At 59.7% G+C, this 54917-nt stretch carries 61 protein-coding genes and 1 pseudogene (1 of these 62 running past the window's edge); 20 read left to right on the top strand and 42 right to left on the bottom strand.

The features are described from left to right. The 4 genes from F3H87_RS18920 to F3H87_RS18905 all read right to left on the bottom strand — a co-directional run. Positions 1-143, bottom strand: partial view of a copper-transporting P-type ATPase gene (locus tag F3H87_RS18920; protein WP_188129277.1) — the 5' portion only. The gene continues 2203 nt to the left of window position 1, outside the view; only the first 143 of its 2346 coding nucleotides appear in the window; its start codon is at positions 141-143; the stop codon falls past the left edge of the window. 78 nt (positions 144-221) lie between these two features. Continuing rightward, the gene (gene lgt, locus F3H87_RS18915) at positions 222-1142 is read right to left on the bottom strand and encodes a prolipoprotein diacylglyceryl transferase (protein WP_007803438.1); all 921 of its coding nucleotides are present in this window, start codon (positions 1140-1142) and stop codon (positions 222-224) included. 105 nt (positions 1143-1247) lie between these two features. Further along, positions 1248-1634 carry a DUF302 domain-containing protein gene (locus F3H87_RS18910; protein WP_007803435.1) on the bottom strand — a complete coding sequence of 129 codons (387 nt, stop codon included), beginning with the start codon at positions 1632-1634 and terminating at the stop codon, positions 1248-1250. Between the two features lie 140 nt (positions 1635-1774). After that, positions 1775-2383 carry an EF-hand domain-containing protein gene (locus F3H87_RS18905; RefSeq protein WP_012187178.1) on the bottom strand — a complete coding sequence of 203 codons (609 nt, stop codon included), beginning with the start codon at positions 2381-2383 and terminating at the stop codon, positions 1775-1777. A 397-nt stretch (positions 2384-2780) separates the two neighbouring features. On the opposite strand from F3H87_RS18905, the gene F3H87_RS22185 reads away from it, so the two are divergent. Next, the gene (locus F3H87_RS22185) at positions 2781-3338 is read left to right on the top strand and encodes a hypothetical protein (protein ID WP_012187179.1); all 558 of its coding nucleotides are present in this window, start codon (positions 2781-2783) and stop codon (positions 3336-3338) included. Between the two features lie 76 nt (positions 3339-3414). Here the strand turns inward: F3H87_RS22185 and F3H87_RS18895 are convergent, their stop codons facing one another. From F3H87_RS18895 to F3H87_RS18880, 4 genes are all read right to left on the bottom strand, one after another. Continuing rightward, a complete protein-coding gene (locus tag F3H87_RS18895; protein WP_012187180.1) occupies positions 3415-4080 on the bottom strand; it encodes a L,D-transpeptidase in 666 nt (221 codons plus the stop codon). 42 nt (positions 4081-4122) lie between these two features. Further along, positions 4123-4635: a disulfide bond formation protein B gene (locus F3H87_RS18890; RefSeq protein ID WP_012187181.1), complete on the bottom strand. Its 513-nt coding sequence runs from the start codon at positions 4633-4635 to the stop codon at positions 4123-4125. A gap of 113 nt (positions 4636-4748) precedes the next feature. Continuing rightward, complete coding sequence (locus F3H87_RS18885; RefSeq protein ID WP_149789529.1) at positions 4749-6011, bottom strand: multicopper oxidase family protein; 1263 nt, start codon at positions 6009-6011, stop codon at positions 4749-4751. A 125-nt stretch (positions 6012-6136) separates the two neighbouring features. Then, positions 6137-6718, bottom strand: coding sequence for a L,D-transpeptidase (locus F3H87_RS18880; protein WP_012187183.1), 582 nt, complete (start codon positions 6716-6718; stop codon positions 6137-6139). 179 nt (positions 6719-6897) lie between these two features. Between F3H87_RS18880 and F3H87_RS18875 the strand changes: the two genes are divergently transcribed. Together F3H87_RS18875 and F3H87_RS18870 are read left to right on the top strand one after the other, a co-directional pair. Next, positions 6898-7734: a DUF305 domain-containing protein gene (locus tag F3H87_RS18875; protein WP_188129278.1), complete on the top strand. Its 837-nt coding sequence runs from the start codon at positions 6898-6900 to the stop codon at positions 7732-7734. 12 nt (positions 7735-7746) lie between these two features. Further along, a complete protein-coding gene (locus F3H87_RS18870; RefSeq protein WP_012187037.1) occupies positions 7747-8511 on the top strand; it encodes a MauE/DoxX family redox-associated membrane protein in 765 nt (254 codons plus the stop codon). A gap of 21 nt (positions 8512-8532) precedes the next feature. Here the strand turns inward: F3H87_RS18870 and cueR are convergent, their stop codons facing one another. Next, positions 8533-8931: a Cu(I)-responsive transcriptional regulator gene (gene cueR, locus F3H87_RS18865; RefSeq protein ID WP_007803416.1), complete on the bottom strand. Its 399-nt coding sequence runs from the start codon at positions 8929-8931 to the stop codon at positions 8533-8535. A gap of 12 nt (positions 8932-8943) precedes the next feature. After that, positions 8944-11454 carry a heavy metal translocating P-type ATPase gene (locus F3H87_RS18860; protein ID WP_040182674.1) on the bottom strand — a complete coding sequence of 837 codons (2511 nt, stop codon included), beginning with the start codon at positions 11452-11454 and terminating at the stop codon, positions 8944-8946. A gap of 152 nt (positions 11455-11606) precedes the next feature. Between F3H87_RS18860 and F3H87_RS18855 the strand changes: the two genes are divergently transcribed. Next, positions 11607-11807, top strand: a complete 201-nt coding sequence (locus tag F3H87_RS18855; protein WP_007803412.1) for a heavy-metal-associated domain-containing protein — start codon at positions 11607-11609, stop codon at positions 11805-11807. Between the two features lie 42 nt (positions 11808-11849). Here F3H87_RS18855 and F3H87_RS18850 read toward each other — a convergent pair whose 3' ends face one another. From F3H87_RS18850 to F3H87_RS18820, 7 genes are all read right to left on the bottom strand, one after another. After that, positions 11850-12581 carry a DsbA family protein gene (locus tag F3H87_RS18850; protein ID WP_009807488.1) on the bottom strand — a complete coding sequence of 244 codons (732 nt, stop codon included), beginning with the start codon at positions 12579-12581 and terminating at the stop codon, positions 11850-11852. Between the two features lies 1 nt (position 12582). Then, positions 12583-13065 carry a c-type cytochrome gene (locus F3H87_RS18845; protein ID WP_007803408.1) on the bottom strand — a complete coding sequence of 161 codons (483 nt, stop codon included), beginning with the start codon at positions 13063-13065 and terminating at the stop codon, positions 12583-12585. Further along, positions 13062-14456 carry a multicopper oxidase family protein gene (locus tag F3H87_RS18840; RefSeq protein ID WP_007803406.1) on the bottom strand — a complete coding sequence of 465 codons (1395 nt, stop codon included), beginning with the start codon at positions 14454-14456 and terminating at the stop codon, positions 13062-13064. Before F3H87_RS18840 ends, F3H87_RS18845 begins: the two co-directional genes overlap by 4 nt. Before the next feature lie 43 nt (positions 14457-14499). Continuing rightward, positions 14500-15417: a c-type cytochrome gene (locus tag F3H87_RS18835; RefSeq protein WP_007803405.1), complete on the bottom strand. Its 918-nt coding sequence runs from the start codon at positions 15415-15417 to the stop codon at positions 14500-14502. 2 nt (positions 15418-15419) lie between these two features. Further along, positions 15420-16013 carry a c-type cytochrome gene (locus tag F3H87_RS18830; protein ID WP_007803403.1) on the bottom strand — a complete coding sequence of 198 codons (594 nt, stop codon included), beginning with the start codon at positions 16011-16013 and terminating at the stop codon, positions 15420-15422. Between the two features lie 369 nt (positions 16014-16382). Further along, on the bottom strand, positions 16383-16841 hold the full coding sequence (locus tag F3H87_RS18825) for a c-type cytochrome (protein WP_007803401.1): 459 nt from the start codon (positions 16839-16841) through the stop codon (positions 16383-16385). Between the two features lie 28 nt (positions 16842-16869). After that, positions 16870-17430: a L,D-transpeptidase gene (locus tag F3H87_RS18820; RefSeq protein ID WP_009807486.1), complete on the bottom strand. Its 561-nt coding sequence runs from the start codon at positions 17428-17430 to the stop codon at positions 16870-16872. A gap of 155 nt (positions 17431-17585) precedes the next feature. Between F3H87_RS18820 and F3H87_RS18815 the strand changes: the two genes are divergently transcribed. Further along, positions 17586-17888: a DUF2933 domain-containing protein gene (locus tag F3H87_RS18815; protein WP_127657316.1), complete on the top strand. Its 303-nt coding sequence runs from the start codon at positions 17586-17588 to the stop codon at positions 17886-17888. A gap of 283 nt (positions 17889-18171) precedes the next feature. After that, entirely contained in the window at positions 18172-20301 is a 2130-nt protein-coding gene (locus F3H87_RS18810) for a protein-disulfide reductase DsbD family protein (protein WP_149789530.1), read from the top strand. A gap of 28 nt (positions 20302-20329) precedes the next feature. Here the strand turns inward: F3H87_RS18810 and ccmI are convergent, their stop codons facing one another. The 7 genes from ccmI to F3H87_RS18775 all read right to left on the bottom strand — a co-directional run bounded on the left by ccmI (position 20330) and on the right by F3H87_RS18775 (position 27018). Further along, positions 20330-21481: a c-type cytochrome biogenesis protein CcmI gene (ccmI, locus tag F3H87_RS18805; protein ID WP_008327282.1), complete on the bottom strand. Its 1152-nt coding sequence runs from the start codon at positions 21479-21481 to the stop codon at positions 20330-20332. Then, positions 21478-21951: a cytochrome c-type biogenesis protein gene (locus tag F3H87_RS18800; protein WP_127657317.1), complete on the bottom strand. Its 474-nt coding sequence runs from the start codon at positions 21949-21951 to the stop codon at positions 21478-21480. Before F3H87_RS18800 ends, ccmI begins: the two co-directional genes overlap by 4 nt. After that, complete coding sequence (locus F3H87_RS18795; protein ID WP_007803389.1) at positions 21948-22514, bottom strand: DsbE family thiol:disulfide interchange protein; 567 nt, start codon at positions 22512-22514, stop codon at positions 21948-21950. Before F3H87_RS18795 ends, F3H87_RS18800 begins: the two co-directional genes overlap by 4 nt. An 8-nt stretch (positions 22515-22522) precedes the next feature. Continuing rightward, positions 22523-24523, bottom strand: a complete 2001-nt coding sequence (locus F3H87_RS18790; protein ID WP_127657318.1) for a heme lyase CcmF/NrfE family subunit — start codon at positions 24521-24523, stop codon at positions 22523-22525. Between the two features lie 65 nt (positions 24524-24588). Continuing rightward, the gene (locus F3H87_RS22015) at positions 24589-24894 is read right to left on the bottom strand and encodes an SHOCT domain-containing protein (RefSeq protein ID WP_222481198.1); all 306 of its coding nucleotides are present in this window, start codon (positions 24892-24894) and stop codon (positions 24589-24591) included. Next, positions 24830-26296, bottom strand: a complete 1467-nt coding sequence (locus tag F3H87_RS18780; protein WP_009807480.1) for an ATP-binding protein — start codon at positions 26294-26296, stop codon at positions 24830-24832. The genes F3H87_RS22015 and F3H87_RS18780 overlap by 65 nt, the downstream gene beginning before the upstream one ends. After that, positions 26296-27018: a response regulator gene (locus F3H87_RS18775; protein WP_007803380.1), complete on the bottom strand. Its 723-nt coding sequence runs from the start codon at positions 27016-27018 to the stop codon at positions 26296-26298. Before F3H87_RS18775 ends, F3H87_RS18780 begins: the two co-directional genes overlap by 1 nt. A 188-nt stretch (positions 27019-27206) precedes the next feature. Here F3H87_RS18775 and F3H87_RS18770 point away from each other — a divergent pair, with 188 nt between their 5' ends. The 5 genes from F3H87_RS18770 to F3H87_RS18750 all read left to right on the top strand — a co-directional run bounded on the left by F3H87_RS18770 (position 27207) and on the right by F3H87_RS18750 (position 29883). Beyond that, on the top strand, positions 27207-27680 hold the full coding sequence (locus tag F3H87_RS18770) for a rhodanese-like domain-containing protein (protein WP_008327269.1): 474 nt from the start codon (positions 27207-27209) through the stop codon (positions 27678-27680). 88 nt (positions 27681-27768) lie between these two features. Beyond that, on the top strand, positions 27769-28206 hold the full coding sequence (locus F3H87_RS18765; RefSeq protein ID WP_222481193.1) for an ion channel: 438 nt from the start codon (positions 27769-27771) through the stop codon (positions 28204-28206). A 161-nt stretch (positions 28207-28367) separates the two neighbouring features. Then, complete coding sequence (locus F3H87_RS18760) at positions 28368-28817, top strand: DUF6010 family protein (protein ID WP_008327267.1); 450 nt, start codon at positions 28368-28370, stop codon at positions 28815-28817. Positions 28818-28820: 3 nt separating this feature from the next. Then, positions 28821-29483 carry a TVP38/TMEM64 family protein gene (locus F3H87_RS18755; protein WP_008327266.1) on the top strand — a complete coding sequence of 221 codons (663 nt, stop codon included), beginning with the start codon at positions 28821-28823 and terminating at the stop codon, positions 29481-29483. Position 29484: 1 nt separating this feature from the next. Next, positions 29485-29883: a cation diffusion facilitator family transporter gene (locus tag F3H87_RS18750; protein WP_425463158.1), complete on the top strand. Its 399-nt coding sequence runs from the start codon at positions 29485-29487 to the stop codon at positions 29881-29883. Here F3H87_RS18750 and F3H87_RS18745 read toward each other — a convergent pair. The 3 genes and pseudogenes from F3H87_RS18745 to F3H87_RS22210 all read right to left on the bottom strand — a co-directional run. Continuing rightward, entirely contained in the window at positions 29860-30867 is a 1008-nt protein-coding gene (locus tag F3H87_RS18745; protein ID WP_418789403.1) for a transposase, read from the bottom strand. The two genes, F3H87_RS18750 and F3H87_RS18745, sit on opposite strands and share 24 nt — an antisense overlap. Positions 30868-30891: 24 nt before the next feature. Beyond that, positions 30892-31104 (bottom strand): hypothetical protein, encoded by a 213-nt coding sequence (locus F3H87_RS22215; protein ID WP_420837136.1) that lies wholly within the window; start codon positions 31102-31104, stop codon positions 30892-30894. Between the two features lie 198 nt (positions 31105-31302). Continuing rightward, positions 31303-31575 (bottom strand): annotated as a pseudogene (locus tag F3H87_RS22210) (hypothetical protein); the annotation flags it as partial. Here F3H87_RS22210 and F3H87_RS18740 point away from each other — a divergent pair. Then, a complete protein-coding gene (locus F3H87_RS18740; protein ID WP_127657319.1) occupies positions 31514-32860 on the top strand; it encodes an IS5 family transposase in 1347 nt (448 codons plus the stop codon). The pseudogene F3H87_RS22210 and the gene F3H87_RS18740 sit on opposite strands and share 62 nt — an antisense overlap. A 249-nt stretch (positions 32861-33109) precedes the next feature. On the opposite strand, the gene merA is transcribed toward F3H87_RS18740, so the two are convergent. From merA to F3H87_RS18710, 6 genes are all read right to left on the bottom strand, one after another. Further along, entirely contained in the window at positions 33110-34561 is a 1452-nt protein-coding gene (merA, locus tag F3H87_RS18735) for a mercury(II) reductase (RefSeq protein ID WP_009807474.1), read from the bottom strand. A 57-nt stretch (positions 34562-34618) separates the two neighbouring features. Then, on the bottom strand, positions 34619-35968 hold the full coding sequence (locus F3H87_RS18730; RefSeq protein WP_008335974.1) for a dihydrolipoyl dehydrogenase family protein: 1350 nt from the start codon (positions 35966-35968) through the stop codon (positions 34619-34621). 63 nt (positions 35969-36031) lie between these two features. Continuing rightward, positions 36032-36262 carry a mercury resistance system transport protein MerF gene (merF, locus tag F3H87_RS18725; RefSeq protein WP_050759304.1) on the bottom strand — a complete coding sequence of 77 codons (231 nt, stop codon included), beginning with the start codon at positions 36260-36262 and terminating at the stop codon, positions 36032-36034. A gap of 97 nt (positions 36263-36359) precedes the next feature. After that, complete coding sequence (locus F3H87_RS18720) at positions 36360-36662, bottom strand: hypothetical protein (RefSeq protein ID WP_008335977.1); 303 nt, start codon at positions 36660-36662, stop codon at positions 36360-36362. A gap of 16 nt (positions 36663-36678) precedes the next feature. Beyond that, positions 36679-36984 carry a heavy-metal-associated domain-containing protein gene (locus F3H87_RS18715; protein ID WP_009807473.1) on the bottom strand — a complete coding sequence of 102 codons (306 nt, stop codon included), beginning with the start codon at positions 36982-36984 and terminating at the stop codon, positions 36679-36681. Between the two features lie 12 nt (positions 36985-36996). Further along, positions 36997-37404, bottom strand: a complete 408-nt coding sequence (locus F3H87_RS18710) for a mercuric transporter MerT family protein (RefSeq protein WP_176244179.1) — start codon at positions 37402-37404, stop codon at positions 36997-36999. 96 nt (positions 37405-37500) lie between these two features. Between F3H87_RS18710 and F3H87_RS18705 the strand changes: the two genes are divergently transcribed. Continuing rightward, positions 37501-37902 carry a MerR family transcriptional regulator gene (locus tag F3H87_RS18705; protein ID WP_008335980.1) on the top strand — a complete coding sequence of 134 codons (402 nt, stop codon included), beginning with the start codon at positions 37501-37503 and terminating at the stop codon, positions 37900-37902. Positions 37903-38003: 101 nt separating this feature from the next. Here F3H87_RS18705 and F3H87_RS18700 read toward each other — a convergent pair whose 3' ends face one another. The 5 genes from F3H87_RS18700 to F3H87_RS18680 all read right to left on the bottom strand — a co-directional run bounded on the left by F3H87_RS18700 (position 38004) and on the right by F3H87_RS18680 (position 42948). Continuing rightward, positions 38004-38855 carry a TniQ family protein gene (locus F3H87_RS18700; RefSeq protein ID WP_223228134.1) on the bottom strand — a complete coding sequence of 284 codons (852 nt, stop codon included), beginning with the start codon at positions 38853-38855 and terminating at the stop codon, positions 38004-38006. Continuing rightward, a complete protein-coding gene (locus F3H87_RS18695; protein ID WP_043872357.1) occupies positions 38792-39673 on the bottom strand; it encodes a TniB family NTP-binding protein in 882 nt (293 codons plus the stop codon). The genes F3H87_RS18700 and F3H87_RS18695 overlap by 64 nt, the downstream gene beginning before the upstream one ends. Before the next feature lies 1 nt (position 39674). Next, on the bottom strand, positions 39675-41309 hold the full coding sequence (locus F3H87_RS18690) for a Mu transposase C-terminal domain-containing protein (protein ID WP_149789532.1): 1635 nt from the start codon (positions 41307-41309) through the stop codon (positions 39675-39677). Between the two features lie 267 nt (positions 41310-41576). Next, positions 41577-42218, bottom strand: a complete 642-nt coding sequence (locus F3H87_RS18685) for a hypothetical protein (RefSeq protein WP_149789533.1) — start codon at positions 42216-42218, stop codon at positions 41577-41579. Positions 42219-42228: 10 nt separating this feature from the next. Continuing rightward, complete coding sequence (locus F3H87_RS18680; RefSeq protein WP_149789534.1) at positions 42229-42948, bottom strand: nucleotide-binding protein; 720 nt, start codon at positions 42946-42948, stop codon at positions 42229-42231. 633 nt (positions 42949-43581) lie between these two features. Between F3H87_RS18680 and mobC the strand changes: the two genes are divergently transcribed. The 4 genes from mobC to F3H87_RS18660 all read left to right on the top strand — a co-directional run bounded on the left by mobC (position 43582) and on the right by F3H87_RS18660 (position 49218). Further along, positions 43582-44088, top strand: coding sequence for a plasmid mobilization relaxosome protein MobC (gene mobC / locus F3H87_RS18675; RefSeq protein WP_223228133.1), 507 nt, complete (start codon positions 43582-43584; stop codon positions 44086-44088). Further along, the gene (locus tag F3H87_RS18670) at positions 44075-46423 is read left to right on the top strand and encodes a relaxase/mobilization nuclease domain-containing protein (RefSeq protein ID WP_149789536.1); all 2349 of its coding nucleotides are present in this window, start codon (positions 44075-44077) and stop codon (positions 46421-46423) included. The genes mobC and F3H87_RS18670 overlap by 14 nt, the downstream gene beginning before the upstream one ends. Beyond that, a complete protein-coding gene (locus tag F3H87_RS18665; RefSeq protein ID WP_149789537.1) occupies positions 46416-48401 on the top strand; it encodes a type IV secretory system conjugative DNA transfer family protein in 1986 nt (661 codons plus the stop codon). Before F3H87_RS18670 ends, F3H87_RS18665 begins: the two co-directional genes overlap by 8 nt. A 376-nt stretch (positions 48402-48777) precedes the next feature. Further along, complete coding sequence (locus F3H87_RS18660) at positions 48778-49218, top strand: hypothetical protein (RefSeq protein WP_149789538.1); 441 nt, start codon at positions 48778-48780, stop codon at positions 49216-49218. Here F3H87_RS18660 and F3H87_RS18655 read toward each other — a convergent pair. Both F3H87_RS18655 and F3H87_RS18650 read right to left on the bottom strand, forming a co-directional pair. Continuing rightward, positions 49215-49715, bottom strand: a complete 501-nt coding sequence (locus tag F3H87_RS18655) for a disulfide bond formation protein B (protein ID WP_317511622.1) — start codon at positions 49713-49715, stop codon at positions 49215-49217. The genes F3H87_RS18660 and F3H87_RS18655 overlap by 4 nt on opposite strands. A gap of 86 nt (positions 49716-49801) precedes the next feature. Further along, entirely contained in the window at positions 49802-50101 is a 300-nt protein-coding gene (locus F3H87_RS18650; RefSeq protein ID WP_149789539.1) for an SHOCT domain-containing protein, read from the bottom strand. A 164-nt stretch (positions 50102-50265) separates the two neighbouring features. On the opposite strand from F3H87_RS18650, the gene F3H87_RS18645 reads away from it, so the two are divergent. The 3 genes from F3H87_RS18645 to F3H87_RS18635 are packed head-to-tail and all read left to right on the top strand — an operon-like array spanning position 50266 to position 53679. Then, the gene (locus F3H87_RS18645) at positions 50266-51048 is read left to right on the top strand and encodes a DsbA family protein (protein WP_149789540.1); all 783 of its coding nucleotides are present in this window, start codon (positions 50266-50268) and stop codon (positions 51046-51048) included. Positions 51049-51099: 51 nt separating this feature from the next. Then, complete coding sequence (locus F3H87_RS18640; RefSeq protein ID WP_149789541.1) at positions 51100-51552, top strand: rhodanese-like domain-containing protein; 453 nt, start codon at positions 51100-51102, stop codon at positions 51550-51552. Further along, complete coding sequence (locus F3H87_RS18635) at positions 51553-53679, top strand: protein-disulfide reductase DsbD family protein (protein WP_149789542.1); 2127 nt, start codon at positions 51553-51555, stop codon at positions 53677-53679. Positions 53680-53747: 68 nt separating this feature from the next. Here the strand turns inward: F3H87_RS18635 and F3H87_RS18630 are convergent, their stop codons facing one another. Both F3H87_RS18630 and F3H87_RS18625 read right to left on the bottom strand, forming a co-directional pair. Continuing rightward, positions 53748-54203 (bottom strand): copper chaperone PCu(A)C, encoded by a 456-nt coding sequence (locus F3H87_RS18630; RefSeq protein ID WP_149789543.1) that lies wholly within the window; start codon positions 54201-54203, stop codon positions 53748-53750. Then, the coding region (locus tag F3H87_RS18625) for an integrase core domain-containing protein (RefSeq protein WP_223228132.1) at positions 54200-54917 on the bottom strand (718 nt) is incomplete at its 5' end. The genes F3H87_RS18630 and F3H87_RS18625, both read right to left, overlap by 4 nt.

Below are 54917 nucleotides of genomic sequence, written 5' to 3'. Positions count from 1 at the left end.
TGGACCTCGAGCTCCGATTCCGGCACGAGGTGCATCCCGCATTTCGGACAATTGCCGGGCTCGTCCTGCCGCACCTCAGGGTGCATGGGGCAAACGAATACCGAAGAAGCTGCTGTGGTTTCAGAACTGTCGGGAGTGCTCATTTTGCGGTCCTTTCCGAGAATGCTTCTCTTGCCTAGGGCTTCCATCCGCGGGAGGGTCAAGAGAGATCAGTACGGCGATTACATTGCGGCTCTGCGGGGTGGCGCTGTCCGGCCCCGTTCCCGCCGGGCGAACACGATCAACGCCAGCCCGACCAGCGCCATTGGCATGGAGAGCAACTGGCCCATGGTCAAACCCCACTCACCAAAATGAAGCGCATGGCCGATCGGGTTGTCCGCCGTCACAAATTGTTGGTCCGGTTGCCGGAACATCTCGACGAAACTTCGGGCAAGACCATAGCCGGTCAGAAACACGCCAGCCAAGGCACCGGGCATTTTCAGCCAGCCCCGGCCCCAAGCGAGATAAATGAGCAGTATTCCAAGAATGAGCCCCTCCAATACCGCCTCGTACAGCTGGGACGGGTGTCGGGCGCAGAGGCCGCTAACCCCTGGGCAGGCCTGCGCGACTTCGCCGGGAAAGATCACCGCCCAGGGAACGTCCGTTGGACGCCCCCACAACTCATTGTTGGTGAAGTTCGCCAGCCTTCCAAGAAACAAGCCTGGTGGTGTTGCCAAAGCCAGCAAGTCGCCAGTGCTGAGCAATGACGCGTTCTGTCTAAGGCAGAACAGCAAGGCCGCGATGACAACTCCCGCGAACCCCCCGTGGAAAGACATGCCGCCTTGCCAGACCATCAGAATTTCCAAGGGATTGGCGAGATAATATGCGGGCTGGTAGAACAGTACAAAGCCCAGGCGACCACCAGCAATCACGCCGATGATGATCCACGTCAGAAGATCTTCGATCTGCGTTCGGTCAAGCGGCGGTCCAGCTGACGTCCAGAGCGCGGGACGGCTTATGGCACTCGAACAAATGCGCCAGCCAATCAGGATACCGAAGATATAGGCTAGCGCGTACCAGCGGAGTGCGAATGTGACCCCCCCGATGTCGAAGGAGAAGAGGTCGGTTCCAATATCCGGAAATGGCAATCCCGCTGGCAGCACTGGGTGAGTTCCTCATCAGGAATTTACGTGGGGATTAGATGGCATTGATCGAGCACCGCTAAAGGCGCTCGATCTGCGACAGGGCATCCAACGCCCATCCCGCCATCACGCGGTGTCGAGGGCGTCCCGAAGGAGATCGCGGACTTCGCCGGCGACCGCGTCCAGGTCTTGGTTCTGCACCGCCTGCATCGAAGCGACAGGATCGACCGCGCTGACCTCGGTGTCGCCGTCCAGTTGCCGCAGGATAACATTGCAGGGAAGCATCGCACCGATGCGAGGCTCGATCTCGATGGCTTTGTGCGCCATGCCCGGATTACAGGCCCCCAAGATGCGGTAAGGCGGCATGTCCGCATCAAGTTTCTTTTTCATCGTCGCTTTGACGTCAATCTCAGTCAGAACGCCGAAGCCCTTGTCTGCCAAAGCATCCCGAACACGCATCTCTGCGTCATCGATTTTGGTGTCTTTCAGGACGCGATCATAGGTATAGGCCATGGGAATTTTCCTTTCCGTGTCTCTATTTGTTGGCATACCGAGGCTAAACGGTTCAGGTCGCGGTTCGGTTCAATGTCCCGACCGCGAATGGTTTTGGGGTTGTGAGGACGGGTGCCGGAAAAAAACCGGCACCCATTGGCTCAGTTGTCCTGCATCATGGAGCCGTTGCCCATGCCCTGACCGTTGCCAGGCCGCGCAGGCGCATCTGCCATATTCGACCGCATCATCTGCATCCGCTCCATCCTATCGGCAGGAGCGGCCATCTCTTCCGGCGTCACCGCGCCGTCGCCATCGGCATCGAGGTGTTGGAAGCGATCCACCATCATTTCGCGGATCATCGCGCTGTGGAGAGCTTCAAACTCGGTAATCGAGAGGCTTCCATCCCCGTCGCTGTCAAACTCGGAAAGCTTGGCCTGCAGCTGCGTGCGCATTTCTTCCGGCGTCGTTGTGCCGTCTCCATCAGTGTCGAACATTTGCATCATGCCGCCAGCCATGCCTGGGCTCATCATACCACTGCCCATGCCTGCGCCCATCATGCCTGCGCCCATCATGTTTCCGTGCATGCGCTTCATCATGTCCATCATTCCGCCCATGTTCCCCATCATACCGGGACCACCGTTCTGCATCATGCCTGGTCCGCTCTGGGCGCCAAATTGTCCCCCACGCCCGTGGTTGGCGTCCGCGAATGCGGCACCGCCAAGGGCGGTTGCAGCCAGGGTCATTGCAGCGAGTAAAGTGTTGCGTTTCATTTCGATCACCTCGTGTCAGTGTTGCGATACCCAGCATATGGGGGGCACCTGCAGATGCGGAATGCCACGCGAGCCGGTGTTTTGTATCGCGAGGTCACAAAGGCGGGGTCTGTTACAAATTGCGACAAATCAATTCGGGGCGAACGCTCCTCTTCATCTGAAACATGCGATATCCAGAAAAAAAGGTGTCGAGGATCCGTATACCAACCGAAACCGAACCCATGTTTCGGTAGAGGTGAAATCCGGAAGAGTTGATGTCGAGATTGCTAGAGGCCCTGAATATCCCGAAAATTCAATCATTCAACCCATGGCAGGAGGCTGCAGGGTGCTCTTTTTGAACCGCATTTTCTCAGTTCTAACCTTGGTAATTTTGGCGGGGTGCGGTGCAGGAAACGACATGCGCCCGGATGCTTCAGCCGAAGTCATCAGTAGCGCATCCTACCGTCACGATGGACCGGCCGCGCTGACGTTGTACACCATGATCAACAACAGGTCCGGGGCGGGTGCGCATAGCAGCGTCATGATTAATGGGTCGCAGCGTGTTATCTTCGATCCGGCAGGAACGGTCCGGCTGAGCGCTGTACCGGAACGGGGAGATGTGCTTTATGGCATTACTCCACAAGTGGCCGATTTTTATGCGCGGGCTCATGCTCGCGAGACCTACCATGTCGTCATACAAGAGATCGATGTGTCTCCCGAAGTCGCGGAGCAGGCTTTGCGCCTTGCAATTGCCAGCGGCCCAGCCGCTTCCGGTTTTTGTAGTGCCAGTACCTCCGCGGTACTCAGACAATTACCAGGATTTGAATCCATCGGACGCACATTTTTTCCAAAGCGCCTGATGGCGGATTTTGGCAAGTTGCCGGGCGTGCGAACCACAAAGCTGTTCGAGAACGATGAGGACGACAAATCCGTAGCGATCGCACAGTTCGAAAGTTCACTTGCGACACAGCCGTGAGTGTTCGTCCAACAATTCATTGGAAGATGTCCCTGCACGACGCAGTCCTCGGCGTGTGAGCCAAAGATGCAATAGGTTAGCTTCGAGCGGTAACGCTGTCTTCGGCCGAGTAAAGGAACGCCGTCGATCCGACAGCGACATTCGGATAGAGATCATTGATGTGGGCCATCACCATGCGCACGCATCCCGAACTGGCCCGGCCGCCAATGCTGCGAGGGCTCGGCGTTCCGTGAATTCGAAGGTACGTATCCCGATCTCCGACGAATAGATACAAAGCCCTGCTGCCCAAGGCATTGTTGGGGCCGGGCTCCATACCGTCGGCAAACCGCTCGTAAGCCTCCGGATCGCGTTCGATCATTGACTGCGTTGGCGTCCAGTGCGGCCATTCGACCTTTCGGCGGATCGTATAGGTGCCGGGTTCATAGAGATCGCCCTTGGCAATCGCCACCCCGTATCGCATCGCGGTGCCACCTTCCTCGATATGGTACAGATAGCGCGCGATCGCATCGACGTGAATGTCACCCGGGCGCAAACCGTCATTCGCCAAAACGCGTTGCGGCAGCAGCCTGGGATGCAGCCCCCATGGGTTGGTTGTTGCCGGGTCATAGTTGGCGGGCGTGATCTGCGCATCCCAAGCTGCTTTTTCGGCTGTTGACGGCCAGGTCTTAGCGAATGCTGGCGAACTCAGAGACGCTGAAAACAGCGAGCCGGAAAGTGCAAGGAAGTGTCGTCTTGTAACCATGAAGCGAAGCCCTTTGTTTGTTTTCGATGAATGCGGGACGATTCAAGAAACGTCCGCGACCCCATGCCACCGAACCTTTTGATGTCTTGCGATCGCGACCAACCAGAGGCAAGCAAGGACACCGCTTAGGATCGCGTTCCAACTGGCCATGGACAACGTCAGAAATTCCCAGACAACCTCACTGCACAGAACAAGATTGGACGTATTTGAACTGGCAGAGGGCAGCAATTCCGATACCGACATTTGGGAAACATCGAGGCCGGATCCCGTGCAAGAAGTCGGTCCCTCCCACCAGCCGCGCTCGACACCGGTATGAAACACTCCCAACGCGGATGTGCTGAGTACCGACAGGGCACCGATTATCAGGATTGGCAAAATCGGCAGAGCAAAGAGCAACAGAGCGCCCATTCCAATGGCGATTGCGTGTGGGTAGCGTTGCCAGATGCACATTGCGCACGGCGCGTACCCAAGAGCCTGGAAAACGAAGGCCCCCAACAGCAAGGCGGCTGATCCTGCCGCCGCAGTCATGCCGAGAGATTTTGGTGTCAGGGTCAATGAACGCTCCCATTGGCAGTCGATGGACCTGTTTCTCGCTTGTCAGGTTACGTAGACGGCGAAAGGCCTGTTATCATTCAGAGATTTGTAACGGTATGTATCCGTCTCGACCCTCAGCCGACTCTGATCCACGTTGCCATACCGTCGGCTTGGTGGCTCAACATGTGGCAATGCAGCATCCACGATCCCGGATTGTCCAGGACGACGAGAATATCCCGCGTCTCGCCGGTATCCAGATAGGTCGAGTCCCGGTATGGACCGGCTTCACCCGCCGCATCGAGTTCCCAGAAATGGTGGCCATGCAGATGCATGACGTGTGGGAACCCGGTTTCGTTGCGGATCGAAATGCGCGCGGTCGTCCCCTGCGCGGCGGATAGGAAAGGCCTTCGAGGCAGGCCGGATACGTCATTGAGCGCCCATGTCCCTGTGCCGTTGTGGGACGCGCTTCCCGCACCTCCCTGGAGCACCAGCTCCGCGGTTTGGCCGGGGTCTTTCGGGGCGGGCATTCGGTTGGCGGGCAATGCGGTGATGGGCGCTTTCGCGGGCTCACGGGAACCGGAAACAGCGATTTCGCCAAGGCTCAACGTCTGTTCTCCAAAGCTGTCGTCGAATCTAATAGGCCCGGTCGCATCACCAATCACATCGCATCTTTGCCCCGGAGCGAGAAGGATCGGTTCGAGCGTCCGAGGATGCGCCAGAGGCATGCCATCCAGTGCAACGATCTTGCCTATCAAACCATCCAGGCCGACACGGTACACCCTGTCGATAGAGGGATTTATGAGACGCAGTCGCAGACGGTCGCCTCGTTTCACAGTCTTGCCGGTTCCATTGAAAACAAGTGCCGTGACCGTATTGCCGATACGGCCCTCGGTTGCGAAGTGGGCCGGGTTGAACGCTTCGTCGTACTGCCCGGACTGATCTAGCAAGACATCGAAGAACTGAACAACGATGTCATGGTCGACAGCCGGCGCATTTTGCTCCTCGACGATGAAGGCGCCGAAAAGACCGCGGCTGACCTGATCGTAAGACAGGTAATGCGAGTGATACCAATACGTGCCGGCATCCGGGACGCCGAATTGATAACGATACGAGTCGCCCGGAATGACCACATCCTGAGTGAGGACGTTGACACCATCCATCCGATTTGGAACCCGCAACCCATGCCAGTGAACGAGAGCGCCCTCCTCCAATCGGTTATCGAGGGTAATGCGGGCGGTTTGTCCTTGTCGCATTCTGACTTCTGGGCCCGGCAGACCACCGTTGAAGCCCAACATCGACACGTCGTACCCAGCAAGGTGCGCCTTGATCGATTGGGGCGCGAGGATCAACTCGTGTGTCGCTGCTCGCAAGCGGGTACCAGCCAGCGCAACGGTCATCCCGCCAAGGAAAGACCTCCGGCTCAAAGACAATTCCGTCACCTCATGAATGATAGACTGGCTTTCGCCAACTGCCGCACTTGTGCCATTTCCGGAAGAGGAACTTCAAGGCGACAGAACACTCCTCACGCCGTTGTCACTTTGGGATACAGGAAGACGCGGGCGCCGATTTCAACGCGTTCGTACAGATCCTTCACATGTTCATTCGTCAACCGCGCGCATCCATTCGACACGGCAGACCCAATTGTCTCCGGGGCGTTCGTTCCATGAATGCGAAGATAGGTATCGCGTCCCTCGGCATCGTAGAGATAGAGCGCGCGGGCCCCGAGCGGGTTGTTTGGCCCGCCTTTCAGTCCATCCTTGTACTTTGCGTATTTGCGTGGCTCGCGCCGGATCATGGCGTTCGTTGGCCGCCACCATGGCCATTTGGCCTTGCGCGCTACCGTGAACTCTCCGGGTTCGTACAAACCTTTGCGCCCTACCCCGACCCCGTAGCGGATCGCCATCCCGTCCTCGAGCATGAAATAAAGGAAAAAATCGTCGGGAACGACGTGGACATCGCCTTTAACCCAGTCACCACGACGGGTGTTTACCAATTGTGGTTCGAACCGTTCGGGCAATTTGACTTTGTGGGCCCAGGCAGTTGTGGGCAGAAAGCAACCCATCGCTCCGGCACAAATCAATTCTCGTCTCGTGAAATTCTGCATGGCGCGATCTCCTCGGACCCATGAAAATTCAGTGCGCGTCAGGGGCAAAGAAAAGAAGCCGTGAACCGGGGCAAACGACGCGCCTTTGTTGCCTTGAAACTACGAAAATTCGTGCTTTTGGAACTCTCCAGCGCTGGAATGTTGTTGTTTTACAGAGAACTGCAAGGAGGTGACTGGAAATGCACTACTCACGATTCTTTATGATGATCGGAACATCGACCGTGGTCATGTTCGTTCTGATGTACCTGAACACCTATCTTTGGGGCCATATCTTCTTTTCGGAGACACGCCTTTACATGGCCATCCTGATGGGGGCGACCATGGCCGTGATCATGTTGGCGTACATGTTGTCCATGTATCAGAACACCAAAGCCAACATCGCGATTTTCGTTGGCGCAATAGTCCTTTTCGCGGCGAGCCTCTGGCTGGTTCGCGTGCAATTCACGGTACAGGACAGGTCCTACATGCGCGCCATGATCCCGCACCACTCGATCGCCATCATGACGTCGACTCGTGCCGAGATCACCGACCCGCGCGTCCGGGGGCTCGCAGACGACATTATCTATGCGCAGGACAAGGAAATCGCCGAAATGCGCTACCTTATTGCTGACATTGGAGCAAACGGCGAAGCATCGGCCACGCGAAGCGAAACGCCGGCGCAGGTTGTGGATGCGCAACAGGCGCTTCAAACGGAGGTCGTGTCGAAGGTCGATCCTGAGTTTCTGACGGAAGACGAAATCGCTGCGGTGTTCCCGAATGGCGGAAATTGCCGCTTTGCTTACACCTCGGACAGTCCGGCTGTACTGGTGACTGGTGAAACCGGCGAAGGGTCTGCCGCCGCAATGAAGATCAGCGGTGATCTGGTGCGCCTGAATGCGCAGGGCGAAAATGCATTTTCTGAAGGCCCGCTGTCGGCCGAGATCGCAGAGACGAACGGTGACCTGACCGATCTGATCGTCAGCGCGGGAACCGACTACGAAGCCGGGTTCCGTGGTCAACTTACGTGCAGCGGATAAGGAGGAAAGGACATGCCCCGCGACACAGACAGTAAATCCGCGCAGCTTTATCGCATGGTCATGCCGGGCCATGTCTGCCCCTACGGTCTGAAATCGAAAGACCTGCTGGAGCGGCAAGGCTTCGAGGTGGAAGACCATCCGCTTGACACCCGTGAAGACACCGATGCTTTCATGGAGAAGCACGGGGTCGAGACGACGCCGCAGACTTTCATCGGGGACGAACGGATCGGCGGTTACGATGATCTCAGGGTGTTTTTCGACATTGACCCACCCGAGGAAGAGCAAAGCGACACGACCTACCAGCCGGTCATCGCGATCTTTTCCGTTGCCGCGCTGTTGGCATTGGGCCTGTCTTGGCACCAGTACGGGTCGGTCCTTACCTTGCGGGGGTTCGAATGGTTCATTTCGCTGTCCATGACCATTCTCGCGATCCAGAAATTGCAGGATGTCGAAGGGTTTTCGACGATGTTCCTCAACTACGATCTGCTGGCGCGCAAATGGGTGCGATACGGCAAGGTCTACCCGTTCGGCGAAGCGTTGGCAGGTGTCCTGATGACTGCCGGCGCGCTGCTGTGGCTCTCGGCGCCTGTCGCCCTGTTTATCGGCACGGTCGGCGCTGTCAGCGTGTTCAAGGCTGTTTATATCGACAAGAGAGAGCTGAAATGCGCCTGCGTCGGCGGTGACAGTTCCGTCCCGCTGGGGTTCATTTCGCTGACGGAAAACCTGATGATGATCTTCATGGGTATCTGGATGCCGGTCCGCGCGATCTGGTTCTGAGGTACAGCCCCTTCTTGCCTGTCACTTGGCCAACCGCTCCGGCGACAGATCCTCGATGATGGGGCAGTCGGGCCGGTGATCCCCGGCACATTTTTCCACCAGTTCGGCGAGCGTCGCGCGCATGGATTGCAGTTTCGCGATCTTTTCCTCGATCTGGCGCAGATGGTCTTCCGCAACCGCCTTCACTTGCATGCTTTCGCGGTTTTCATCCTCGTAGAGCGACAGGAGCGTCCTGCAATCTTCGATGGTGAACCCCAAGGCCCGTGCGCGACCCAGAAACGCCAGCTTGTGAATGTGGCTCTCGGTGAACGCGCGGTAGCCGTTCTCGCTACGGTTCGGGCGGATCAGCCCGATGTCCTCGTAGTAGCGGATTGTTTTTGGGGGCACACCCGATTGTCGGGCAACGTCTCCGATGTTCATGTCGAACCTCCGTTATTCTGCTGGAGCAGGAGTGGCGGCTGCCAGCTCTGCCGGGATTGCGCGCTGCTCGTCCATCGCAGGCGCGATGCGCCGCAGCCGCAGGGCATTGGTCAGGACAAACACCGAGGACAACGCCATCGCACCCGCCGCAAGGATTGGTGACAGGAGCAACCCAAAGGCGGGATAAAGCACCCCGGCAGCGACCGGAATAAGTGCCACGTTGTAGGCAAAGGCCCAGAACAGGTTCTGCCGGATGTTGCGCATGGTCCGCCGCGATACTTCGAAGGCGTTCACCACGCCGCGCAAATCGCCCGACATCAGGACGACATCCGCAGATTCGATGGCCACATCGGTGCCGGTTCCAATGGCGATGCCCACATCGGCATGCGCCAGCGCCGGGGCGTCGTTGATCCCGTCGCCGACAAAGGCGATGCGCTTGTTCCCTTGGCGCAAACTGTCGAGCGCCGCAACCTTGCCGTCCGGCAGGACGCCGGCGATGACGTGGTCGATACCGGTTTCGCGGGCGATGGCTTCGGCGGTTTCGCGTTTGTCGCCGGTGATCATCGCAACCGCAAGACCCTTTTCGTGCAGCGCTGCGATGGCTGCGCGGCTTGCCGGTTTGACCGGATCGGCCACGCCGATCACGGCGGCGACACGCCCATCTATGGCAGCGTAAAGCGCCGTGCGACCCTTGCTTGCGATCTTCGTTTCCTCTGGAGCCAATGCCGAGACGTCAATGCCTTCGCGCGCCATGTAGCGGTCGGCCCCAACCAACACCTCCACGTCTTCGACCACGGCGCGCACGCCGTAACCTGTGACCGATTGAAAGCCTTCGGCCGCCACAAGAGGTGCGCCCTCGGCCCGCGCGGCCCGCACGATGGCGTCCGCGACAGGATGCTCGGAGAGCGACTCCACGGCAGCGATCTTCGAGAGCGTTGTTGGGCGATCGAACCCTTCCGCCAGCACAAGGTCAGTCAGTGCGGGTCGCCCCTCGGTCACCGTGCCTGTTTTGTCGAGGGCGACCACATCAACGGAATCAAGTTGCTGCAAGGCGTCACCTTTACGGAACAGGACACCCATTTCCGCAGCACGTCCCGTCCCGACCATGATCGAGGTCGGCGTCGCAAGCCCCATCGCGCAGGGGCACGCGATGATGAGCACCGACACACCGGCGACCAGCGCCATCGTCAGGGCCGGATCAGGCCCGAAAAACAGCCAGACCAGCACGGTCGCCGCCGCGATCGCCATCACGGCAGGCACGAACCACAAGGTGATCCGGTCGACCAATCCCTGGATCGGCAGTTTGGCGCCCTGGGCCTCTTCGACCATGCGAATAATCTGCGCCAGGGTCGTGTCGGCGCCGACCCGCGTGGCGAGGAACTGCAGGCTTCCGGCGCCGTTGACCGTCCCGCCGGTCACCGTATCTCCGGCACCTTTTTCAGCGGGGATCGGCTCGCCTGTCAGCATGCTTTCGTCGACGCGGCTGGTCCCCTCGATGACCTCGCCATCGACCGCGATGCGTTCACCAGGGCGCACGATGACGATGTCACCCTGAACCAGCGCATCGATCTCGATCTCGACGCTTTCTCCGTCCCGCATCACGCGTGCAGTCCGCGCCTGAAGCCCTAATAGCTTCTGGATGGCCGCGCCCGTTCTCCCCTTGGCGCGCGCTTCAAGAAACCGCCCCAGAAGGATCAGAACGACGATGACCGCTGCCGCCTCGAAATAGACGGTGCGCAGCGTGTCAGGCAGGACCGACGGTACGAATGTCGCAACCACGGAATAAAGGTAAGCCGCCCCGGTGCCGACCGCGACGAGGCTGTTCATGTCGGGGGCACCCCGGAACAAGGCCGGGAAACCCTTGGTGTAAAACGTCCGGCCCGGGCCGAAGAGAACGATTGTCGTCAGCACGAACTGAAGAAGCCAACTCGTCTGCTGGCCAATCGTGGTCTCGATCAGCATATGAACGGCCGGAATGACGTGGCCACCCATTTCGATCAGGAAGACCGGCAAGGCGAGGATGGCCGCAAAGGTGACCCGTTTGGCAAGCGCCTGAGCCTCTTCCTCCTTGCGCGCAACTCTGTCGTCACCGGCCTGGGCCGTTGCCACGGTTGCTGGATACCCTGCCGCGCCGCTTGATTCGATCAGATCGGATGTCGTGACAAGACCTTCGACGTAAACGACCGTCGCCGTCTCTGAGGCGAGGTTGACGTTCACCTCGACCACCCCGGGCACCGCGGCAAGCGCCTTATCGACCCGCCCGACGCAAGAGGCACAGGACATCGCTGCAATCGTGAGTTCGGCCCTGGCCTTCCGCGCGGGGTAGCCCAGCTCGCGAAGGGATTCGATGATGTCGGGAATGCGCTTGAGCGCGTCCACGCTCATGCGAGCAGTTTCCGAGGCAAGGTTCACCGACACATCCTCTACGCCGTCGATTGCATTCAATGCGCGATCGACCCTGCCAACGCAGGACGCGCATGACATGCCTTCGATCGGCAGGCTGATCTGTTTGGGTTCGGGCATATGTGTCACCTGTTTTTCCATTCGAAGTGGAATATGAGGCTTCCAGTTACTGGAGGGTCAATGGGAGGGCGCCAAATAAATTTCTTCACTTGACCTTCCAGCGGGGGGAAGCCCCATGTCACCGATAGAAATCAGATCAAGGAGTGGTTCCGATGAAGTTCAGCGTTCCGGACATGAGCTGTGGGCATTGCACCGCAGCAATCGAAAGCGCGGTGAAGAGCGCAGATCCGAATGCAGGCGTAGAATGTGACCTTTCTGCCCGACAGGTGCATGTCGACAGCGTGTTACCAGCCGATCAGGTCCAAGCGATCATTCGGGATGCGGGCTACAACGTGGAACCTGCGGCCGCTTGATGCAGTGCCTGGACCACCCAAGGGTGGTCCGGGCACAGAATTTCAGTCTTCGACTTTGCGGGCTTCCTCGACCAAGTCGGCAAGCTGCGCCTTTTCGACGAAGCCCGGGACCAGCGCATCCCCGATCACGAAAGACGGCGTGCCGTTAAAGCCCAGAGCTTGGGTCAGTTGCATGGAGGTCGCAATGTGCTCTTCGACCTCGGGGGCCTCCATGTCCTTGCGCAACTGCGCGATATCCAGGCCGATCTCCTCGGCCACGCGCAGCACGGAGGCCTCTTCCGCGCGGCCTTCCAGCCCCATCATTGCCCAGTGAAACTCTTCGTATTTGTCCTGCTTGCGCGCTGCCAAGGCCGCTTTCGCGGCAAACACCGATCCGTCTCCGAGAATGGGCCATTCACGATAGACGAGGCGAATGTTGGGATCGTCTTCGATCAAAGCCCGCACCTCGGGTTTGACCCGCCGACAATAGGGACAGTTGTAGTCGAAAAATTCCACAACAGTGACGTCCCCTTCCAGGTTGCCGAGAACCGGCGCATTCGGATCGTTCTCGATTAGATCGCGCTGGTCATTCAGAACTTGGGCCTGACTGAGCTCCTGCGCTTGCGCCTGCCTTTGTTCGAGGATCGCCACGGCCTCCATGACAATCTCCGGGTTCTCGCGGATTGCCTCGAGCACAAGTTCCTTGACCCGGGACTCTGACAGTTCGTCCGCGAGTGCCGGTATCGGAAGCAAGGCAGCTATCGCGACCGTCGTGAAGGCTTGTCTGAAACGCATTTTAGTTCTCTCCCCGTTGTTCGTCGGCTTCTGTCCGCGCGGCCTGGACTTCGCGGATGCGGTCTGGCCAGGTGGACCGGATGAAGGCCAGGATGTTGTGAATTTGCTGGTCGGTCAGCACGTCTGCGAAACCGGGCATGCCACTGTCGAATTCGACGCCCTGACGCGCCAGAAGCGCCGCACCCCCCAGTTTTGTGTAATCGAAGAGCAGGCTGTCAGGATGATGCCAGGTGTGACCCGTCTCATCATGTGGTGGTGCTGGCAGGCGCCCATCCGCGCCGGGCGTTCGCCATTCCGGCTGGCCTTCCAGACCCGCGCCATGACAAGACGCACAGTTTTCTGCGTAGAGCAACGCGCCTTCTTCGATGTCGTAGCTCTCCGCCCTGGACGCGCTGCCGACATCCGAGGATGCACTGGTCGAGAGCCAATACGTGAAGGCGGCTGCTGCGACAGTGATCGGAAGGGACCAAACGAGATATCTCATGTGACCCGTATCCAGGTTGTCATGCCAGATGCGGCGTGGCTGAGCATGTGGCAATGGAACAGCCACTTGCCGGGATTGTCTGCCGTAAAGGCGATCTCCCGGGACTCGTTGCCGGCCAACAGGATCGTGTCCCGCATCGGCCCGAACGCGCCGTCGGGGCGCAGCTCGCGGAAATGCATCCCGTGCAGGTGCATCGCATGTGGGAAAACGGTCTGGTTCTCGATCTTCAGGCGCACCGGCTCGTTCAGGGATAGATCGGCCAGTGGCGTGTAGGTCATTTCGGCGACATCATTCAGGGCCCAGAATTTGCCCGCTTGGGCAAGCTGACGGAATCCAAGACGTTCCCCGCCAAGCAATGCGGACTGCATTCGCCCCATTGCCCCGCCGGACATGACCAGTCGCAAATCACGCGCATCGGCAAGGTCCGGGGCGTGTGCCGCGGGGTTCGGCGGCAACGGCAGTGGCTTGCCTCTTGGTACTGAACTGGCTGTGCCGTTGACCAGAAAACTCACCAACGGGGTCAATTGATCATCATCGCCGATGCGAAGCAATTGGGCGGTGCCGCCTTCGTCTTCGGTCACATCCACAATTAAGTCGACGCGCTGTGCCGGGCCGAGGATCAACTCGCCGTCAACCGACTGGGGTTGGCCGGTTGGCATTCCATCCACGGCCACCGTCCAGCCACTGAATCCAGAGAGCCTCAGCGGGAAAATTCGAGCGCTTGCTGCGTTGATGATCCGCAAGCGAATGCGCTCGTTGCGCTGCGCGGGCAAGGTCAGGTCATAGCGCCCGTTGGTCGTGATAAAGTTGCCGGTACGTCCACCGTGGCTCATCATCATGGGCTGTTCGAAATTGTCGAACAGCTGCCCGCTCTCAGGGTCGAGCAACCAGTCCTCCAGAACGATGACTTCCTCGCGGTCGATGTCCGGTCCATCGACCTCTTCGACGATCAAGGCACCGCGCAGACCACGCGCGACTTGCTCGTATGAGCGATTATGCGCGTGATACCAATAGGTGCCCGCGTCCGGTACGACGAAGTCGTAGTCAAAGGTTCCACCCGGCGCTACGGCCTCTTGGGTCAGCCCTGAAACGCCATCCATCGCGTTGTCGATCCGGATTCCGTGCCAGTGAACCGAACTGGGATCGGGTACCTCGTTGCGAAACCTGCGACGCACCCGATCGCCTTGTGTGACCCTGATTTCCGGGGCCGGAACGAGGCCGTCATAGCCCCAGATCTCTGTTTCCGGGTAGGTGTCCGGAAGAAGCTGTCGACGTGCAACCTTGGCAATCAGGTCCTCGAACGGGGTCGCGGCAAAAGCCGACTGCGGGATGGCCGCCGCGCAGGCCGCCAGTGTTGCATGGCGCAAGAAATCCCGACGTGTTTGTCTCATTTCGATCCTCGAGAAAGCGGGGGCGTGTTGCCCCCGCGTGGTGTTAGTTCGACGCGGGGTTCTCCGCCTCGACCGTGTCCTTGTTCAGCAGGAAAAGCGCCATCGCTTCGCGATCGGCAGGTGTCAGAAACCGAGTTCCCTCGCGAACCACTTCCGCCATGCTGCCGCCGAAAGCATCGCCCGAAGGGGTGATGCCGGTCTGGAGCGCATAAGCGAGGTTTGAAACCGTCCAGTCATTTTTGACCAGGTCTTTTGGCCGTATCGCGGGGGCCTTGCTGCCACCGGGAAGCTGGGCGTTGCCTGCAAAGGAAGCACCGATATCGCGGCCTCCCGCAAGATTGCGCGGCGTATGGCAGGCTCCGCAATGTGCCGCACCGCGCACCAATTCCCGTCCTCGATTCCATGCGTCGCTTCGCCCTTCAATCGGTTCGGTATCCGGATCGTAGAAGAACGCCGCTCGCCAGAGCTTCAGCCCCCATCGTTGGTCGAATGGGAAGCTGACATCATTTTCTGGTGCAGGCTCGTCCACGGGCGGCACGGTTTGAAACGCCGCCCAGAGGTCAGCGATATCCTGATCAGAAAAATCCGCATAGAAGGTGTACGGGAAAGACGGATAGTACGGCGTTCCATCGGGGCCGATGCCTTGCCGCACGGCTTTTGCGAACTGTTCTGCCGTCCATTCGCCCATGCCATGTTCCGGGTCTGTCGTCAGGTTGGGCGGGTAGAACGTTCCGAACGGGGTTTCGAGCGGCGCCCCTCCGGCAAGTGGTGCGCCGCCCGCTTCAAAATTGGTATGACAGGCAATGCACCCACTGGCGCGCGCCAGATATGCGCCCCGGTCGACATTGCCCTCTATTGCAATCGGAGTCACTGCACTGCCGACAGGCCATGCAATCACGACGCCGAGGCTGGCCGCGCCCAGCACGGCGGCCCCGCTGACGAGTGTCAAGAACCGGCGCATGGTCAGTCTTCTTCCGCCCGGAAGCGTTCATGGCATGCGGAACAGACCTGGGTCGTCATCGCGAATGCTGCGTCGGCGGGCATTTCGGCAATGGCGGCCGCATCCATCATGTCGCCTCGGCCCATCATCGTGCTCCCGCCCATCATGGTTGTATCGCCTCCCATCATTGACCCGCCGCCCATCATCGAGGCGCCATCCATGGAGGTATTGCCGCTCATGCCGCCCAATCCATTGTCGGCTGCGCGTTCCAGGCCCTCAGAGTATTCTTCCAGCTGACTTGCCAATGCCGCGAAGCGCTCCCAGTCGGTCCACACCTCGTCCTTGGCTTCCGAGGGCATGCCCCCTGTGCCCTCTGGGAACAGCTTTGTCATGCTCTCACCGGCGTGCTGCTGGAACAGGCGCGCGGCATCGCGCACTGTTTCTGCGTCATAGGCCGTTTCGCCCCGCATCATCGGGGCCACGGTCTTGACCGCCTTCCCCATTGCAAGCATGGCATCCATGCGCTCTTTCACGATGCCGGTGGCACCGCTATGCGCGAATGCCGTGACCGCAGTACCTGCAATCAACACTGCCGCTACGATAGTCGTCTTTTTCATGTCTTCGATCCTTCTTTGGGTCTGCTTTTCGAGCGATGTGAAATCAGACCCACCGTCGGGGCGGTGGAGGATCGCTGATCGGGCGCAATTCGGTTCGTTGGATCGCGCCGTCTTGCATGACGGCTTTCAGAAAAGAAGGCTCGTACGCCATGTTCGGCTGAAGCAATAACGCTGCCGGGACAGAACAATCGAGGCCTGGATGGCAGTGGCCAGAGGCCTCGGTCGATGGCCCTGCGTCTTCGTGACCATGGTATTCCTGCCCCAACGACGTTTCACCATGATATACCGGCGCCTCTGGCACCCCGAGTACTACAAGGAAAAGGCCGAAAACGGCCGACAGAATCCATCGGTTCGTCTTCGACCAACGCATCAGTTGATCCCGTTGGCCCGCTGCAATTCGCGGACATAGGCGGCCACCATCTTGACGTCTCCTTGGGTCAATCCCTCGATCTTAGGCATATTACCGAAATTCCAGTGATGTGCACGGACGCCGTTTTGAGCTGCCAGAACAAAAGCCATGTCCGAATGGTGGCTCGGTTCGTAGATCTTGTGCACGAGAGGCGGCGCAACACCGTTGCGACCGGCGGCATTTTCGCCGTGACACTCGGAACATTTTGCCTCGAATATGTTCTTCCCAAGCGCCGCCTGCTGCGAGAGTGCGTCAGGCAGCTGGACCTGGACGATCGGATCGCCTTCGGCAATCTCGCTTGTGTCAGGTGGCGTCATGGAGTGGCCAACCGCTAAATCTTCGGCTCCAACGAACTGCCAAACGGCAAAACCCCCGCCGATAACAAAAACGGCACCAATCAGCGCAGTTAATTTGTCCATGCCTGTATCTTCCGCCTTGCCCGTTGGGTCAGATGAGTTTGACTTGAGTGCCGACAGGCGCTCGCTCGTAGACTTCCTCGATCTGTTCGTTGAACAAACCGATGCAGCCGTTTGACGACCGGCGGCCGATCTTGCGCGTGTCCTGTGTCCCGTGAATACGGTAGTACTGCCACGACAGGTACAGTGCGCGAGTACCCAAGGGGTTGTCCGGATCACCCCCCTCGATACGTGCCGGCCATTCCGGATTGCGTTCCCGCATGGAGGGCGTCGGCGCCCAACTGGGGTTTTTGCGTTTTTCCACCACTTCAGTGTAACCGCGTTTGGTGAGTTCGTCGGTCAGCGGAACGGATGTCGGGTAAATCCGCATCTCGCCGTCCGCTGTCCAGTGCTGTAGCGCCATCGTCACGGTGTCTGAGATGATGATCCCTTTGCCGAGCGTGTCGAAATGGTCTTGCCAGTCATGAACTCGGAAAGAAGAAATGTTGCGGCGAATGGTTTCGGCTCGAACCACGCTTGGTGCAACCAAAGCGACAGCCGCATACCCCAACAGGCTTCGTCGATTGATCTTGTTGTTTCGCGATGTCGTCATGACACACTCCTAGCCTACGGTTTGTACATGTCTTTTACGGGAGACCCGGCATCAGGCAACCTGACAAGGCCGCGAGAAGTGTATCCATTTGTATCCTTGACCTTACCCTGCTGGAGGGTCGCAAATGACGCCAGGAACGAGACAAAGAGGGTGTCATGGACGACGAAAATCCCAAGAATAAGCCGATTACAGACAGGCTCATGCATTACGGAATGATGGCGTGTTGCATTGTGATGCTGTTGCCCGTGATCGGTTTTTTTCTCGCTGGCGGAACGCTTGCGGGTATGTGGGGCAATGCATCGGCTTTCGCCCCGCTCCTGTTGTGCGTTGGAGCGCATCTTGTGATGCATAGATTCATGGGGAAATCGTGCCATTCCGACAAGGCAAACGATACTATCGAGGAAGCGCCCGAGCCCATAAGTTCCGTGATTCCTAGCGTCGCCCGCAACAGGCAGTGATGTGCGAGGGAAAGCAAAGGTATTCGTATTGCTGTTGATGGTTACATTACTTGGAGGTTGCGCGGGAAGCCTTGCAGACTGCCTAGATCTGAAGGCTATCGTGTCCACGAAGCAAGCGTCAGACCTTCTGCCGGATGGGTGTCGAACCCTTTCATCTTCTGCGACTGGCGTTGCGCGAATTGTCTGTGCGGACGGTCGTCAGGGTTTTGCCACAGGTGGACTTTGACGCAATTTCCGCCGTCCTGGCGAAATCTGCGGAAAATATGGGAAGGAAGCAGGTATCTTGATCGATTGCCTTTTGATCCTGCGACGGGTTTTGCTTATTCCCTTCGTGCTCCTGGCCGTTGTCTCTGGAAGTGTCGCGGCAGCAACCTCTGCTGAATACCAGAGCGCGCCACTCACCGCGCATCTCATTAGTGTACAGGACGGCGTTCCCGAGAACACACAGACTCTGTCAGCCGGGCTTCACCTTCAACTGAACGAAAACTGGAAGACCTATTGGCGGTCGGCGGGCGAGGTGGGAATACCGCCTTCGGTCGAATGGAGCGGTTCCGAAAACGTCGCAGATGTCGAATTCATGTGGCCCGCCCCGACGCGCTTCACCGCCTTCGGCATCGAAAATTTTGGTTATGCGGGTGAAGTCGTCTTTCCGCTGCGCATAACGCTCAAAGATCCCGGCGCACCTGTGACTCTTTCCGCGCAGGTCAAACTGCTGGTGTGCTCCAATGTCTGTGTCCCGGAAGAGTTTGACCTGTCACTTCGCCTCGGACGGGGCAACGTCATCGACAGCACTTCGGCTGGGCTGATCGGTACGTTTTCCGAGCGCGTCCCCGAAGGGGCCAAGACGAGCGGCGTCAGCGAGGCAAATGCCTTCATCGACGAAGACCTCACGGAGTTGATCGTCAGCCTTCGCGTCGATGAACCACTCCAGTCGCCGGATGTGTTTCCCGAACTGGGTATGGGTGTTGCGCTTGGCAAACCCGATATCCGTTTGGGAGAAGAGGATCGTTTGCTTTGGGCGCGCTTGCCGATCCTCTCGTCGAATACGGATGTGACAGTGGCTCCGTCGATTACCGTCACCGACGGCGAGAACCGGGCCTTCACGATCATCGCGGATCGCGTGGCGCAAGGAATAGCACCACCCTTTGAACTGGCCGCCACGACACCGGACATGATGGAACTGATCTGGATTGCCGCGATCGCGCTGCTGGGCGGATTGATCCTGAATGTGATGCCCTGCGTGCTGCCGGTGCTGTCCATCAAGGTGTCGTCTGTGCTCAAACACACCGATCACGACACAACCCGTGTCCGGTTCGGTTTCGTCGCTGCCAGCGCCGGCATCATGACGTTCATGTGGGGTCTGGCGCTCGTCCTCTGGGCGCTCCAGACGGCAGGCCTCAGCGTCGGGTGGGGTTTGCAGTTTCAAAGCCCGCTGTTTCTTGCGGCGATGATCGCTGTCCTGCTCGTCTTTTCGGCAAATCTGTTCGGAGCGTTCGAGTTCGCCCTTCCACACGGCATGCAGACGCGGCTTGCAGGGGCCGGAGGAAGCAACGGGTATTCCGCCGACTTTTTCACTGGCATGTTCGGTGCCGTCATGGCGACGCCTTGTTCGGCACCGTTCCTCGGCACCGCGGTGGCCTTTGCTTTGGCCGGGCGTGGCGTGGACATCCTCATCGTCTTTACGAGCCTCGGGCTCGGCCTCGCCCTGCCCTATCTCGTCATCGCCGCGTTCCCGCGTCTGGTCGCATTCATGCCCAAGCCTGGTCGATGGATGCTGATCATCAAAAGCGTCATGGGGGTTTTGTTGCTTGCAACCGCCGTGTGGCTGTTCTGGGTGCTCGACGGTGTCGCCGGGCTTGCGTCTGTCATCGCGGTCGCGGCGTTGTCCGGTCTCGCCGTTCTGATACTATCTCTCCCGAATGTGCAGTCCCAATTCAGGTGGTCTATTGCCATAGCCAGCCTTGTCCTGGCCATTGCCGCAGGTCCTCTCTTGCAGCAATCAGCACCTGCGCGTTCGACGCCGCAGTTGGCAATGGCTTGGATCGCATTTGATCGTTCGGAAATAGCGAAACGCGTGTCCGCAGGAGAGGTCGTTTTTGTCGATGTGACCGCTGACTGGTGTCTGACTTGCAAAGCGAACAAGACACTTATCATCGATCGGGAGCCAGTCCGGAGCGCGCTTGAAGCGCCTGGAGTCACGGCGATGCAGGCAGATTGGACACGCCCGGACACGCGCATTTCCCGCTACCTTGAGAGTTTCGGCAGATACGGCATCCCCTTCAATGCCGTCTACGGACCATCGGCACCGAACGGCATTGTGCTGTCCGAATTGCTAAAAACCGAGGACGTGATGAACGCCTTGGCGCAAGCCAGTGGTCGGGATGTTTCCGCAAAGGTTGCCGGACAGGAGTGACCTGCTCGACCGGGACACCGAGCAGTAGTCAGCCGCCGAGCCGCTCAAGCGCGGCACGGACCGCCGCACGCCGAGGATCACTGGCGGGCTGCTGCTCCAACAGCGCTTCAGCCTTGCGGTAGGCCTCAACGGCGCGATCGGGCTCCTGAAGGACGGTATAGGCATTTGCCAGCCGCATCCAACCATCCAGATCGTCCGGTTCATCCTCAAGACGCTCGGCCAGCCGCGAGACCATCGATCGGATGAACTCCGCGCGATCCGCGTCATTCATCTCCGACGCCGCCGCGACATCTGCGGCACTCGGGCCTGGTTGCGACGTCGGCCCGCTGGGTAGATTGACGACCGGAAGGTCAGCTGCCGCTGCAATCCGGTTGATCTGCGCTGCATAGGTCTCCATCCAGGGAACGTAAGCCTCTTCCTGATTCAGTCGTGAAACAAGCAGATCGTAGGCCTTACGCGTCTCTTCTTGCTGAAAGTAATACAGAGACTCGAAGTAGGTTGCCGCAGGATTGGATGGGTCAAGGTCCAAAGCGCGATCAATGGCCAATTTCGCCCGTGGAATAACAACGCCGTCATTGGCAACCGCGACAGCCTCTGCCAGCATGGAGAATGTCGCGGAGGTGGCATCCTCCCGTTCGGCAACGACTTCGAAGGCTTCGACGGCATCGGCTGCTCTGCCCATGCGCTGATAGGTCTGGCCCAACAGCATCCACCCTTCGCTAGGGCCGCCGGTCGGATCGGATACAAGCCTTTCGCGAAGTTGTATTGCCAGCGCCGTCACTTCATCAGTCTGTGCCCGCTCCTCTGCACGGGCAGCGAAGGCCATTGAAGGAACCTCCGGCGATCCCATCGTCAGATAGTAGCCCGCGGCAATAACCGGCGCGAGGACCGCCGCGACAACGAGAGTGACTCTGCCACCATTACGGGATGATCCGGCTTTTTCTTCCGAATTGCGGGTCGTCGCGAGGATCCGTTTCTTGATCTCGAGTCTGGCCGCTTGAGCTTCCTGTTCAGAAATCAAACCGCGGTCCATGTCTCGTTGGATTTCCCGCATCTGATCGGCGAGGATCGCCGGTACCGCATCCCCTCTGGTGAGAGTGTTCGATTTGGACAGCAGCAGCGGGTAGAGGACAATTCCGATTGCGACCAGCGTCAAAAGAACGAAAATACCCCAGATCATGACGCATCCCTCGCTTCGTTTTGCCTGAGAATTTCGGACACGGTGTTCTCATCCTCCGAGCCCAAGTCTTCAAATGCCTCTTGCTTTCGCCGACTCATCAGTAGCCCGCCACCAACGAAAACCCCGATCAGAACGAAAGCGATCGGAGCGAACCAAAGCGCGTAGGTCGCAGGCTCCAGAGGCGGTTTCAGCAGCACGTAATCCCCGTACCGCGCCCGTATGTATTCGATCACCTCCGCGTCGCTGTCTCCAACGACCAGGCGCTCGCGTACGAGCAGACGCAAGTCCCGCGCCACACCCGCGTTCGAACTGTCGATGTCCTGGTTCTGACAGACGACGCATCGTAGATCCTTGGAAATCTCCCGCGCACGCTGTTCCAATACCGGGTCGGTCAGCATTTCGTCTGGTTCGACCGCATTGGCGGCAAAGGGAAAGAGCCCGATGCAAAACGCGAAAATCAACTGTCTCATGATGCTGCTCCCTTTGGCAGTGCGCCTGCCTGCTTCAGGGCTTGCGTGAACCGTTCGACGGCGTCCGGACCCACGACCGGCCCGACATAGCGAAACAGAACAGTACCATCGCCATCGACGATGAAGGTTTCCGGCACGCCTGAAAGGCCCCATTCGATCCCTGTCCGGCCTGAAAGGTCGGACCCGATCCGTTCGTAGGGATTGCCGAGGTCATTGAGCCACTTCACGGCATCTTCTGGTTTGTCTTTGTAGTTGATGCCGAACAACCGCATGCCCTCGCGTTCGACAAAGCGTGTCAACACGGCATGTTCCGCGCGGCAGGGCACGCACCAGGACGCAAAGACATTGACCACGACCGGTCGTTCGTTGCCTACAAGATCGCTTCGGGCCAGGCCGGGTGTCTCCAACCCCGGCACGGGATCGAGGTCGAACGCCGGGGCCGGTTGCGAGATCAGGACGGAAGGGATCTCGTTGGGATCCCGGTCGGGATTGAGCCCCCAGAGAAAAAAACCCCCGAATATGACCGCCGCAATAAACGGCAGCCCGGCAATGAGACGTTTCATCTTCTCTCCTACTCGGCAGGAACAGCATCGCTGGCTGGCTGTTTGGCGCGGCGCGGCGCCCCGACCCTCAAACGGCGATCCGACAAGGACAAACAGCCACCGATCACCAGCAGGATCGAGCCGATCCAGATCAGGTTGACGAGCGGTTCATAGAGGATCCGAAGGGTCCATGCTCCGGCGTTGTTCACTTGATCGGAGGCTGGCGTTGCAATCGACGTATAGAGATCACCCGCCAATGTAGAGCGGATGGCCGACTCCGTCGTCTGGCTTTCCGCGACCGGGTAATACCGGCGTTCTGGGAAAAGCGTCGTGACCAGCTCGCCATCCCGACGGACCACAAGGGTGCCGCGATCCGCGATGTAGTTCGGCCCTTGAACCTGTGTGGCCCCTTCGAAGGTGATGTCGAACCCCGCGATCGTGACTTCGGTCCCGGGGGCGGCAAAGACGATCTCCTCACTCTTCCATCCGGTCGAGCCGATCATCCCCATCATCAACACAGCGACGCCGGCATGGGCGAGTGTCATACCGTGAGAGGCGCGTGGCAGATTGCGCGCGCGTCTCGCGCTCTCTGCAAGGGGAACCTCGAACAGGCGGATGCGCAGCGCCCATTCCCGTAGGGTTGCAAAAAGCAGCCACGCTGCGCCAAGGATGGCAAGATAGGCCATGATCGGCCCACCGTTCAGAAGATACCATGCGGCCAAAACTGCGATGAACGCCAGAACGACCACGAACCGAATGCGATCGAGCAACCCGGCGATATCAGCCCGCTTCCACGACAGGAATGGACCAAGACCCATGAACACGACCAGCGCCAGCATCATCGGAATGAAAGCCGCATTGAAGAAAGGTGGACCCACCGAGATCTTGTCCCCCGTGATAGCCTCGAGGATCAGCGGATAAAGCGTCCCGAACAGGACCGTTCCCGTAGCGGCGGCCAGAATGAGGTTGTTCACGAGCAGCCCGGCCTCGCGGCTGATCGGGCGAAACAGACCACCCGGCTCCATTTCGGGCGCCCGCCAGGCGTAGAGCGCCAGCGACCCACCGATGGACACGGCCAGCAGACCCAGAATGTAAAGCCCGCGCTCTGGATCGACGGCGAAGGCATGCACGGATGTAAGCAGGCCTGACCGGACGATGAACGTCCCGAGCAGCGAAAGCGAGAAAGTCAGGATGGCAAGTAGGATGGTCCAGCTTTTGAACGCGTCGCGCTTTTCGGTGACGATGGCGGAATGCAGCAGCGCCGTGCCCAGAAGCCAGGGCATGAAGCTCACGTTCTCGACCGGGTCCCAGAACCACCAGCCGCCCCAGCCCAGTTCATAATAGGCCCACCACGATCCAAGAGCGATACCTGCCGTAAGGCTGACCCACGCGGCCAATGTCCACGGGCGGACCCATCTGGCCCAGGCCGGATCGACGCGCCCTTCCAGAAGAGCCGCAACGGCAAAGGAAAACACGATGGAGAAGCCGACATACCCGAAATACAAGAGCGGCGGGTGCATGGCGAGACCCATGTCCTGAAGCAACGGGTTGAGGTCATTGCCGTCGAGCGGCGGCGGAAACACCCGCTCGAAGGGGTTCGACGTCAGCAGCAGGAAGGACAGGAAGCCGACGCTGATCCACGCCTGCACCGACAAGGTGCGCGCCTTGGTCTCGGCGGGGATGTTCGATCCGAACCAGGCGACGCCCGCGCCGAACACCGCGAGTATCAGGATCCAGAGCAGCAGCGAACCCTCATGGCTGCCCCAGGTCCCGGCCACCTTGTAGAGCATTGGCTTGAGCGAATGGGAGTTCTCGACGACGTTCCTGACGGTAAAATCGCTGACGATGAAAGCCTGCATCAGCGCTGCGAAGGCGATGGCCACAAACAGCACTTGTCCTATTGCCGTCGCCTGGGCGGATTTCATCCAGACGGCATTTCTACGCGACGCACCTGCAATCGGTAGAACACTCTGAACAAGCGCAAGCGCCAGTGCGAGGGCCAGTGCGAAGTGACCAATTTCCGGGACCATGGCGTTCTTTCCTATTCAGCGTCGGTGGGCGTCGCGTCGGACGGCTTTGGCGTCCGCGGCGGGGTCTATTCGTCGAGCGTTGCTTTGCGGCGACGGAACTCTTCTTCGTCGATTTCCCCATTTGCAAAGCGGCGCCTGAGCGCTTCCTGCGCGTCCGAGTCCGGGGGACGGGTGCCATTGTCCCGCAGCCTGAACACCAGAAACACCACCAATGCGATCAGCGCACCCCAGAAGGCGAGCATCATGAAGCCGCCCATAAAGCCATAGCCACTGCCCCACATGTGCCCCGTCCAGGAGCCTGGTCCATCAGCCTGCGCCATGCTGGCGGGCAAGCTGGCCAGCAACGGCAGGATCAACGCGTTCAGTTTCATCTGTTTCTCCTTCGATCAGTTCGGTTTCATCCAACGGGATGGTGACAACAGCGCGCAAACCCGCGCTGTTCTGATTGACCAGCTGGATATCGCCGCCATGGGATTGGACGATTGTCCTCGCGATTGAGAGCCCAAGCCCATAACCGCCCGTTTCCAGAGACCTCGATTGCTCGAGGCGATAGAACGGATCGAAGACCTTTTCCAACTGGTCGACGGGAATGCCGGGCCCATTGTCATCGATGTTGAGTACGAGGTTCGAACCGTGGGTCGCCCAGCTGACTTTTGCGGCACCACCGTAGCGAACGGCGTTCTCAAGCAAGTTCCTCAGTGCCCTTCGGAACGCGTTGGGTCGAAGCCGCACGGCAACATCATCACTCGGGGCAAAGGTGCAGTGTGCCGCCATATCGCTGCACAAGCTGTCCAGAAAATTGCGCAGATCGACCACTTCGGCACCTTCGGATCCGGTAAGGCCGCGTGCAAAGGTGAGCGTCGCTTCGACCATACTCTGCATCTCTTCGACCGATGCGATGAGGCTGTCCCGCGTCTCTTCTTCGTCAACCAGCTCCGCGCGGACACGCATGGCAGTCAACGGCGAGCGTAAATCGTGGCCAAGGGCTGCGAGCATACGTGTACGATCACTGACAAACCGGGTCAGCCGTCGTTGCATGCGGTTGAATGCGACGGTCAGATCTCTGACCTCGGTCGGCCCTGTGACCGCCAATTCGCCCACATCTTCGCCCCGGCCAAGATGGTCCGCGGCCTTCGACAGGTGCCGCAAAGGACGCGTCAGGCGCGTCATTACAAACCAGAAGATCGCCACCAGAAGCAGTCCGGCGGAAATCCCGAAGGTCAGCATCGAATAGAAAGGCCATTGGATCGGCGGTCGCTCGAACCGCGTTCCGACATTCAGCCAACGCGCTCCCTTGATGGCGATGGACAGGTTCATTTCAACCGCTGTCAACTCTCCGCGCATCATCGCGAGATGCATTTCTGTCATCTCGTCCGAGAGATTGGGAAGAGGCCGCAACTCGCCCTCGACCTCGTGCAATTCAACGCGAATATCCCGGCTGTAGCTGTCATCCATCAGGGCGCGTATGCGCGCTTCCACGATGCCGCCGTCCGAATGACCGGTGTGATCCACGATCGGAGCGTCCGACAGATCGAACCGGATCAGAGGCGAATTTGCCGCGCGAAGGATCGAGTCCTGCAGATCCAGCGGGGCCTCTTCGATCAACCGCGCGACATTCGCTGCGCGACCCGCGGCCTCGAATCCTAAAGCTGCACGGATCGCAAGGCTGCGCTCGTCGGCGAACAGGAACAGGCTGATCACCTGGGCCACGACAAGTGCCGCGACCACAAGCAGGATCAATTGGCCGCTCAGAGATCTCATCGCACGGCGCATCACGGCGCATCCTCGACATCGGCAGCCAGACAGTATCCGCCGTTCCGCACCGTTTTGATGACACTGGGCCTAAGTACATCCGGCTCGATTTTGCGGCGGAGACGGCTGATCTGATTGTCGATGGTGCGATCCATCGGGCCTGCCGTCCGACCAGCGGTCAGGTCAAGCAACTGGTCACGGCTGAGCACCATCCTCGCGCGTTCCAGCAGGACCGCCAGCAATTTGAACTCGGAGGTCGTCAATGGGGTCTCGGTGGTGGACTCGTCAATCAGCACCTGCCGGTCGGTATCCAGTATCCAGTGCGCAAAAGAGACTTTCCTCCCAGCGAGGCTTCCGGCCACAGGTTCGTCGCGGTTGCTTCTCCGAAGAACCGACTTGATGCGGGCGAGCAGTTCTCGTGGATTGAACGGCTTGGCGAGATAATCGTCCGCACCGATTTCCAGACCCACGATCCGATCCGTTTCCTCACCAAGCGCCGTCAGCATGATGATCGGAAGATCACCCTCTGGCGCAAGTCTGCGGCAAACCGACAAACCGTCCTCGCCCGGCATCATGACATCGAGCACGAGGAGGTCGAAGTGACCAGTGGCCAGCTTGGCATCCATCTCCACGGCATCCCTGGCGACGGTCGTGCGCATTCCGTTCTTCTCCAGGAAGCGCGCGACGCTTTCGCGTATCTGAGCGTGGTCGTCCACGATAAGGATATGAGGTGGCGGTCCCATGGCGTCCTTCCTAGATCATCGTTGCATTCTGTTTCATGGGCAGAATTGTAGCCGTTTGTATCAGGTCAGTCCCTTGCTACAGATGGATACAAATCTGTGCCTGCACCGTGTCGTGCTCCCGGGTAGCGTCGCGCGTATGTTATGTGACCTTTGGGATCGCAACCGATCAAAGGATGAGGTTTTCGAATATGGCTCTTGATTTGAACCGGCGCCGTTTCGTTCTGGGTGCTCATATGACGGTGCTGACCGTCGCGGCGTCACCGCTGTTGGCGCAGAGCCGATCTGTCTGGTCGGCAGAGAATGCCTTTGACGCGCTTCTATCGGATACGGCGCGGATCATCGATGTCAGAACGCACAAAGAGTGGCAAGAAACCGGCGTAGGTGCTGGTGTATGGCCGATAAGCATGCACGCGTCCGGTTTTCCGGACCGATTGTTCAGGGCCAAGGAACTGAGCGGTGATCGCACTGTTGGACTGATCTGCGCCACTGGCGGACGCTCCGCATCGCTGCTTCGAGCGTTGAGACAAGCTGGTTATTCGGGCTACGCCGATATCTCGGAAGGGATGTTGGGATCAGGCGAAGGGCCTGGCTGGATCGCATCGAACTTGCCGACCGTTCCGGTGGATGTCGCCCTGAACGGGTTGCCCCCCGCGTTGGCCTGACCAGTGAAGAATCAATTGGTCCCGTTGTGCTAAAAGCCTGATGTATGGTCAAATTGACCTGTTTGAACAGGAAGACGGGTTTGGGTGTATGACCGAGTTGATGGCTATGTTTGTCGGAATATGCGCGGCGATCGTGATGGGAATTGTCCATCATTATGCGTTGTCGGGCATTCTGAAGTTTTCCCCGCAGCGGTCGGATGGCTCCGGCTTTCGGATCATCCTGACGTTTTCCACGTTGCTGTTGCTGCATGTCTTGGAACTTGTGACGCTCGCCGTGTTCAACACGATGGTGGTGGCAAGCGTTCTGCCGCAATCGTTCAGCAACAGCCCTCCGATGTTTCAGGATGTTCTCTATGTTACGGGCATCTCGTTCTCGACCCTTGGCTATTCGTCCATAGAGGTGGTCGGACCCTTTCGACTATTGCTGATGCTGCAATCGCTTTTGGGCTTCATGTTGCTGACCTGGTCAGCGACGTTTCTTTACTCAGCCTGCCAGCAAGTCTGGCAGAAGGCGAAAGATGACTGAAAATCGCCACGCGCGTCGGACATGAGCTTGGCGTCAGCGTCAAATACGTCCTGATATCGGTCCTTTGACCTCACCGTGGAACGGTTGAGTGAGCGCTGCGTTGCGCGCGTGGATGAATAGCCCTTGACCTTCCAGTTGCTGGAATCCCTAGGTACAAAGCCATGGCACAGATTTTCGAAAAGACAGGCGATCACGTATCGCACCATCGACACGGGGATATCTTGAAATCTCCCGTATGGGTTGGCGTGTTGCTTGTCGTTCTCACATTGCCGGCTCACCTTTTTTTGGATGAGCAAAGCTCGATAGCTCTTGCTTCGATCACGCTTGCTTTGATTGGCGGTGCCTATATCGGCTTTGGCGCTGCGGACGGCAGAGCGCGCGTGTTCTGGGCAGAGCTCGCGGTCGCCCTTTTGTTCGGCTTAGCAGCGTTCCTGGGGCTGATATGGCAGTGGGCCTTCCTCCCCTTGGGCTTGGCCCTTCACGCCCTTTGGGACATGTCACACCACAATTCTTATCGTCTCGCCCGGATTCCGAACTGGTATATTCCATTCTGCGTGGCCTTTGACCTTTTGGCAGCGACGTTCTTCGTTCTGCTCTATGCCGTGTTTTGATCCATGATGATGCGCATCCTTCTTATGGCGGTGTTCCTGATGGGAGTCGTCGCATTGGCCTTCCCGGACGTCCTTGGCGTTGACATTCGCCTGCCGGATCGCGCGGAAATTGACCGCTGGATCGAGGCGGCAGGTCTTGCCGGACCAATTGTCATCGTGGCGCTCATGACAATCGCTATTGTCGCAAGCCCCCTGCCCTCGGCGCCAATCGCACTCGCCGCCGGAGCGGCTTATGGACACACGTACGGGACGCTCTTCGTCGTTCTAGGTGCGGAACTCGGTGCGCTTGCCGCCTTTGGTCTGGCCCGCGGCTTGGGTCGTCCCTTCGTTGAGCGTCATCTCGGTCAGAAGATTAACGCAGGCCTGTTCGGGTCCCAGAACACTCTGACCTTCCTGGTCTTCGGCAGTCGCCTGCTGCCGTTTCTGTCCTTCGATATGATCAGTTACGCCGCAGGTCTGAGCAAGCTGCATCTTTGGAGGTTCGCGCTGGCCACGATGGCCGGGATTATTCCAGCGAGTTTCTTGCTCGCTCACATGGGCAGCCAGGCGATGAACGGCGATGCCCGCACTGCCACATGGACCGCACTTGCGCTGGGTGGCTTTACCGGCCTGTCGGTTCTCTTCGCCGCGACGCGAAAGACCGGTACGAAACGGAAGGAGAGCTGATATGGCCAGTCATTCCCACGCCGGGCATATGCCGAGTTCCGGCAAGGCCCTTGTGATTTCGGCCTGGCTCACCGGCGTCTACTTCGTGATTGAACTGGCCGTCGGGCTCTGGACTGGCTCGATTGCCGTCCTGTCGGATGCGTTTCACACCCTGTCGGCGGTTGGCGGCGTTCTGGTGGCCATCATCGCGCAGCGCATTGCGCGCCGCCCGGCGGATTCGGCGCGGAGTTTCGGCTGGTACCGCGCCGAGATCATCGGGGCACTGGTGAATGGCGGCTTTCTTCTCGGTATGGCGCTTCTGGTGATCTGGATGGGCGCGATGCGGCTCGGGAATCCGATTCACCTGGTGTCGCGTTGCCCTTTAATCGGCTCTGCCTCAATCTGTGTGGTGGAACGGTAGCATTCTCGCCCGCAACAATTCTGGACCGGCTCGGCCGTACATGGCGCGTTTGAGGGTCTTCAGGCGATTGATCTGACCTTCTGCTTGGCCGTTGCTCCAGGGCATCTCGATGGCGTTTTTGACGGCTTCGTAGTCCCGGTTCACTGTGCGGGCAAAGCGCACGATGGGCGCCAGGTCGGTTTCGATCGCGTCGTCGATCCATGCAGGGAGCGGGTCTGCCACGCGGCCGCGCAGGATACCATTGAACCGCATGGCGAGGCTGCGCATCGATACGAAGGCGGGAGAGCGGGTCTTGAGCGCATCGACTTTACGCGCCTGATCCGAGGTGAGCTTGCCGCGCGGTTTGATGCACAGCGCGGCCGCGATGACCGGGGAGATCGCGTGCCCCGTTTCCGGGTCCCGAACCGGCTCCAGGATCTTGTGTTCTACCTTGGGATCGCTCGCTTGCTGTTCGGCTCTGCGCCAACCCGCCAGCAGCCGCTGCAAATGCGACTGGCTCCCCTCGTAACCACGCTCTTGGATCAGACTGAAAAGGGCGCTGCCAGTTCGAATGCCCTCCTTCCAGCTTTGGCTCAGGAACTCTTCAAAATACCATGGCGAACTCGGCTTCAAAGCGGCCCGCCTGCGGTCCGGTGGTGTTTCGAACTGCAGCCATTTCGCGATGCTGCGACGCGGAAACCCTGTTCGCCGCCCGATCTCGCTGCAGGAAAGTCCCTGATTTCGGAGCGCATGGATGGTGGTGAAAATCTCTTCCCGGGACGTCCTGTGCGCAAGGCGGGACTTCAGAAGGCTTCCGGCTGCGGTGATGTTGTCGGCGTCGGACAGCAGCGCCCTGCCGGTGGCACGGCCGTGAAGGTTCATCTGTTCCTCAATGGCCTGCCGCAGGTTTTGCACGATATGGAACCGGTCGGCGACCTGCTTTGCCTGCGGTGCCCCTTGCCGGGCAGCCTTGGCGTAGAGACCGCACCGATCTCTGCTGATCACTTCCACCTCGGGGTGTCGCTTTAGTCAGTTGGTGCAGGTGACGACATCTCGATCCTCGAGGATGTCGATGACCACGCGACGCTCCAGATCCACGATGATCGTGCCGTAGGTTTGCGATTTCCGCCAGCTCCAATCGTCGATCCCGATGATTGTCGGCGCCTCGGTGGTGCCTTGAGCACACCTTTTCAGCTGCCTGAGCACCGTGTCATCGCTGACCCCAAGGCCCAAACGATGCAACAACCGCTCCGCAGGCCGTCCGCCTGTCGCATGCCCAAGATGGCCGACAATCTCCCCTACACGCGAAGTACGACGTGCAAATGGACGCGCAATCGAGCTGATCTGGTCCGAGAAAGTCCGGCGCGGGCAAGCAGGCGCCAAACATCGCCAACGGCAAACTGCGAGATCAACCGTTACCGCGTCTCCATGCGCGGGATAATCCTGCAGCCACCGACGCCGCCAGCCATGACGTCGGCGTGAATGCAATCCACAGTCTGGGCAAATGCCGTTGGGTGCCAAGACGCCAGATAGTTCGCCCTGAACAACTCCCAAGCACCTGACTTTGCTTGCTGATCTGATGAAATTGATGGCGTGGAATCGCAGGCTTTCGTAAGCTGCGTCTTGAAACCTTGCGATTTCCGGAGCCGTGATGAAGCCTCGTCCCCGCGCTGAAGAGCAGGACGACCTCCTGCGTCCCCGCCTGACCGACATGATCGATCTGCGCCACGAACTGGCGAAACTGGCGGAGCTGATCGACTGGGAGTTCTTCGAGCGGGAGTGGGCCGGGTTTTTCCCCTCCTCCGTGGGAAGGCCAGCAACGCCGCCGCGGCTCATCGCAGGGCTTCTCTATCTCCAGCACGCCTTCGACCTGTCGGACGAGGCTGTCGTCGCCCGCTGGGTAGAGAACCCGTATTACCAGCACTTCTGCGGCGAGATCTTTTTCCAGCACCGCCCGCCGATCGACCCGTCCTCACTCACCCGCTGGCGCAAGCGCATCGGTGAAGAGGGCGTCGAATGGCTGCTGACCAAGACCATCGAGGCTGGCCGCGCCTCAGGAACGGTTGAGGAGAAGAGCTTGGAGCGGGTGTCGGTCGACACGACGGTCATGGAGAAGAACATTGCGCATCCGACCGACGCCCGGCTCTACGAGACGGCGCGGCAGAAGCTGGTGGCGCTGTCTGCCGAGGCCGGCATCGAGCTTCGCCAGAGCTACGCGCGCCTGGCGCCGCGCCTGGCGATCAAGGTCGGACGTTATGCCCACGCTCGCCAGTTCAAGCGGATGCGCAAGGCGCTGCGGACGCTGAAAGGCTACACGGGCCGCGTCATGCGTGACCTGCGCCGCCAGCTCGACAGCGTGCCGGCAGGCCCGCTACGGGAGCGTATTCTCGACATGCTGGTTCTGACTTCGCGGCTGCTGCGCCAGCAGCCGAAGGACAAGGGCAAGATCTTCAGCCTGCACGAGCCGGAGGTAGACTGCATCTCCAAGGGCAAGGCGAGGGTGCGCTACGAGTTCGGGACCAAGGTCACTGTCGCCGCCACCATCGACGAGGGCTTCATCGTCGGCATGCGGGCGCTGCCCGGCAACCCCTATGACGGCCACACCCTCGCCGAGGCCCTCGAGCAAGTCGAGGTGTTGACCGACCACCGCCCGGCTCTCGCGCTCGTCGACCGCGGCTACCGCGGGCACGGCGTCGAGACGACGCGGGTGCTGATCAGCGGCACTCGGAAAGGGATGACGCCAACACTGACCAAGCTCCTGCGTCGCCGCAGCGCCATCGAGCCGGAGATCGGCCACATGAAAACCGACGGGCGGCTGACGCGCTGTCCGCTCATGGGCACCACCGGCGACGCGCTCTTCGCCGTCCTCTGCGCCTGCGGCCACAACATCCGTAAGATCCTCGCCCACCTCAGGGCGCTTTTGGCGCTCTTAATCCGCACCATTCTCAGCGCGTTCGCAGCGGGACACCCTCACGGAAACCGAGCTGTCGCCGTCTGAGCGAATTGTTCAGGGCGGACCAGATACAATCCACCCGCCGGATTCACTTCGTTCAACGCTTTGAACTGCAACATCGCTGCCCGGCGACCAGTGCTTCTTCGAACTCACAACTATCCCTCCTGAATTTTCCAGTTTCAGGATAGTTGCGCCACACAAAGTGAGGCAGAGCCCAATTAAGGGCTACGCGACGCGATCAACGCACCGGGAAGTGTCGACAGAAGATCGGTCCTTTCCTTCAGCACCATGGCATTACCCCGCGCAGCAGCTGAGTTTGGCCACATCCTTGTCGAAAGTCTGGGCCGCAAGTTTCAGCCCTTCAACCGTGGTCAGATATGGGAAAATCGTTTCGCCGAGGGCCTTGGAGGTCATGCCGAACTTGAGCGCCATTGCCAGCGTCTGGATCGTGTCCGAGCCTTCGGGCGCCACGATCTGGCCGCCCAGCAGGCGGTCGGTCTTGGCGTCGGCCACCAGCTTGATCACGCCGCGGGTGTTGCGGGCCGCGGCGGCGCGCGGGACGTTGTCGAGCGTGATCACGCTGATCTTGACCTCGTGCCCCGCCGCCTTGGCCCCAGCCTCTGAAACGCCGACACCGGCCACTTGCGGGTCGGTGAACACGACCCATGGCATCGCCGCATTCTCATAGCGCATTGGCTCCAGTCCAAGGGCATTGTTGATTGCCACCTTGGCACCGTAGGCGGCCATGTAGACGAACTGGTCACGGTCGGTGACATCGCCCGCCGCCCAGACGCCGGCCCGCGTCGTGGCCATGTCAGGACCGACCTTGATCGAGCCGCGCGCGTCGGTCTCTATCCCGAGGTCTTCCAACCCGAGGTTCTCGGAATTGGCCACCCGTCCGGTGGTCACAACCAGCCGTTCGGCGGACAAAACCTCGGTCTTTCCATCGCGTTCGACAGTCAGAATGACGCCGCCCGCAGCTTTCGCGGCCGAGACGTAAGCAAGACCGGTCTCGACCGCGATGCCTTCGGTCTTCAGCGCTTGCGTCAGCGCCTGGGCCACCTCCGGCTCGGCGCCGGGCAGAAGGCGCGAGCGGGTCACAAGCGTGACTTTCACCCCCAGCCTTGAGGCCATCTGCGCCAACTCGCAGCCGATATAGCCGCCGCCCAGCACAATGATGCTTTCGGGCCGGTCGGGCAGAGTCAGCAGACCGGTGGAATCGAGGGTCTCCACGGTGTCGATGCCTTTGATGGCAGGTTGATGGGGGCGCGAGCCGGTGGCGATCAGGATGCGCGGGGCGGATATCACCCGCCCGCCGACAGCGACGCCACCCTCGACCAATCGCGCCGGGCCGTCCTCGATATAGGTGACGTTCTCATAGGCGGGCAGCAGGTCGATATATTTCTTGTGCCGCATCTCCGCGACCAGATCGGTCGTGCCTTTCACAACGGCTGGCCAATCCACCGCATGTTCGCAGGACGCAATGCCCGGGAACCGGGCAGCGGACGCGCCACCATGGGCCGCCTCTGCGGCGCGGATCATCGCCTTGGACGGAACGCAGCCGACGTTCACGCAGGTGCCGCCGATGGTGCCGTGCCCGACAAGCGCCACCCGCTTTCCGGCTTCAGCTGCAGTGATCGAAGCCGAGAACCCGGCAGAGCCCGCACCGACGACGATCAGGTCATAACTGTCGGCGCCGACATCCTTCGAAGAGCAGCAATCATGTTCCTTGACGGTTTGATCCATTTTCATTTCCTTTACTTGAACCGGGCGCCACCATCTTGGCGGCGGTCAAATTTCAATTCACACCATCGACCCGATGTCGGAGGCGTAACTGGGATAAGCGAAAATCATCGCCTTGATCTGATTTGCGGTCTGCCCGGCACCCATGGCCATGGCGAAAAGATTGATCTGCTCCTCGGCTCCTGGTCCGATCAGGTGCGCGCCGAGTATTTGCCCGCTGCCCCGTTCGACAAGAACCTTGAATCCGGTGTGTTTCGCGCCGACGCGCAGCGACGAATACCAGCCCTCCGTCTTCTCGAAATGCACATCGAACTTCAGCCCCTGCTCCCTGGCCGCCGCTTCCGACAAGCCCACGGTAGCAACCATGGGCAGGGTGAAGACCACTGACGGGATCGGCGGATACTTGATCTCCCGCGCGTCCTTGCCGCCCAGAATGTTCTTCCCCGCGATGCGTCCCTCTGCCGCCGAGACCGGGGTCAGATTCAACCCGCTATCAGCGCAGTCGCCGGCCGCGAAAATGGCCGGGTTGGTGGCGCGCATCGCGTCGCTCACCTTGATGCCACGGCGTGAGTATTCGACTCCAGCGGCCTCGAGGTTCAGCCCGTCTATGTTGGGCACGCGGCCGGTGCCATGCACCACCAGATCGCAAGTGATCGTTTCGGTGCCGTCGTGACGTTCCACGGTGACCACGACTTCGTCGCCCTGTTTCTCGATCTTCGCCACCTTCGCTTTGGTGCGCAGATCGACGCCCAGCTCTGCGGTCGCCTCGACCAGCATCGCGACCAGATCGGGATCAAAGTTGCCCAGGGGGCGGTCCATCATCTCCAGCACGGTCACCTCGCGCGCGCCCGCGCGCTTGGCCACATGGGCGAATTCCATCGCGATGAACCCGCCGCCGACAAAGGCGATGCGGTCGGGACGCTCGGGCAGTTCCAGGAAATCGGTCGAGGTGGCGAGATACTCCTCGCCCGGGATGTTCAGCGTCATCGGTCGGGCACCGGTGGCGATGTGGAAATGCTTCGCCCTCAGGGTCTCGCCGTTCAACTCGATCGCATCGGGGCCGGTAAACCGTACCTCTCCGTGCAAGACGTCGATCCCGGCCTTTTCCAGCCCGGCCTCGATGCGCGGTGGCATCGCGTCGGTGAAGCTGCGCTTGAAGGCGATCATGTCGGACCAGTTGACCGAAGGCTGCGCCTCCAGCCCCTTGCCCTTCATGTTTTCCGCCCACTCGACGCCCTCGGTGACGGCGATCAGCATCTTCTTGGGATCGCAACCGCGCAGGGCGCAGGTGCCGCCATGGGGCTCGCTGTCGATGCTGGCGACGCTCCAGCCGGCATTCGCCGCCATCCGGGCGACGCCATTGCCACCGGTTCCACCGCCGATCACGATAAGGTCGTAGCTCTTCGTCATAAGGTTTTTCTCTTCAATGCTTTGTCTGAGGCGCTATTTGGATGGATGTCAGCCCAGTTTCCCTCAGGACGCCGAGCCGCGCGCGTTCTTGCGCCAGAGCGCGTAAATGGTCAGCAGGATAAAGATGCCCAGTGCCGGAAACAGCACGAGGTCGAGATATCCGACGACGGCGGCCAGGCCGACCGCGCCGAAGAGGATCACCAAAATGGGCGTAAAGCAGCAGAGCGCCACAATGATGGTGCCGATGATGCCCACTTTCAAAAGGCCGTTCGAAGATGTGTCGTCTGAAGGCATCGTAATTTGTTTCCTCATGTCTGGTGCATCAATTGCGTGGTGCCACCGGATCCGGGATCGACCCGAACAGCCCAAAGACCTGTGCCGGTGCGTTGCTCTACTCGGCCGCGAAATCGGCCGGGCGGTGGATACTCTCACCGGCGGCCCGGGTTTTGGTGCAAGTCTCATCCGGTGCGCCATCGACACCTGCTGATCCCCTGCGCCTGATCTCGCGAACAACCAGCGCCGCGCCAATTGCCGCGACGACAGCGGCTATTCCGCCGAGCCCCATCAACCACCCGCCAATCCCGCCGAGAATGGTGGCTAGGATGACGCCACCGCCGCCGCAGCAGATCACCATGATCGGCGCGGCAATGATGAAGGCCAGAAGCCCGCCCAAATGTTTGTCATCCATGGCCATACCCGTCCTTCCGTGCTCAGGACTCCCCCGCCTGGAGCACCTCGGCCGGATAGCCATTGGCCAGAACCGCCTCGATGATCATGTCTGGGTTGGCCGCCTGATCGTCGAAGGCCACGACGTAAGTGCCCGTGCCAAACTCCTCGCCTTCCTGGAAGTCGACGATTTCGACCGTGGGCACGCCGCGCATCGCCGCCGCGACGGTGAACGAGCAGGTCGGGCATGTCAGTTCGGCGACACCGACATTGATGCGCTGTTCTTCGGCACTGGCGGGCATTGCGGCCAGAATGCCGAGAGTTGCGAGTGCGAGAGAGAGATGTTTCATCGGTTACGCCTTTCAGTAGGACAGGATGTAGGGGGTCAGGTAGGGGAAGATCATCGCCACGGCGACGATCCCGCTGGCAATCCAGAGAATGGACCGCATGAGTGTTCGGTTCATCGGTCGCGCGCAGGTGCCATCAACGCAGGCTTCGGCCGGGATCGGGCTATACGCCTTGTAAAAGCCGTATCCGATGAAAGCGGCACTCAGTGCGAAGGTGATCCACTTATATTGATAGAACGCGCCCAACTGGGCGATGAACACGCCGGTGACGCCGAAGCTCACCAGCACCAGCGGCAGGATGCAACAGGAGGTCATGGCCAGCGCGCCGAGTACGCCGAGCCCGGTTGTCGCCCATGCCTTTTTGTCAGCTGCCGGGGTTTCGCCCATTGCCGACTGGCGGCCGGCGGATGTGGTTTCAGTCATGGTTCGAATCATCCTTGCCTCAGTGATGATCTCAATCTAGGGTCTGTAGCTGGTACAGGCTCAAGGGGGTTTGGTGTGAATAATCATCACAGATCGGTGAAGGTCCTCAGGCGCGGAGATCTGGCCAAGCTGACCGGCTGCAATCTCGAAACTATTCGCTACTACGAGAACATCGGCGTCATGCCCGAGCCGCCGCGCTCCAGCAAAAATTATCGCGTCTACGATGACAGACATGTCGCGCGTCTGCGCTTCATCATGCGCGCGCGCGAGTTGGGGTTCACGCTCGACGAGGTTCGCGATCTGCTCGCATTGGTCGATGGCGGGGCCCAGACCTGCGGCGAGGTGCAGGGTCTGGCAAATGCGCATCTCGCTTCAGTCCGCGCCAAGATCGCGGATCTCAAGCGCATTGAGCACGTCCTGTCGTCCACCGTGGCGCAATGTAGCGGAGACGATGTGCCCGAATGCCCCGTCATAGATGCGCTGAGGGAGGAGGCCTAAAAGGTTTCTTGAGGAAATCCGCGGCAATCAAACCGGACAGTCCTTGGTGTCGCGTTGCCCTTTAATCTGAGACGGGGCGCGTTTGGCGAAAATTTTTGCCCTTAATTGTGAGATGCGGCTGTCATGGGGCCTTTGCTTCTCGCGCGCCTTTGCGCGATGTGATCAACCGCAGCAAGCAGACGGGGCTCCGTCTCGAAGGCGCGCAAGAGAGCAACCCTTGCATAGTCGTCGATGCTTTTGCTGACGATGGCTGCCTTAGCCAAGGGATGGGATCGAGCGGCGGCGATTGCGGCGAGGCAGAACAGCCTAACTTCCGATCTGGGGTTCTGGACAGCGAACGACGGATCCCCGCGGAAGGTTTTGAGTGACATGGCAAAGGTGACTGCGCGCATTGCGCGCCGAAGTTGCTTGGGGCCGCGCGATCGCGCGGCGCACTCAAGCATCCCTGCCCCGCGGCGCGCTCGGTATATCAGTTTTCCGGATATTTGTTCCTCACCGGGTTTGCCAAGGGTCTGCACAAGTCTCGTCCCGCAGAATTGGCAGTCAAATGCCCAGGCCCGCCTCCAATGCCTGAGCGAAAGGCCCTCTCGGGAGCATTGCATGCAATGCTGGAATGGTATCTGAGCCGTCAGCGAAGCTTCTCGTGCTGTCATCGCCGGAAAGGCCAAAGATCGCACGACATCTGGGTCGACACGTGCGGCATTGGCAATCTTCTCTGCCGTAGCCGCGTCGATGCTGAAGTCCAAGGCAGTGCCATGCACGTAATCGATTTGTATATGAGCCAGCAGTTCCGTGTCATCACAGTAGTTGGTCGCAGCCAGCCGAGATAGCCAACCTGACAACAGCTCGTCTGGCAGCGGCGTGACAGTTTTCGGCAGCGGGCGCGGCTTCACACCCCGGACTTTTCCAGCCGCCGATGGGAGTTTGCATGGCGCGACCAAACCGGTGTCCATTTCGCGATCGCGTCATCAGTGATGCATTCCTCACCTGTGCCAATGGCGTCTATGGAAAGATCCTTGATCAGGGCGAAGATGCGCGAGGTCACCCCACCGGTCAGCGCAAGTATCTGCTTGAGCGACTTGACCTTCAGATTGGATTTCTTCTCGAGAGGCATTGCCGCGATGAGTGTCTGGATCATGTCCGAGAACTCGGCATCGTCGCGCCAGTTTGGCAGGTGATGTTCGTCCAGCCGCCTGGCAAGCTGGATATCACCACGGATGGCATCGACGGCCTCGCTGACCCCGAGGCAGACCAGCGATACTTCGAGTTCATTGCTGAGATACCGCAGAACATTGAGAAAGCGGCGCTGTTCGCGGTGGGTCCCGGCCAAGAGGTTGTGAACCTCGTCGATCATGATCATCCGAAGGCCAAGGTCGCGTAGGAGCGCGATGACGCGGACTTCGAGGGAAGCCACATTTTGAGCGCGGGCGCTCAGTGCCGTCGCCGGGGCGCCGACGGCGGCCAGGATGTGCAGGTAGAACCGCCGTTCGTCAGGCGCAGGCGGCGCTTGCAAAAGCAGCAGCGGTGTGCGGGTAATGCCTGACGCAGGATCGTAGTCTGGTGCGTACTTGCGCGACAGGTTTCGGGCGATCATCGTCTTCCCGATCCCGGAGGCACCATGCACAAGAAGCCCAGGCATACGGGTTTGCCGTGGCGCTTCGATCATACCCTGCAAGCGGTCCAACACCTGTTCGGCCCGTGGAAAGCCGATCCAGATGTCTGATTGAATGAGGGCGATCCGACCGTCTTCTTCAGTTGTCCCTGCCCTCAATTCACCATCTCTCCACCTTGAACAATGGGCGCGATGTATCACCCGTGTCGATCGGGCGCAGCCCTTCGGTTGACGAAACGGCCGAGTTGGCGCCCTGCAATGCCCCTTTTCGTTCACGGGTTCTGCGTTCGGCCTTCGTCAGGCCCCGGCTTTCAGCCTCGATCTGGCGTTGCTGTCGGATCAACTCTGCCAGAACCAGCTCATTGGACCCGGACTTGCCAAGGGCGCGGGCCTTCCTCATGGCTTCGCGATATTCCCAGAGGGACACGGGCGGAATTTCCAGGTTTCTGTACCGCGCTTCAACAAATCGGCCATCGTCCAATTCAACCCATATCATTGAGATATCACGAGGATCGTAGCGAACGACCACCTTTTTGTCCCCGCGCCCAATGTGACCTGCAAGGGCATCGGACCAGTACCGTATCTGGAACAGATGGATGCCGTCCCGCCTGACCTTGCGCAGTTCGCTCGGCAGGAAGCTCACCTGAAAGGCTTCCATCTCAAAGGGGATGTCGCCCATCATCTCCACCGAGAGCGTCTCCCATTTGGCGATAGGCGTGCAGCCAAGACTTGAATGAACGCTGTTGTTGTATCGGCAGATTTCCAAAGCAAACCAACGATCGAATTCGCTCAACGTCATCGTGGCCATGCCTTCCGCATCATAGTCGCCCTTGGTCGCGACCGAGGATTGCGTTGTTCCCGGCAACAGGTGAACGGCCCCCATCATCGTCCCGATCAAACGTTCGATGTGACCTCCGAAGTGAGGACTTCCCGGCGGCCGATAGACCAGATCTATCCCCCATTCAGCACATGCCGATCGAAAGGCCCGCGAACGGAAATCGCGGCCGTTGTCGACGTGGAGGCTGAGCGGTTTGCCCTGTGCGGGCCAAGGAATATTGCACGCCAATTCCGCCAGAAGTTCCGCCTTGGGGGCAACCGCCTGTGTCAGGCAAAGCGCCACTGACAGTCGCGAAGGCGCCTCGAGAGAAGTGTAGTATCCGGTTACCATCCGCGTTGCGATGTCGATCGCCAGCGTGACCCAAGGCCGCCCAATTGGTTGGCGTTCAAAGCTGTCGACAAGAATGATGTCCGCCGGCGTATGATCAATTTGGACGATCTCTAGTGGCACACTGGCCTTGTTCTCACCTGTTACCGGCGCAAATTTCTGGCGGGCTGCCTTTGCGCCCTCGCGTGCCTTCGCAACTTCGCGGGCATCCATCGCATCCAGGCGACGCTGAACCGTCCGCCGTGTCGGCGGCTGCAAGCCTTGTTGCCAGCACGCGCTGCGGATTTCTGTCACGACGCGCGAGAGGCTCGGACGCTCCCGGCGCAAGAAATAGCGGCGAAGGTGCTCTTCGATCACCGCTTCGACCTTGCTAGATATCAAGGCCGTACCGGCTGGACGACCCCGTTTCCGCGGAGCAAGGGCACTGGTGCGTCCACCATCTTCGACCAGCCGCTTTATCCAACGCCAGACCGTCGCCCTGCTGACACCAAGCTCCCAAACGGCGTCATTGATGCCACGTTCCAGACTGCCAGTACCTTTCAGATATGCCTGGACAAGCGGACGCAGCACCGCGGCCCTGCGCGCCTCCTCAGCACCAACGGCAACGGAGTCTTCGCCATCATCATCCATCGATACTTGCCGCACATGTCTGTGAACCCTGTCGCAGGTTTAAGGGTAAAAATATCGGAATAAAAGGCAAAATCTCATATTTAAGGGCAAAGCACAGCCGTTGATTTCGTTGGATTTCTCATCTCACAATTAAGGGCTACGCGACATGAGGTCTGAAATTCCCTATGACGCTCATTAGCGCCACGCTTTCCGCAACCGCAAGGCGAGCTTCCGCCGGTGGGCGAAAATCCACCGGCGAAACGCAAGTTATCTTTTCAGATAGGTCTCTTACGGTGTGTGCTGCTCATGCGGCGATGCAGCACGAGCAGAAATTTCTTCCAGGATCTTGTCGATCTCGCCCCAAATGCGTGGTTCCACTTGGCCGCGGATCAGGGCCCATTTACTCAAGACGTCGAGGGGGTCGTGGTCCCGGAGGAGGACGCCCAGGCTGGCCGCATCGACTGCCAGAGATGTCCGGGCCTGCCACTGTGTGTTTCGAGTGCGTCGCTCCTCCGCGACTGGGGCGAAGACCGGCGACAGTTGCCAGCCTTTGACTGCACGGCGCAGGGCGGCACGCACCACATGTGCCGGCTCAACACCACAAGTTTCCAGCGCTGCTTCCTGTCGTTCGAGTGCGTTGACCCTGATGTCGATCTTCCGGGTCGGGCTCAAAGCTCGTGCCGATACGGGAGCTCTCAGGCTGGTATGCGGGTCAGAGCTTTCCTCGGTGATTTGGTGCGGCGCCACGGCACTTTCCGGCGCACGCTCCGACTCGTGCCGATCAGCGCCAACGTCAGCGACTGGGGTGCCTGTCTTTGTTGCTGTGACCTGTACCTCTTCCTCCTTCCCGGGAACCTCGCGGTCACCCTGTTGCAGGGTGGCGGCGTAGGCTGGGTCGGGCCTAGTGATGGTCGGGATCTTCTTGCGCAATCGACTGTCCTCACGCAGCAAGAATATTGTTGAGGATGTCCGTCGCCTCCTCGAGCGCCTCGACGACATGACGTACATGTGGACGCATCAGAGGGTTTGGATCGGTTTGCTTTTCCAGCGCCAAGGCGTGGAGAAGCCCCTTCTGGTCCATCTCCTTGTAAGTGTTCCGCCGCATCATGACGGTCTCAATCACCGGAAAACGGGTGAGCGCTTCTTCAATTAGGGCGGCGTCAGCACGGGTCGTTTTCGGGTCGACCATGTTCAGGACGACGTGGTGGCGCGGAAGGCTGGAGGGGTCGTCAACGCGGGATTTCAGCTTCTCATACCAATCGGCAGTCTGTGCGCCGACATCGAAATCAGACGTCGACAGCATGACGGGCGTCACAATGTGGTCCGCAAGCACCGCGATGCCGTCTGACCATTCGGCACCGACCCCTGCGGTATCGATGAAGATGAAGTCTGCCGTGCCTGCCATGTAGACCTGATCGATCTGATCCTCGACACCCGCCACGCTTTCGACGGTGGCCGAGCAGAGAAGCGGCGAACTCAGCCCACCGGCTTCCGCCCGAGCATGCCAGGCCCCGAGCACCCTCGTGCTGTCCGTGTCGATCAACATCACTCTGCGTCCGGCGGCGATCGCGGCGCTGATCAAGGCGCGCGAAAGCGTCGTTTTTCCACTGCCCCCTTTCCGGGCCATCGCTGCGATCACCACAAGATTTTCGTTCGGCATTCTGATCCTCCGCAAAAATAGTGAATCGCAACGATAATGTAAAAATGTCGCTAAACGCATGGGGCGGAGGGGTCAAGCAGAAGTCGGGATGCGGCCCGCGCTTGGCGTGCAGCGGGTGGCGTTGTGCGATGACCGTGCGACGTCTTCCGTGGCGCCTTCAGCATTCGTCGCGAGGCACCACACACCCTCCAAATGTCGGGATGCCCTCGGCGATGTGCTGCGGACGGACTGCAGGTGACGGATAGCGTGCGCCAGACGACGGGAGGCAGCCGCGCGTATGGCGTTCTGCGGGTGACGCGAGACGGTCAGCACGCAGCAAAACCCGTCTTGCGGGGTGCAAGCGACGGGGGGCGAAAGACGCGATGCGCGATGCGGAGACCGCATCGCGTGGTGCAATGAGCGCGAAGCGCGATCCATTTGACAAGGGACGGGAAATCGCCCCTGCAGGGCGATTTTTTATATTGAGTACAAGCCCTTATGGCCGACTCCACTTGCGTTGGGAGTCGGCGGGCTTGTACGAAGTTGGCAAGAAATAGGAACGTTAACTTCAAAATGCCCCGCCGTCGCAGACTGTCAGAGACCGAGCGATCGATCATCGCCCAGGACCGCCGGAACGGCGTCTCCGCGGCGTCGTTGGCCGCGCACTACGATGTCAGCCTGAAGACGATCTACAACGTGGTGAACCACTGGGGTGAGCGTCAGACGGCGAATGGCAGCCGTTCGCGGGTTGTGGGGATCCGGGTCTCGGACGACGACCTGCGCCGGTTCGACGCGGCGCTGTCGCGGCGCGGGATTGCGCACCGCTCGGATGCCATGCGCCGCCTGATGCTGGCGGCCGAAGGTGTCTTCCTGCCCGACGACGAGATGTGTGACGAGTTGCGCAACCTCGGCGCCGCGCTCAACCGGGTCGGCAACAACGTGAACCAGATCGCGCGACGTCTGAACGAGGCCAAGGTGCGGGGCGAGAGACTGTCCTACCCGGCCTCAAGTCACCGTGACGTCCGCGCCCTTGCGGGTCTGGTCTTCGATCTGGCCGACCAGGTCCAGGAGATGTCGCGTGCGCGGCGCAGCCTGCTTGACCTTGAGATCAGCTCTGCCCTGGCGGGCCTCGCCGAGAGGGATGAGAATGGCGCGGAGTGACCGGGTCAGTGGCATCGACCCGGCGCTCTTTGACCGCGGCTGGAGCCGGGTTTCGGGATCCTGGCAGGGGCTTTCCAAGGGCGCGCAGATGGTTCGGGCCGCGCGCGGCTATTCGCCAGCGATCTTCAAGGCGATCTCGAAAGGGGGCTGTCACACCGGAGCGCAGCTACGGGCGCAGCTCACATATCTCACGACGAAGTCGACCCATATCCTCGACAGCCGCGGCACCCATGACGGGAAGAAGCAGCTCTCGGAAGCCGAGATCAACCGCGTGGCGCGGCGGTTCGAGAACCAGTGGAACGAGCGCTACAGCCCCAAGCTTGGCCATACGTCGCATCTGCTGATGGCATTCCCGGTTGGGACCAGGGGTGAAGAGGTGCGCGATATCACCCAGGCGGTCTGCGAGAAGTTCTTTCAAGGTGAGGGCTCGCAATTCGACTATATTGCTGCAATACACCAAGATCGCGCGCATCCACATGCGCATATCGTTCTGAACCGCCGCAGCAAGGATGGCGAAATGTTCTTTCTCGGGAAGGATCATCACTTCAACTACGACGCCTTTCGCGAGGCGATGGTCGAAGCGGCCAGAGGACACGGGATCCGGCTTGAGGCAACGCGTCGTCTGGATCGCGGCGTCACGACCTACCGCGCCGAGATCGATGAAATCTACAAGGCTCGCGACGAAGGTCGTCCCCCAGTCGAGCGCCAGAGAACCGGTGCTGACCTGGCGACCGCTCTGGAAACCGTCCGGCACAACGCTTTGATCTATCGCGGGCTCGCGGCGGAGGCGTCCTGTTCGAATTTCGACGACGTGGCCGAAGCGCTCGAGAGGGCCAGCACCATCCTTGCCAGTGGCGGTCAGATTCAATCTGACGGAGCCATCTACATGTCCCAAGACGAAGCAGCGTTCGACACGCTGATCACCGAGTTTTCTCAGAACATTCGCCAGATCGAGGCGGCGATCGACAGGGCGCCGGCGGCCGAGAGGCCGGTGATCGAGCGCAAGCTGACCGACGTTCTGGCCTCGGTCGCGCATTTGAACCCGCTTGGGGATCGCTCCGCCGCCTTGGTCGATGCCCCGTCCCGGGACGGCATCTATGCAAGGTCAAACGCAAGTGAAGATCACCTCGCGCGTCTTGACGATGGAGAGGTGGCACCAAAGCTGGCCGAGGCTTTGCAAGGTACGGGCATCGATGCCGAGGCTGTGGCCGCGCGCCTGCGGGAAGGGGCTGGCAATGCCGCACTGGAACGCCAGTGGCTGGCACAGGATCTGCAGGGGATTGCCAAAGCAAGCGACCTCGATCTGGATAAACCTGCGGACCTGGAAGAAGCGCTCGACCGGCTGGAAGCCGTGCATGTTCGGTTGGGCGATGTTCTGACCGACGTACGCGTCCTTCGCGCGCCAACCGAGATCGACGAGGTGGACGACGCTGAGCCAGCGCTCAGCGAGCGGTTGGCGGCACCAAGGGGTGATCTCGAGAAGGACGGGTCCAACATTTTTGCCCCATCGGAGCGGCAGGCGTTCAGGGCGCTGGTGGCGCAGTTCCGTCGGACGGATTTTGATCATCCGTTCTCCGACGACCCGTCCGTCCGGCGGGCGGGCGCCGTGGAGGTGGAAGAGGCCCGCGCCGCGTTCGATGCCTATGCGCAGAGATCCCCGCAGCATGCCGAACTGGCGTCGATGGCCTGGGACCAAACGACCGACGGCCGAAAGCCGCAGCAATACGCGGTATCGGAACAGGACCGCACGCTTCATGCTGGCGACATGGACCTCGCCTTGCGGGATCCTTCGGATCATCTGGGTCCGATCACCGAAGAGCTCCGCACCCTCGCCCGCTATCGCACGGAGATGCCGGATGATGAATTCGGGCACGCCGTCCAGGACGAAATCAATCACCTTCGTTCGCTCGGCGCGTCGCGTGCCTATATCAGCGAACGCAGTTTCGAGATCGAGGACCAGGCGCGACAAGACTACGCCGAGCGCCGGTATCTGGAAGAGACAGCGCCAACCGTCATGGCCTTTGTGCGAAACGCCGACGTCGAGGGCCCGCTCTCCGAGGCAGAGCAGCAGGACATCGTCCAGCAGATAAACGAGCGACTAAGCCCCGACGCAATCGACGCGCTGCGGGCGGGAAATGCGGACGTCCTGGACAAGTTCACCGAGGATCCGCTGCGCCAGCTGGAACTCGCCAAGACCTATCTTCAAAGCAGCGAGGTCACCGCGCATGGCCCGGCCATGGAGCGCGTTCTCGATGCTCTGGCCGAAGAGCAGATCGAGGCGCAGCGCGCGCGCCACGCTGCGGCAGATGGCGAGAAGGGGATCACCCATGGATAAAGGCAAGATTGCCCTAGGAGTTTTGAGCCTCGTGCTGGTCGGTCTCGCCATGGGCTATGTCGTGGCGACCGGCTTTGTCATGTTCCGCTATGGGCTTTCTCCCTCGCGTTTCGACGTCACCCTGCTTGCCCGCGAATTTCGGGGTCTGTCTCAGTCCGCACCAAAAGACTTCCTCTGGGTGAACCTCATCCTTGGCGGCTTCGGCCTGGCATCGCTGATGCTGAGCGTCACGCTTCTGGGGGATGCATTGACCCGCTTCGGGACGACGCATTGGCAGACGCGCAGCGAGATGAAGAGGAACGGTTTCTTTGCCAAGCCCGGCGGCGGCTTCCTTCTGGGCAAGCTCGGCTCCCCGAAATCCAGGCGCCCGTTCCTAGTCTCAAAAACCTTCCCCCACGCGCTGATCGTGGCGCCTACAGGCCGGGGCAAGGGCGTGGGGTTCGTGATCCCGAACCTGCTGACCTACAAGGGCTCCGCCGTGGTGCTCGACGTGAAAGGCGAGAACTTCCGCGAGACCTCGCGCTTCCGCGCCAGCATGGGGGACAAGGTTTTCCGCTTCGCGCCGACCGACTGGGACCGACCGACGCATCGCTATAATCCGCTGGCGCGCATTGCTGCCATGACCAACCCCGACCGGCAGCAGATGGAGCTGAAACTCACCGCCAAGCTCTTCCTGCAAACCGACAACGAAAAACTGAGCGGGCTTTTGGCCGGGGGTATCGACCTCTTCGTGGCGGCCGGTCTTCTGGCCTTCGAGCGCGGCGTGCCGACCATCGGCGAGATCTACCGCATCACAGCCTCGGGGGGCGACAAGCAGAAGGAATATCTGAAGCGCTCGCAGGAAGTGAAGAACACCTCGGCCAAGCTGATCTTTGAGCGCATGGCTTCGACCAACAACGACACCCTCACCTCCTATCTCTCGCTTCTCATGACCTCGGGTCTCGACACCTGGGACAACCGCGCGATCGACGCGGCTACCGCGACCTCTGACTTCTCATTCCGGGATATCCGCCGCCGCCCGCACGCGATCTATCTTGTGGTCGAGTCGGAGATGATCCGCCCGCTTGCCCCGCTGATCCGTCTCTTTTTCTCGGACCTGATCGCTTCGTTGCAGGCGCAGGAACCCGGCGATGACGAGCCCTGGCCGGTCATGATCATGCTCGATGAATTCGACCGGCTCGGTAAAATGCCGATCGTCGCCGAGAGCATCAAGACGCTGCGCTCCTTCGGCGGCAACCTCGCCATCGTGACCCAGACGATCCCCGCGCTGGACGAGATCTATGGTGAGAACACCCGCAGGTCGCTGCAGGGCGGCGCCGGCGTGAAGCTCTACCTCACCCCGTCCGAGCAGAAGACCATCGAGGAGCTGAGCCAGGCTGTCGGTAAGACCACCAAACGCGTTGTGACCCGCTCCCGCGCTGTTGGTCGCAATCCGTTCGAAGGGCGCAGCGTCTCGGAGCGGACCGAGGATACCCCGCTCCTGACCGAGGATGAGGCCCGGCGCATGGACCTCGACGAGGTCATCCTTGTGATCGACGCGCAGATGCCCATCCGCGCAAAAAGGGTGAAGTATTTCGAGGACCCGGTGTTGAAGGTTCTGCACACCGGTCAAGCGGGAAGCTTCCCATATCCGGACGAGGACGGCCTTCGGCGAGATCGGCAGATGTCCGAGACTCGGGAAACGGTCGAGAAGCTGAAGCAGGAGCTGCAGGAAGTGCGGGCGGCCGCAGGGGCGCAGGGGGCCGATATTGCTACGCTGCAAAAAACGCCTCAACCTTCCTCGAGAGAGCCGCTCGATCCTAAGCCTGTACTGAAAGGCCGAGCACGCGGGAGGGCCGCACGGGCCGCTGCAGGAGGCAGAGGGTCAGGCCATCTGTCGATCAATCTGGCTAAACTGGGGATCCAAGAGGCAGCGGACAGGTCAGTCTTGGCGGCAGCTGTTCAGACGACACGATCAATCATAGAAGTACATGGTTAATTGGATGCCGCTGCTCCGTGGACGATCTCGTCCCGGCTTTCGAAAATGCGCATACGGATCGCACATCGGTATTCCCTACCCACCTCTTGTTCCTATGGAGTCAGTCCGATCCTTCATGGCCAACTTGCCACTTTCCAGCCTAACATAGGATTGAACGGAATATGAGGCTGCTGGTTTGGAAAGGTACTTCTCGACCCAATTGCCGGGAATGGTATTTCTCAGAAACGTCCTGCTATTCAGTCTCGCAGGATTGCTGCCGGTTTTAGTCCTCTACATTGCGCTTTCGCCTAGATTTACAACCGCTTTGGCTGGCGGAGGTCCGGCTCTAGGGCGATTTTTACGGCAGGTTTTGACAAACGGTTTGCCAGTAGTCGCAATGGTCAACTACGTCGGTTTCTTTCTCTTTGCACTGTCTCACGAACGTTCCGGTAGCGGTCGCGATCCGGGGGCCTACATCGTCGTCGACTTCTTCTCCAGACTCGGTATTTTCGTTGGCCTTCACGCCCTAATCTACGTTGTTTCAGCCGACTGGTACGGATCGTTTGGCGGAAGCCGTGCAACAGCTTTGCGGGTTGTAGCTCCAACACTAGCGCGTTCCGCGCTATTCGAGAACGTCTCGGGGGTATATCTCTATGCGACTTTGGTAAGCGCCGTCCCTCTTTACGTTTCAGCGGCCCGCCGCTCATCACGCCTCGCACCGGTCGTTCGCTTCTTTCCCGAACCTATCGGACCGGTCGCATTCGCGCTTCTGATATTTGTGGCCGGGGCGGCCTGCTTGACAGCTCTGGCGACCGTCTTCGTTCGTCTGCAGGCCTAGGTCGGCACGGCAGACCGCCTGTGGGCGATTGCTCGCAGAATCGCCAGAACCCAAATTCCGGCAAGAACAGCACTCCAAAGTGCGTTCCAGCTTGCCATCGATAGAGTAAGGAACTCCCAGGCGACCTCGTCGCACATGACCAGGTTGGACGGACCCGAAGATGCAGATGGGAGAAGATCCGAGCCGGCCATATTCGAGAGATCCAGCCCGGACCCGGTGCAAGATGTAGGCCCTTGCCACCAGTCACGTTCGACACCCGTGTGGTACACTCCGATAACAGCGGTCGTCGCTGCGGACACGGCGCCAACAGCTAGGAAAAGCAGTGGAGCAAGTCCAATGGCCAAGAACACTCCTGCCCCAATCGCCACGGCATGGGGATACCTTTGCCAGATGCACATCGCGCATGGTGCATATCCAAGTGCCTGAAAGACGAATGCTGCCAGAAGAAGAGCAGTGGATCCTCCGGCAGCGAGCAGCCCAAGTTGTTTGCCTGTCACTTATGCCTCGTAAAGTCAGATTGGTTTGGCCCCAGGTTCGTTGGGCGAAAAGCTTAAACCCTCGCGCTGTGCATTAACCCGCATGCCTATTCGCCGGTCAGCAGCTTCTTTCGAGCGGTGTAGTCCTCAGCGTCTATTTCGCCCTTCGCGAAACGCAAATCGAGTTCCGTCATCGCGTCGGACTTTCCGCGCATGCTCGATCCACCATCCGTATTGCGAACGAACCAAATGACACACGCAACAACCAATCCCAGGACAACGATCCAAAGGATAGGACCGAACATCATACCCATCCCATATCCCCAGCCCGACATGTGCCCGTAGCCGTCTGGATCGGCCAAGGCAGGTGTCGCGAAAAGCACTGCAAGCAAACCCAATCGATACATTTTCACCTCCTGGTCCAAAAGGCGTCGATGACCCTCGACCCCAGCCTTCGATACCCTGTCAACAGACTGTTTTCACGGCGAGAAATGTATCAGTTTGTAAAGTTGACCGTGGCCCGAACATGGCGGTACTGCCAGTCTCACTCAGAGATAGGTGAAGTAAGGACATGGATTCTGGAAAGCGATCGACGCTCATTACACTCGGTGCGATTGTCGCGGGATACGCGGCTCTGCGCACAGTGCCGTCGCTTTTGCCTGAAAAACTGGAACTCGAGCCGCTCAATAACCCTGCGGGCTTTCGGAAGTACGTCGCGGGTGACACGTCAGGCGGTTTTGATCCCTTCGTAGGGCTGGGTGCCCGCGAAAGCGATGCCGTCATCGCTCGCAAGGAAGCTGCGTTCGAGCGTGTCTCGAACAATGTCTGTGACGCTCTCTACGGCGAACTTGGAACCAATCCTGCAAGGGTGCCGATCGCGTCATTCTCAGACTACTACTGCCCGTACTGCCGCATTCAGACGAAGCGGCTTGCGGAAATAACCAACGCGATGCCAAGCGAGGTTGCAGTCGCCTGGCACGAACTTCCCTTGTTGGGTGATAGCTCGAATCTGGCTGCCAGAGCAGCCCTCGCGGCAAAGCGTCAGGGCGCGTATGTCACCTTTCACGAGAGACTGATGACAACGCCTTTCCAAGCAACGCCGGAGTATCTTTCGCGTCTCGCGGGCGATCTTGGAGTCGATGAAGAACGTTTGGTCGCGGACATGGAGAGTCCCGAAGTCGTGCGGGAGTTGGAAAACAGCTCAGCGCTTGCGCGTGTGTTCGCCTTTGTTGGCACGCCGGCGCTGGTCGTTGGTCGTACGGTTGTTCAAGGGCAGATCAGCGACAAAATGGTGCGAAGGATCATCGAACTGGAAAGAGAAGAGGGTTGGAACGCAGCGTGCGTCACAGTGTGATCGATTTCAGTCACGGAGGCCGACAAGCGCGCGACGAGAATTGGAGATTCCATGAATAGAAGACAGTTCTGCGCGCTTGCCGCTGCAATGGTGTTGCCTGGTATCGCATGGGCTGCGACCCGCGAAATTTGGTCGGCACCAGAAGTTGCCGAGGCACTCGACGCGGAAGCAATAACTCTGCTGGATGTTCGCACTCGTGCCGAATGGGCAGAGACGGGCCTTGCGAAGGGAGCCTGGCCGGTCAGCATGCACGAGCGAGGCTTTGAACAGCGGCTCTTTGCGGCACGTGATCTCGCTGCTGGACGGCCCGTCGCGCTGATCTGCGCCACTGGCGGTCGCAGTGCGCAGCTATTGGCAGCCCTCAAACGTGCCGGATATACCGGCTTTGTCGATGTCTCCGAGGGAATGCTTGGCTCGCGCCGCGGTCCCGGTTGGATCGCGCGTGGTTTGCCGATCACCGATCTCGAAACGGCACTCGCAGCGATGCCGCAAGCGCTGCGCTGAATGGCGGAAGAGGCGGTGACACCGCGATTGAAATGGCTTGCTACGCGCATCTTGGCCATATTCGCAGTGTGGGTTACGCTCGCACATCTGGATGTCGTGCAAGCCGCCGAGTCAAATGTTTTTGAAAACCCAGCGGTCGCCGCTCGCCTGATTTCAGCCGAGGACGGCATCACACCGGATGCAGCCTCCGTCTCTCTCGGACTGGTTCTTGAATATGGTGAAGGATGGAAAGGCTATTGGAGAACGCCCGGCGAGGTGGGTCTAGCACCAGAAGTTGACTGGAGAGATTCTTCCAATCTCGCCTCTGCCGAAATCCTGTGGCCTGCACCGGATCGCTTTGAGGCCTTCGGCATTGAGAACTTCGGGTATTCTGGCTTAGTCGTCCTGCCGATCCGAGCGACGCTGAAAGATCGTGGCAAGCCCTTGCAGCTTCGAGCCAGCGTGACGCTCCTGACATGTTCCGATGTCTGCGTCCCTCATGCGTTCGATCTGGCTCTGGATGTACCGAGCGGCACTGGCATTGATCACGTGTCCGCCGACGCAATCGCAACTTTCGTTGCGCGCGTTCCGGCGAACGCGGACGAAAGCGATATCAGGATCACGACCGTGGCCCATGACGAGAGGTCTTCTGCACTCGTTGTCACAGCCGAAAGCGACCGACCATTCGAGACCGTCGACGTCTTTCCCGAATTCGGGCCTCTGGTGACGTTCGGCAAGCCTGATATCCGCCTCAACCGCGATCGATCAGATTTATGGGCTCGCATTCCTCTCAACGCGTGGTCGGACGAGCATACAACGCCGTTCCTTACGTTGACAGATAGCGGACGGGCGGTCACAGCTCCGGTGGTTTTGAGTGCCGACGTCCCTGCCCCGCCCTATGAAAGAGCATCATCGAGTGCCAGCGTACTTCAGTTGGCAACGATCGCTGCGATCGCCTTTCTGGGAGGTCTGATCCTGAACGTGATGCCCTGTGTTTTGCCTGTCCTGTCGATCAAGCTCGCTTCGGTTCTGAAAGCATCAGGCCAATCTCAACGGATCATTCGGAACGGGTTTCTGTTTACCGCAATGGGTGTCCTGACATTCGTCTGGATACTTGCGATGTTCGTTCTTGGCCTCAAATGGGTCGGCGTGTCGGTTGGCTGGGGTATCCAGTTCCAAAATCCCGTCTTCGTAGCACTGATGTTCATCGTGATTTCCATTTTTGCAGCCAACTTGTTCGGTTTGTTTGAGATCTCCCCGCCCTCTGGCATCCAGAATCGTCTCGGGGCGAACAGTACAGGTTCCGGGTATGCAGCTGATTTCGGCACTGGTCTGCTTGCCGCCGTTCTGGCAACCCCATGTTCTGCGCCGTTCCTTGGGACAGCGATCACTTTTGCCTTGGCAGGCAGCGCGACCGATGTGCTGTTCGTCTTCACCGCTCTCGGGATTGGACTGGCGTCGCCCTACCTGTTCATTGCGGGACGTCCCGGCCTGGTCGAGCGTTTGCCCCGCCCTGGCCGTTGGATGCTGCTCGTCAAAGCCGGCCTCGGGCTTCTCCTCGTGGCGACTGCCGGATGGCTGCTGTTCATACTTGTTGGGCTAACGGGGTGGCCTGGCGCTGCGCTGGTCGCCGCCTGCACCACTGTTCTGATCCTATTGCTCAAGACAGGTCGGCCACGCGGAACTTCTAGGAGCAGTCTTGTCGCCGCGAGTCTCATACTGCCCCTGATCTGGGTCGGTTTGTTCACGCATCAATCGCGGCCCGAAGATCCGACAGCAAACACCTACTGGCAGGCGTTCGAGCCGCAGCAGATCGCAAGATACGTGTCAGAAGGCCAGACCGTCTTTGTGGATGTCACGGCCGATTGGTGCCTGACCTGCAAGGCCAACAAAACGCTCGTCCTGGATCGCGGGCCGATTGCTGTTAGGTTGAGCGACGAGACGGTAATTGCCATGCAGGCCGACTGGACCCGACCGAATGACGAGATCGCACGCTTCCTTGAACGCCACGGACGCTACGGCATTCCTTTCAATATCGTGTTCGGGCCGGGGGCACCATCGGGTATTGTCTTGCCCGAAGTTCTGACCCAAGCAAGGGTGATTGCTGCAATAGACAAGGCATTGGCGAGATCCATCAAGATCAAATGACGCATTAGTATTAGGCGTAGAAGCAGTGCAGACCTTCGCGCAACGTCGTTCCTAGTGGTCGTCGTGTACTAACAGCTACCATCTTCTAGAGCATGCGTGTCGACACGGACAGTTCCATCCCTGAACTCGAGCAAAAGCGGAACATGCTGACCAACATTCAGATCTTGCTTCATTCCTAGCAAGCGTACCCCGACATGTGAACTCGAAAGGTTCAGTGTTTCATTCTGAAGAATTGTGAGACTTTCAGATTGAACCGATGTGTTGAACGCTCCTCGGAAATAGAGTTCACCGCCTTTGGACTTTTCCGACTTGATGCCTGTAAGCGCAACAGTTTTACCCGACCAGTTCTCAATACTTAATTTGACGTCTGGGTCATCGCCCTTGCGCGCGCTCTCAACGCACAATTGGGTGATTGAAACACCTTGAAGCGGCTCGAAATCACGCTCGATACCGTCAGCAGAAGCTTGGGTAGCGAGAACCAGCGAAATGATTGCGGTTCGAGTGACCTGCCACTGAACTTTCATCCAGCCGGAACCGGAGCCCTTTGGGTTGATACGCCGATTGGCGCAGGTGGAGCAACCGACAGATGCGCGGAGCTTTCAGGTAGCGCAGCGCGGCTGTCGGTTGCGGTGAACAGGTCCTCGGCGAACGCCTTTGGGGTCTGATAGCCGAGGGCCGAATGGGGCCTCTCCTCGTTGTAGTCTGCCGCCCAGGCCCGGATCGTGGATCGTGCATGGGCCATGTCGCGGAACATGGTCTCGTTCAGAAGCTCGTCTCGCATGCGTCCGTTGAAACTTTCGACGAACCCGTTTTGCATCGGCTTGCCGGGGGCGATGTAGTGCCATTCGATGCTGCGCTCTGCGGCAAAGGTTAGGATCGCGTTACTGGTCAGTTCGGTGCCGTTGTCAGAGACGATCATGCCCGGCTTGCCCCGTCGTTCTATCACCCGGGCCAGTTCCCGCGCGACACGGCGTCCGGAGATCGATGTGTCCGGGATCGCCGCCAGACATTCCCGGGTCACGTCATCAACGACGTTCAGGATGCGAAACCGTCGCCCGCAGGCGAGCTGGTCGTGGACGAAATCCAGAGACCAGCGGGCATTGGGCCGCGCCTTGACCAGGATCGGGGCACGCGCGCCGATGGTGACCTGCCCCCCTTCGGTCCCTCGTTCATAACGAGAGTCTGCGGGTTTGATCTTGATAATCATGGGTTTCGGTTTGGGCAAGCGCGCCGGGCGC

Origin of the sequence: Lutimaribacter pacificus, from assembly GCF_900142185.1 — a bacterium.
Classification (GTDB): Bacteria; Pseudomonadota; Alphaproteobacteria; order Rhodobacterales; family Rhodobacteraceae; genus Lutimaribacter; species Lutimaribacter pacificus.
This window is presented reverse-complemented; position numbering and strand designations above follow the sequence as displayed.

Bases quoted from the DNA above. Each gene is read 5' to 3' on its own strand.
- F3H87_RS18710 (WP_176244179.1), bottom strand. From the start codon at position 37,404: ATGACTGAAACCACATCCGCCGGCCGCCAGTCGGCAATGGGCGAAACC.
- F3H87_RS18645 (WP_149789540.1), top strand. From the start codon at position 50,266: ATGGATTCTGGAAAGCGATCGACGCTCATTACACTCGGTGCGATTGTC.
- merA (WP_009807474.1), bottom strand. From the start codon at position 34,561: ATGGATCAAACCGTCAAGGAACATGATTGCTGCTCTTCGAAGGATGTC.
- F3H87_RS18905 (WP_012187178.1), bottom strand. From the start codon at position 2,383: ATGAAACGCAACACTTTACTCGCTGCAATGACCCTGGCTGCAACCGCC.
- F3H87_RS18740 (WP_127657319.1), top strand. From the start codon at position 31,514: ATGAAGCCTCGTCCCCGCGCTGAAGAGCAGGACGACCTCCTGCGTCCC.
- F3H87_RS18640 (WP_149789541.1), top strand. From the start codon at position 51,100: ATGAATAGAAGACAGTTCTGCGCGCTTGCCGCTGCAATGGTGTTGCCT.
- F3H87_RS18895 (WP_012187180.1), bottom strand. From the start codon at position 4,080: ATGGTTACAAGACGACACTTCCTTGCACTTTCCGGCTCGCTGTTTTCA.
- F3H87_RS18765 (WP_222481193.1), top strand. From the start codon at position 27,769: ATGACCGAGTTGATGGCTATGTTTGTCGGAATATGCGCGGCGATCGTG.
- F3H87_RS18715 (WP_009807473.1), bottom strand. From the start codon at position 36,984: ATGAAACATCTCTCTCTCGCACTCGCAACTCTCGGCATTCTGGCCGCA.
- F3H87_RS18885 (WP_149789529.1), bottom strand. From the start codon at position 6,011: ATGACCGTTGCGCTGGCTGGTACCCGCTTGCGAGCAGCGACACACGAG.
- F3H87_RS18835 (WP_007803405.1), bottom strand. From the start codon at position 15,417: ATGCGCCGGTTCTTGACACTCGTCAGCGGGGCCGCCGTGCTGGGCGCG.
- F3H87_RS18730 (WP_008335974.1), bottom strand. From the start codon at position 35,968: ATGACGAAGAGCTACGACCTTATCGTGATCGGCGGTGGAACCGGTGGC.
- F3H87_RS18820 (WP_009807486.1), bottom strand. From the start codon at position 17,430: ATGACGACATCGCGAAACAACAAGATCAATCGACGAAGCCTGTTGGGG.
- F3H87_RS18880 (WP_012187183.1), bottom strand. From the start codon at position 6,718: ATGCAGAATTTCACGAGACGAGAATTGATTTGTGCCGGAGCGATGGGT.
- F3H87_RS18830 (WP_007803403.1), bottom strand. From the start codon at position 16,013: ATGAAAAAGACGACTATCGTAGCGGCAGTGTTGATTGCAGGTACTGCG.
- F3H87_RS18825 (WP_007803401.1), bottom strand. From the start codon at position 16,841: ATGGACAAATTAACTGCGCTGATTGGTGCCGTTTTTGTTATCGGCGGG.
- F3H87_RS18630 (WP_149789543.1), bottom strand. From the start codon at position 54,203: ATGAAAGTTCAGTGGCAGGTCACTCGAACCGCAATCATTTCGCTGGTT.
- F3H87_RS18665 (WP_149789537.1), top strand. From the start codon at position 46,416: ATGGATAAAGGCAAGATTGCCCTAGGAGTTTTGAGCCTCGTGCTGGTC.
- F3H87_RS18780 (WP_009807480.1), bottom strand. From the start codon at position 26,296: ATGCGCCGTGCGATGAGATCTCTGAGCGGCCAATTGATCCTGCTTGTG.
- F3H87_RS18680 (WP_149789534.1), bottom strand. From the start codon at position 42,948: ATGCCGAACGAAAATCTTGTGGTGATCGCAGCGATGGCCCGGAAAGGG.
- F3H87_RS18670 (WP_149789536.1), top strand. From the start codon at position 44,075: ATGGCGCGGAGTGACCGGGTCAGTGGCATCGACCCGGCGCTCTTTGAC.
- F3H87_RS18760 (WP_008327267.1), top strand. From the start codon at position 28,368: ATGGCACAGATTTTCGAAAAGACAGGCGATCACGTATCGCACCATCGA.
- F3H87_RS18845 (WP_007803408.1), bottom strand. From the start codon at position 13,065: ATGAGATATCTCGTTTGGTCCCTTCCGATCACTGTCGCAGCAGCCGCC.
- F3H87_RS18855 (WP_007803412.1), top strand. From the start codon at position 11,607: ATGAAGTTCAGCGTTCCGGACATGAGCTGTGGGCATTGCACCGCAGCA.
- F3H87_RS18790 (WP_127657318.1), bottom strand. From the start codon at position 24,523: ATGGTCCCGGAAATTGGTCACTTCGCACTGGCCCTCGCACTGGCGCTT.
- F3H87_RS18700 (WP_223228134.1), bottom strand. From the start codon at position 38,855: ATGGACACCGGTTTGGTCGCGCCATGCAAACTCCCATCGGCGGCTGGA.
- F3H87_RS18875 (WP_188129278.1), top strand. From the start codon at position 6,898: ATGCACTACTCACGATTCTTTATGATGATCGGAACATCGACCGTGGTC.
- F3H87_RS18840 (WP_007803406.1), bottom strand. From the start codon at position 14,456: ATGAGACAAACACGTCGGGATTTCTTGCGCCATGCAACACTGGCGGCC.
- F3H87_RS18650 (WP_149789539.1), bottom strand. From the start codon at position 50,101: ATGTATCGATTGGGTTTGCTTGCAGTGCTTTTCGCGACACCTGCCTTG.
- F3H87_RS18690 (WP_149789532.1), bottom strand. From the start codon at position 41,309: ATGGATGATGATGGCGAAGACTCCGTTGCCGTTGGTGCTGAGGAGGCG.
- F3H87_RS18635 (WP_149789542.1), top strand. From the start codon at position 51,553: ATGGCGGAAGAGGCGGTGACACCGCGATTGAAATGGCTTGCTACGCGC.
- F3H87_RS18800 (WP_127657317.1), bottom strand. From the start codon at position 21,951: ATGAGACAGTTGATTTTCGCGTTTTGCATCGGGCTCTTTCCCTTTGCC.
- F3H87_RS18660 (WP_149789538.1), top strand. From the start codon at position 48,778: ATGGTCAACTACGTCGGTTTCTTTCTCTTTGCACTGTCTCACGAACGT.
- F3H87_RS18910 (WP_007803435.1), bottom strand. From the start codon at position 1,634: ATGGCCTATACCTATGATCGCGTCCTGAAAGACACCAAAATCGATGAC.
- cueR (WP_007803416.1), bottom strand. From the start codon at position 8,931: ATGAACATCGGAGACGTTGCCCGACAATCGGGTGTGCCCCCAAAAACA.
- F3H87_RS18750 (WP_425463158.1), top strand. From the start codon at position 29,485: ATGGCCAGTCATTCCCACGCCGGGCATATGCCGAGTTCCGGCAAGGCC.
- ccmI (WP_008327282.1), bottom strand. From the start codon at position 21,481: ATGATCTGGGGTATTTTCGTTCTTTTGACGCTGGTCGCAATCGGAATT.
- F3H87_RS18755 (WP_008327266.1), top strand. From the start codon at position 28,821: ATGATGATGCGCATCCTTCTTATGGCGGTGTTCCTGATGGGAGTCGTC.
- F3H87_RS18770 (WP_008327269.1), top strand. From the start codon at position 27,207: ATGGCTCTTGATTTGAACCGGCGCCGTTTCGTTCTGGGTGCTCATATG.
- F3H87_RS22185 (WP_012187179.1), top strand. From the start codon at position 2,781: ATGCGCCCGGATGCTTCAGCCGAAGTCATCAGTAGCGCATCCTACCGT.
- F3H87_RS18815 (WP_127657316.1), top strand. From the start codon at position 17,586: ATGGACGACGAAAATCCCAAGAATAAGCCGATTACAGACAGGCTCATG.
- F3H87_RS18870 (WP_012187037.1), top strand. From the start codon at position 7,747: ATGCCCCGCGACACAGACAGTAAATCCGCGCAGCTTTATCGCATGGTC.
- F3H87_RS18775 (WP_007803380.1), bottom strand. From the start codon at position 27,018: ATGGGACCGCCACCTCATATCCTTATCGTGGACGACCACGCTCAGATA.
- F3H87_RS18720 (WP_008335977.1), bottom strand. From the start codon at position 36,662: ATGGCCATGGATGACAAACATTTGGGCGGGCTTCTGGCCTTCATCATT.
- F3H87_RS22015 (WP_222481198.1), bottom strand. From the start codon at position 24,894: ATGAAACTGAACGCGTTGATCCTGCCGTTGCTGGCCAGCTTGCCCGCC.
- merF (WP_050759304.1), bottom strand. From the start codon at position 36,262: ATGCCTTCAGACGACACATCTTCGAACGGCCTTTTGAAAGTGGGCATC.
- F3H87_RS18860 (WP_040182674.1), bottom strand. From the start codon at position 11,454: ATGCCCGAACCCAAACAGATCAGCCTGCCGATCGAAGGCATGTCATGC.
- F3H87_RS18795 (WP_007803389.1), bottom strand. From the start codon at position 22,514: ATGAAACGTCTCATTGCCGGGCTGCCGTTTATTGCGGCGGTCATATTC.
- F3H87_RS18850 (WP_009807488.1), bottom strand. From the start codon at position 12,581: ATGCGTTTCAGACAAGCCTTCACGACGGTCGCGATAGCTGCCTTGCTT.